This is a genomic window from Paenibacillus sp. GCM10027626 (assembly GCF_042676285.1).
Classification (GTDB): domain Bacteria; phylum Bacillota; class Bacilli; order Paenibacillales; family Paenibacillaceae; genus Paenibacillus_Z.
In genome coordinates, this window is the sequence record NZ_JBHTHC010000038.1 from 1 (window position 1) to 42,727 (window position 42,727).

The window sequence follows — 42,727 nt, forward strand, 5'->3', positions numbered from 1 at the left end:
GGTTGCTGCATCCGGCGGCGGAGAGTTTACTTCCATCGATAATGACGAAGCGCTAAAAAATTATTTGAATAAGGTGTATGAAAAATTGCGCGGCGAGTGGACGCGATGGATAGAAAAAGGAACAGGGAAAGCCAATATTCAAAAAGAAACGAAGCAGGGAACGCTCAATAAGACACGGGAAACAATGCAGCGTCTGGTGAACCAAGAAAATTCGAATCTGCTGGCAGCCCTCAAATATCTGGAAACGAAGAAAGAAAGTGATTTCCCACGGAATGAGATCTTTCAAAAAATGAACGAACGCAAAAGTTTCGCATGGAATTACGCAGACGAAACAGGGAGGCGTTTATATAACGAAGTGTCCCAAAACGGCAAGCAGGTTTATGACGATATTAAGGATGAAGGAAAGAAGAATATCGATGATTTGACGGATAAGATAAATAATTAGCGGGCGCTCTGAGGGAGCCTTTCCGAAGCACTGCAGGAAATACTAAAATGCGAGTCGCGGAAGAATAGTGGAGGCAGTAAATCGTATAGCGAAACGCATCTTATTATCGCTAAGCTCATACCATTAATCGAGTCTTTGTTCAGCCGCGGACAATCGAATATGAAAGGAATAGTTATTTTACTGTAACCGAGACCGCCGTGAGGCGGTCTATTTTTTTGAAATATAGCAAGCTCGACCAACTATCGGGAAAACGCTGATATCGTTATATTTAGATACAATTTACATTTGCTATACGCTAAGTTAAATATAATATAGAGGAGTCAATTTCACCATTCAGCAATGAAATTGAATCTAGAAAGGAGTTATTCGATTTAGATTTCATTGGAAAGCAGGGAAGTGAATGAAGGTACCGTTATTTCCGAAAACGCTTAAAAATCGTCTAATTGTACTGCTGTTGCTATGCTCGCTATTCCCGCTCGTCGTTATTGGATCGATTACACACACGTCCATGTATGACATGTTAAAAAATAAAGCGGAAAAGGGAATTACGAACAATCTCCACAATGTGCGGCTTTCCTTCGAAAATACGCTTAGCCAACTGAATCATGCTTCACAGCAGCTAGTATTCGAGGGGCGGATCGGCAACAAATTGAATGAGTATTTGACCACATCAAATTTGTTTGAGAAAAAGAAGTTATATCAAGAGATTGAGAGCGAAATTAGCCTGATCCATTTTACCAACCCTTCTTTGGGCTTAATTTTTTATTATCAGACGGAGACGGATGAAATCTTATTTAAAAACTCTCACATTCGCGACGATTTTAATATTTTCGAACTGCCGCTGCTGGCAGAGCAGTTGACGTTTACATATTATGGGCCGCATATCTCTTTAAATCCGTTAGACGGTTATAAAGTGCTATCCGTTGTGCGTAAAGTGGAGTTTCCTCAACGCGATGATGTTTATTTGTATATGGAGACTGATTTTAAGCTGACTGACCGCATCTTAAATACTGACGATATGATCAAAGATACGTTTTATTTTTTCGTAGACACTAATAATAGAATTGCCTATAGCGAAAATCAGGAGGATTTTCCGGCAGGCAGTCTGATGACAGACACGCTTGATGATGCCCGCTCGGATAAAGGATATTACTTGTTTGAGGAATTAAGCACCCAGTCGTGGCGGATTGTTGCCGCTGTTTCAAAACAAAGCTATGAAAAAGAAATAAACAATTGGATTGCCAAATTTGTGTTTTTTGCGGCATTATCGCTCGTTGTCAGTTGTTTGCTGGCCTTTATGATTTGGCGGATGATCTACTCTCCTTTGTTGCATTTGCAGAAAAACATACGGCGTCTGAAAAATGGCAGGATGACGGAGCTCCCTGGATTAAAGAAGGATGTTGCTCAGGAGTTCGCGGAAATTCATCAGGAATTTTCCACGATGCGAGTCAGAATAGATGAGTTAATCCGTGATATTGATGAGAATGCGGAGATTAAGCGGCAGCTGGAGATCGAAAATTTACTGTATAAAATAAATCCGCACTTTATTCATAATACGCTTGATACGATTCGCTGGCTTGCCAGGGTTAACGGTCAGGATGAGACGGATCGTCTGGTCTCTACATTAAATCGATTACTGCATTATAATCTGGGCAAGGGACAGTTGGCTCCGATTGAAGAGGAGATTGCCGCGCTGAAAAATTATGTGACGCTGCAAGGGGTCCGCTATAACTTTCAGTTTGATGTGCAAATTCAAGCAGACGCTGAGCTGCTGAAATTATCGGTGCCGAGGTTTATTTTGCAGCCGCTGGTTGAAAATTCGATTTCTCATGGTTTGAAAACGAAAAGCAGCGAGCAGGGTGTGATCGAGGTGTTTGTACGCAAAGAGAGCAGCACCCATTTTACAATTGGTGTAAGGGATAATGGTTATGGCATGACAGAGGAGGAAGTCGCTCGCATGCTTTCGGGTGAAAGCGTGGCCAGCAGGACAGGAATGGGGATTGGCTGGAAATATGTGCGCCGTATGCTGGAATTGAATTTCCCTGGCACCTCAAGCATGGATATTCAGAGCAGTCTGGGACAGGGGACGCTAATTACTCTTACTTTGCCAATCATAGAACAGGAGGGAGATCAGCTATGTTGAAGGTGATGGTTGTCGATGACGATTATTTGGTACGGCAAGGCTTTATTCGCATTATGCCTTGGAGCCGGTTTGGTTTGGAAGTCGTCTGTGAAGCAAGCAACGGGATTGAAGCGCTGGAGCTGCTGGCCGGCACTCAAGTCGATTTGCTGATAACGGATTTGGCGATGCCTGTTATGACAGGAATTGAGCTTATGAAGCAGGTAAAGGAGAAGTATCCGCATATTTTCATGGTTGTTCTTACTTTTCACCACGATTTTGAGCTGATACGGGATGCGCTGAGACTGGGGGCGTTAGACTATATTACAAAAATAGAGCTTGAAGGCGACCAGATGGAAGCGATTTTACAACGAATCGTCAACCGGATCGGAGAACAACAGCTCCCGGATAAGGAGCAATATATAAAGCTCGGTAAAGATTGGTCCAGGATCGCCTGGATATCGGATAAGGAAAAATATGCGGAACTGCTGGAGCAAACAGCGGCCATGAGGATGTCCGCCGCGCAACTGAAGCAGATGTTTGATGCAGCGCTGGAGGAGTGGAGCAAATACTTTGACCGCCATATGATCGGCTTGGATGAGCAAAAAAAGCCTCAGAGCTGGGAAGAATGGAAAGGTTGGCTGGAGCAGGCCAGGCAGCGTCTGCAAGGCGATACGGGAGACCAGCCGTACTCAGAGGAAGTGGTTAACAGCATTATGAAGGCTGTCGATTATGTTAAGGAAGAGCTCAAAGATAATATCCAGCTGCCGGACATTGCGAGGAAGGTCGGGATGAGCCGCAGCTATTTCAGCAAGTGCTTTCGCGATATTATCGGCAGCACATTTCAGGATTATATTAGAGATTTAAGGATAGAGCGGGCAAAAGCCCTGCTGGAGCAGACGAATCGCTCCATCAGTTGGATTGCTCTGCAGTCGGGCTATCCGAATGAGCGTTATTTCAGCAAAGTGTTTCGCCAGTCGACAGGGATGCAGCCTAGAGATTACCGCAAGTCCGCCGGAAAAGTCACAAATCGTCCTCAATAATGTGTAAAATGATCTTCTTTTTTCAAGGTCTGCAAGCCGATTAGAGACGTTTTGAACATGAACTCAGGACGTTATTAGCTCTTGCAGGCTTTGATCTTTTATATAATTAACGGTGTAAGCGATTACAGATGGGAGGGGTTCACATGAATTCAAAAAAAGGTTGGCTGGTCAGTTTATTATTAGTATTCGCATTAATCATGTCTGCCTGTTCAGATGGCGAGAAGCAAGGCAAGACAGACACAGGAGGAAATAACAAGCAGCCGGCTCAGTCCGAAGGGAAAAACGATCAGGAGCAAAAGAACGGCCAGGAGCCCTCGGCTGAGATCGATCCATACAGGCTGACGGAGCCGGTGGAGTTTACAACCTTCAAGCATGTCGGAGCGGACGCCAAGCTGCCAACTGGCGATACTGTTGAAGACAACCAGTATTCTCGTTATTTGAAAGAGAAATCCAACATTTCTGTCAAAATATTATGGTACGCCTCCGGCAACGATTTTGAACAAAAATCCAAACTATCCATCGGCAGCGGCGATATTCCCGATGTGATGATCGTCGATGAGCAGACCTTCCGCACGCTTGCCCGCGCGAATCAATTGGAGGATCTGACGGAAGTATTCGCCAAGTATCAAGCGCCATTAACGAAAGAGCTTTATGAATCTACGAACAACAAGGCGATTGAAAAAGCGACGATCGATGGCAAGCTGATGGCGATTCCTAATATTTCGGTGCAGGCCGACTCTGTCAGCATGCTGTTTGTGCGGCAGGATTGGCTCGACAAGCTGCAGCTGGAAGGTCCGAAAACGGTAGCGGATGTAGAGAAAATTGCCAAGGCCTTCGTCGACAATAAGATGGGCGGCGATAATACAATCGGGCTGACCGCAGAAGGGCTGGATGTGCAGCAAAAGGTGAGCCGCCACAATTTGAAGGGGTTATATGCCGCCTTCCATGCTTATCCCCGCAACTGGATCAAGGATGCGAGCGGTAATATCGTATATGGATCAATACAGCCCGAAACAAAGCAGGCACTCGGCAAAATTCGCGAAATGTATGAAAGTGGCTTGATTGATAAGGAGTTTGCGCTTCGCAAGGATATTGACCAAACGGTCATTTCCGGCAAAGCGGGGATGTTTTTCGGTCCTTGGTGGTCTGGCGGCGTGGTTCGCGATACGTATGCGAATGATCCTGACGCCGTGTTCAAGCCTTATATGATTACCGACGATAACGGTGCGATCAATAACTTGCAGGTTCCTGTCAGCCAGAAGTTTATTGTAGTCAAAAAAGGCTTCAAGCATCCGGAAGCTGCGGTTGTATATGCCAACAACTATATTCGTGCCGAACGCAAAGCCGATCCTGATGGAGCCAAGCTGGATACGACGATAAGTACGGAGTTTTGGCCGATCGGCAACGCTACCTTTGACTATGCGGATGCGGTGGAAAGAAAATCCGATATTCTTGCTGACGCGATGGCCGGCAAGATCGATGCGGCAACATTGGCGCCAGAGATGAAAATATTGTACGACTTCGCCAAAGCGGACGAGGCGGCGCCAAGAGCCGATCTGGCCGGCTGGGGCAAATTCTGGGGCTATACAGAGCCTGCGGAAATGCTGAAACAGCCAATGAATTCCCTTTTCAACGAGTTTACGACAACAACCAAAACAATGGATCGCAAATGGGCCAATCTGGAAAAGATTGAGGATGAAATGTTCTTTGCGATCGTGATGGGCAATAAGCCGCTTGATGAGTTTGATAAGTTCGTAGCCGATTGGAAGGCGCAGGGCGGCGATGAAATTACGAAGGAGATTAACGACGAGATGAAATAACGGAAAGCAAGAGAAGTGAAAAGCGCCACCCTCGTATGTTTGGCGGCGCTTTTCTACTTTAACGATGAAGCGGGGAGAATAAGATGAAAAGCTTTCAGAAGCATTATCATATGATGCTGTTTCCAGGTATCGTTCTACTGATCATCTTTTCTACGATACCGCTCTTTGGCGTCCTTATCGCCTTTCAGGACTTTAATATCGGACTGGGCATTAAAGATTCACCCTGGATCGGTCTTGAAAATTTTAAGTATCTGTTCCAAATCAGAGACAGCAGGGTTATTTTTTATAACACGATTTTTATCGCTGTAGGGAAAATAATTGCCGGATTAATTATCCCTGTCACGTTTGCTGTTCTGCTCAATGAACTCAAAAATGCAATGTTCAAAAGATGGGTACAGACGGTTGTCTACTTGCCGCATTTTATATCGTGGGTTATTCTTGCCGGCGTCTTAATTGAGATGTTGTCTATGGATGGCATTATCAATGGAGTGATTGAGGCGTTCGGCGGCCAAAAAATGATGTTTCTTGCCAGTAATGACTGGTTCCCGTGGATCATTATCGGCTCGGATACATGGAAGGATTTTGGGTTCGGAGCGATTGTTTACCTGGCTGCGCTGGCCGGTATTGATCCTACCTTGTATGAAGCTGCTGAAATAGATGGGGCGAGCCGCTTGCAAAAAATAGGCTACATTACGCTGCCCAGCATCGTACCGACGATTATTTTGCTGGCCACCTTGAGTATCGGCAATATCCTGAACGCCGGCTTTGATCAAATTTTCAACCTCTATAATCCGCTCGTGTATCCTTCAGGCGACGTCATTGATACGTATGTGTACCGGGTTGGTCTGGTGCAGGCGCAATACGGATTTGCGACGGCAGTGGGACTGTTGAAATCGGTCATCGGCTTTATCTTAATTATTATTTCATACCGGCTTGCCTATCGCTTTGCGAGTTACCGCATTTTCTAATTATCATCGACTGCGGACAGGAGGTGTCCTTGAATTGGTACAAGATAAAACCGTTTCCGCGCGTATCTGGAATATAAGCTTGATCCTGCTAATGGCTGTCATCTCCTTTTCGTCCTTGGCACCGGTTATTCATACGATTGCTGTCTCTTTTAGCAATATGTCTGCAGCGGCGGGAGGCTTTGTTACTTTTTGGCCGGTAGGCTTCAATATTGAATCTTACCGGAAAATTATCGACGATCCTTATTTCTTTAATTCGTTTTTTGTTTCACTCAAAAGAGTGCTGCTGGGCGGCTCGATCAACTTTATTTTGACGATCTTGATTGCCTATCCGCTCTCAAGAAGCCAGAGAGAATTCAAGTTACGCCATTATTATATGTGGTTCATTTTATTTAATATGTTGTTTACTGGCGGCGTGATCCCTTTATATTTGGTGGTCAAATCGCTCGGCATGTTCAATACGATTTGGGCATTAGTGCTGCCGGGCGCGGTGCCGGTGTTCAATGTTATCCTGCTCATGAACTTTTTTAGAAACCTGCCGAAGGAGCTGAGCGAGGCGGGGCTGATCGATGGCGCAGGACCATGGTTTATGCTGTTTAAGGTGTTTCTGCCGCTTTCTTTGCCGGCGATGGCTACGGTTACTTTATTTAGCGTGGTAACGCACTGGAATTCGTTTTTTGACGGCATGATTTTTATGCGCAGCGTGGAGAATTATCCTCTGCAAACTTATATTCAGCAGCTTGTTGTACAGCTTTCGCCTGAATTGATGGATTCTACCAATGCCGATCTGATTGCCAAAATGTCCGATAAAACGCTGAACGCGGCAAAAATTATGGTTTCCATGCTGCCTATATTGATCGTGTATCCATTTTTACAACGGTATTTTATTCATGGCATTATGCTTGGATCGGTGAAGGAGTAAAAAGTTAATCGCTGCAAAGGGGGAGGCCAGGATGACAACGATTCGTTTGACGATGGCGCAAGCCTTATTGAAGTTTTTGGATCAGCAGTATGTCTCTGTTGACGGTACCGAAACGAAGTTTGTGCAAGGCGTTATGGGCATATTCGGCCACGGCAATGTGACGGGGCTTGGAGAGGCGCTAGAAAACAGCGCAGGAAACTTGAAGTTTATCCAGGGGAAAAATGAACAAGGCATGGTGCATGCAGCGACCGCCTTTGCCAAGCAAAGCAATCGTCTGCAAATCTATGCCTGCACCTCGTCGATCGGCCCGGGCGCCTTGAATATGGTAACGGCTGCGGCAACGGCCACCGTAAACCGCATTCCCGTCCTCTTGCTGCCGGGTGATAATTTTGCCAGCCGTCAGCCGGACCCGGTATTGCAGCAGCTGGAAGTTGCCAATGATTATACAATTTCTGCGAATGAACCGTTCAAAGCGGTGAGCAAATATTGGGACCGAATTACAAGGCCGGAGCAATTGATGACAGCAGCTGTGCAAGCGCTTCGTGTATTGACCGACCCGGCTGAGACAGGTGCGGTCACGCTCGCCTTGCCGCAGGATGTTCAGGCGGAAGCCTATGACTATCCGCTATCGTTCTTCGAGCGTAAGGTGCATTACATCGATCGCCGGCCGGCCGCAAGCGATGCTGTTGCCCGTGCTGCCCAGTTGATGCGGCGCGCGAGGAAGCCGCTTATTATTGCTGGCGGCGGCGTATTGTACGCATCAGCCGAACAAGAGCTTGCCGCGTTTGCCGCGGCTTACTGTATCCCGGTTGCGGAGACGCAGGCCGGTAAAAGCGCACTGCCCTGGAACCATCCGCTCAATGTGGGAGCGATTGGCGTAACCGGCACGCTTGCTGCGAACACGCTGGCGCAAGAAGCCGATCTGATCATTGGCATCGGTACCCGCTATTCAGACTTTACGACCTCGTCGAAATCAGCTTTCTGCAACCCCGGCGTCCGGTTTTTGAACCTGAATGTCAGCGCCTTCGACTCCTCCAAGCTAAATGGCACGGCGATTACTGCGGATGCCAAAGCAGGCATTCAGGCGCTGGCGGCTGCGTTGCAAACGGCCGATTACAAGAATGATCATGACTTGTCAGTGATCGGGGAGCTGAAGCACGAGTGGGATGTGGAAGTCGATCGTCTGTTTGCCGTGGAGCATGAAGCGGGGATGGCCCAGACTCGCGCTCTGGGCGTTATTCAAGAAACGATTGATCCGTCTTCGATTATTGTCTGTGCGGCAGGAAGCTTGCCGGGTGATCTTCATCGTCTCTGGAGACCTGCCGAGCCCAAAACGTATCATATGGAATACGGTTTCTCCTGCATGGGATATGAAATTGCCGGCGCGTTCGGCGCTTCGCTGGCTGAGCCTGATCGCGACGTATATGCAATCGCAGGCGATGGGAGTTACTTGATGCTGCATTCGGAGCTGGTGACGAGCTTGCAAGAGGGACGCAAATTTACGATCTTGCTGTTTGACAATCATGGCTTTCAATGTATTCATAATTTGCAGCGCAGTCAGGGCAGCGCAGGCTTTGGCAATGAGTTTCGTTATCGTCGAGGAAACCGCTTGGCGGGCGATTTTATGCCGATCGACTTCGCGGGCCATGCTCGCAGCCTGGGAGCCAAAGCCTATAAAGCGAGCAATCCTGAGCAGTTGAGGGCCGCATTGCTGGCAGCAAAGCAGGAGACGGTCACGACTTTAATTGAAATTTCGGTTGTGCCGGGCACGCATACAGACGGGTACAAATCGTGGTGGAATGTCGGGGTGGCGGAAGTGTCGGCAAGCCCGAAGGTCGTGCAGGCAAGTGAAGCGATGAAAGCCAAGTTGAAAAGCATTACACTGACTTCGTAGGAGGGGATCTATCTATGAGACAGTTGCCTTTTAAGCTGGGCATCCATCCGATCAACTGGGTGGGAGAAGATGTCAAGGAGCATGGGGAAGAGACGACGTTCGAGCAAATACTTGATGATATCCAAGCGCTAGGCCTGAAAGGAACGGAAATGGGACGCAAATATCCGGCCGATCCGCAAGTGCTCAAGCCTGAGCTGACGCGGCGCGGCATCCGGCTGACTTCCCAATGGAAATCGGTGCTGTTCTCCGATCCTTCGTTTCGGGACGCTGAATTAGCTGCCTACCGCAAGCATGCGCAATTTCTGCAGGAAATGGGCTGCGAAGTGATTAGTACGTGCGAGGTAGGGGGCTCTCTCCATTTTGACCCGCGCAGAACGGCTAATGAAAAAGAAGTGTTGTCCTTGTCGGATAGCGAATGGGAGCATCTGGCCGACGGCTTGCATGCAGCAGGCGCGATCGCAAAGGAATATGGGCTGAAGCTGACTTATCATCATCATGGCGGAACAGTCGTAGAGCGGCCGGAGGAGATTGACCGGCTCATGGCGATGACGGATCCGGAGCTTGTATACTTGCTGTTCGATACTGGCCATGCGTATTACGGAGGCGGCGATCCGCTGACGGTTTTGCAGAAGCATTACGAACGGATTGCCTACATTCATTTGAAGGACATCCGCCAGAACGTGCTGGATGAGGCGCGGCGGGAAAAGGCGGATTTTGTCACCTGCATTCGCAAAGGCGTATTTACTGTGCCTGGAGACGGCTCACTTGATTTCAAGCCGATAATCGCCGAGCTTCTGAAACGAAATTACGATGGCTGGGCAATTATCGAAGGCGAGCAGGACCCCGACTTACATCCGCCGTTCGAGTATGCGCAGCGTTCACTGCAATTTATCGATACACTTATTTCTTGCAAAGAAGAAGGTGTCAGCGAATGAGCTATATTACATTTCGGCCGGAAAAGCCGTTTGATTTCGTGGCAATCGGCCGGTTATGCATCGATCTGAACGCCAATGAAATCAATCGGCCGATGGAAGAAACGATGAGCTTCACAAAGTATGTGGGAGGTTCGCCGGCCAACATTGCGATTGGCATGTCGCGGCTTGGTCAGCGGACGGCATTTATCGGCAAAATAGCTGATGATCAGATGGGGCGGTTTATATTTCGTTATTTGGAGAGTAACGGCATTGATACGAGGAATGTGCTAACAGATTACACGAGAGCGGTAACGGGGCTTGCGTTCACGGAGATCAAGAGTCCGAGTGATTGCAGTATTTTGATGTATCGTGAACATGTGGCCGATTTGCTGCTGGAGCCTGGCGAGGTGAGCGAAGAGCTGATTGCGCAAGCACAAATGCTGCTCATCTCCGGTACGGCTCTGGCGAAAAGTCCATCGCGCGAAGCGGTATTTCAAGCGCTTGCCTATGCCAAAAAGCATGGCGTGACCCTCGTGTTCGATCTCGATTATCGTCCGTACACATGGACATCAGAGCAGGAAACGGCTGTCTATTACAATTTGGCCGCCGAAAAATGCGACATTATTATTGGCACGCGTGAAGAGTTTGACATGATGGAGCTGTTCGACGATAACCGGGAGCACTCCGATCATGTTACAGCTTCCAAATGGTTTGCGTACGCAGCGCAAATTGTGATTATTAAGCATGGCAAGGAAGGCTCAATTGCTTATACAAAAGACGGAAAGGAACACCGTGCGAAGAGCTTTCCGGCTAAAGTTGTGAAAACTTTTGGTGCAGGTGACTCATATGCTGCCGGTTTCCTCTACGGTCTTAAACAGGGCTGGACGCTGGAGAAGTGTATGGAATTCGGCAGCGCCTCCGCTTGTATTGTGATCTCCAGCCATAGCTGCTCAGATGCGATGCCAACGGTCAGTCAGATCGAAGCTTATATCGAGCGCTGCAACAACGGAGAGTTAACCGTATAAGGGGTAAGAAAGGGGGAAGATGGACATGAGAGAGACTGTTCTGAAAAATTGGATTAACGGCATCTGGACGGATTCCGCATCGCAGGAGTCGCAAGCGGTATATAATCCTGCGACTGAAGAGGTGCTGGCCTACGTGCCGCTATCGGCACAGGAGGATGTGGAGCAGGCTGTACAGTCTGCTCAGACTGCCTTCAAAGCGTGGAGCTGTACGGCGGTGCCGAAACGTGCCCGCATTTTGTTTAAATATCAGCAGCTGCTCGTCGATCATTGGGAGGAACTGGCCCGCCTGATTACGCTGGAGAATGGGAAAAGCTACAATGAAGCGATCGGTGAAGTGCAGCGCGGCATCGAGTGCGTCGAATTTGCTGCGGGCGCGCCAACGCTGATGATGGGCAAGCAATTGCCGGATATTTCCACCAATATAGAATCGGGCATGTATCGCTATCCGGTAGGCATCGTTGCCGGGATTTCACCGTTCAACTTCCCGATGATGGTGCCGTGCTGGATGTTCCCACTCGCAATTGCTTGCGGCAATACCTTCATCCTGAAGCCTTCCGAGCGAACGCCGCTGTTGGCCAATCGGCTGGCGGAGTTGCTCCAGCAGGCAGGCTTGCCTGACGGCGTCTTCAATATTGTTCATGGCGCGCATGATGTTGTGAACGGGATTTTGCAGCATAAGCAAATTCAAGCTGTATCGTTTGTCGGCTCGCAGCCTGTTGCCGAATATGTTCATACAAAAGCAGCGGCTAACGGTAAGCGGGTGCAAGCTTTGGCCGGCGCCAAAAATCATTCGATTGTCATGCCGGATGCAGATATGGACCTTGCGGTAAAAGAAATTGTTGGCGCTGCATTCGGTTCCGCAGGTGAGCGCTGCATGGCTTGCTCCGTGGTCGTTGCCGTCGGCGAAGCGGGCGGGAAGCTCGTGGATAAACTTCTTGAAGCTGCTGACCGGATTACAATCGGCAATGGTCTGGATGATGCCACCTTCCTTGGACCGGTTATTCGCGAATCGCATAAGGAGCGGACGCTCCAATACATCGAAGCCGGCGAGCAGGAGGGCGCATGCCTGTTGCGGGATGGACGCAAGGACGTGGCTGCTGAGGGCAACGGTTATTTTATCGGACCGACGATCTTTGATCAGGTGACAAGCGAGATGAAGATTTGGCGGGATGAAATTTTTGCCCCCGTGCTGTCGATTGCCAGAGCTGATACATTGGCAGAGGCGATTGAGCTGGCGAACCGCTCGGACTTCGCCAATGGCGCCTGTCTCTTTACGACAAACGGCAGCCATGTCCGCCAATTTCGGGAGACGATCGATGCCGGTATGCTGGGGATCAACCTTGGAGTCCCTGCGCCGATGGCCTTTTTCCCGTTCTCCGGATGGAAGAAATCATTTTATGGCGATCTGCATGCGAATGGAACGGACGGTATTGAATTTTACACACGCAAAAAAATGGTCACAGCCCGCTGGTAGCGAGGTTTAGGAAAGGGGCGTTTGTGATGGGTGCACAGGTTAGAATCGGCATGATCGGGGCTGGGCGAATCGGTAAAATCCATACAGATAATTTGCTGGCCTGTCCTGGGGCAGAAGTGGTGGCGATCAGTGATCCTTGCGCGGATGCTGCGCTTGAAGAATGGGGAGCGGTGCGCAATATTGCCGTCCTGCCGGATAGTGATGCGATTATGGCAAACCCCGGCATTGACGCCGTGTTTATATGCTCTCCGACAAATACGCATGTGCCGCTGATTAAGCAAGCAGCACTTGTCGGCAAGCATATTTTTTGCGAAAAACCGGTCAGCCTGGACCTTGCCCGGACTGCAGCTGCTGTTGAGGCGGCGCACACAGCAGGGGTTAAGCTGCAAATCGGCTTTAATCGCAGATTCGATCACAACTTTAAACGCATTCGCGAGCTTGTTCAGGATGGGACAATCGGCAGCCTTCATATGGTCAAGATTACTTCGCGCGATCCGAGTCCGCCTTCCCCGGACTATATCCGGCTTTCAGGCGGCATATTTATCGATATGATGATTCACGATTTTGATATGGCCCGGTACATTGCCGGCTGCGAGATTGAAGAAGTGTATGCGCAAGGGGAAGTGCTGATCGACCCGATTTTTGCGACTTATGGCGATCTCGATACGGCAGTCGTTACGCTGAAATTTGCCAACGGCGCACTGGGGGTTATCGATAATAGTCGTCAAGCGGTGTACGGCTATGATCAGCGTTTGGAGGTGTTAGGGGCCAGAGGGAGTGCAGCCATTGCCAACGACTATCCCAATACAGCCGTAATAAGTACAGCGAGCGGCATCTACCGCGACAAACCGCTGCATTTTTTTCTGGAACGTTACCATGAAGCTTATAAAGAGGAAACAAGGCAATTTATAGATGCTATCATTCATAAGCGATCCGTCCCTGTGGACGGAAACGACGGACTGCAGGCTGAGCAGGCTGCCCTGGCAGCGCTAATATCCAGCCGCTTAAAGCGGCCAGTTAAAGTGAGCGAGGCGTTGCAGTTATCCAGACAAGAGGGATTGAGCTTTGCTTGAAAGAGGGGGAGAAAAGGTGACCAAGTCCAAGTTAATCGTCTCGCCGACTGCTCCTAATGATGAGGGCAGTGTGCTTGACATTACACCCGAGTCGGCAGGATGGCAATATGTTGGCTTCGAGGTTGTATGGCTGGCTGAAGGAGAAAAGCTTAATCGCAGTACGGGAGAGCGGGAAGCATGTCTTGTGCTGCTCAGCGGCAAGGCGGATATTGCTACCAAGGGGCAGAAGTTTTCCGATATTGGCAAGCGCTTCAGTGTGTTCGAACGAACGCCTCCTTATGCTGTCTATGTGCCCAATGAGGATCATTACGATATTCGGGCACGGACCGCGCTGGAAATTGCTATCTGTACAGCACCGGGCAAGGGAAACCATGAGGCCAGATTGATAGCGCCGGAGCAAGTCGGAATCGAGACACGCGGTTATGGCAGTACGGAGCGGCAAATTCATAATATATTGCCTGAGCAAGAAGCGGCCGACAGTTTACTCGTAGTGGAAGTATTTACGCCGACTGGCCACTGGTCAAGCTACCCGCCGCACAAGCATGATCGCGATGCTCTGCCTGAAGAGTCGCTGCTGGAGGAAACGTATTATTTCAAAATCGAGCCGGCAACGGGTTTTGCCATGCAGCGGGTGTATACGGAGGATCGTTCATTGGACGAAACGCTCGTCGTGAAGGACGGCGAGGCTACTCTCGTTCCGAGAGGCTTTCATCCGGTTGCTGCGCCGCCGGGCTACGATTGCTATTATTTAAATGTGATGGCAGGACCTGCCCGAACGTGGAAGTTTTATAACGATCCCGATCATGAGTGGCTCATGAAGAAGCCGGAATAGAAGCGCGATTAGCTGCAACTAAGAAGAAACGGTTTCACCGTCATTAAAAAGACGGGTGCGTTTCTTGAAGTGATACTTAGAATTTATCAACTGAAAGATTATAAATTCTATATCACCAAGATGAAACGCCTGACGGCGTCCTTCTCCGAGGATGCGCGGTTTCTTCAAGAAAATATAAGCCTAGTCTAGGGTGAAACTTTACTTTCTTATATTTTGCAAAGGGGGAGCATTTGTGCGTAAAACAATGGTTGCCGCACATACCGGCTGCGGCAAAAGTCCGGCCAATACTTTGGCCTCCTTCCTCGAAGGCATCCAATCGGGAGCGGATATTGTCGAAGTTGATGCGCTCGTATGTAAAGGCGGAACTGTAGTGCTTATGCATGACGATGTTTCGCTCTTGCGCCAGAATACTTATGAAGAGCTGAATCAGCCTGCTGTACGCAGGCAATTGGGGGCAGCATACGAGGAGTATGAGCTTGCTGCCCTGCATCAAGTGCTTCAAGCATCCGCTCCGCTCGGCACGAAGCTGAACATTGATTTGAAGTCGAGCGAGAGCGTCGAGCCGGTAATTCGGCTGATCTGGCAATATGGCGCCGAGAAGCGGGCGTTTATAACGGGATGGTACTCGGCAGCGATTCCGCAACGGCATCCTGATATCCAAGTCATGATTAATACATCTATTCAACTGGCTGATGTGCAGCTCGAGGGTAACAGAGAGTATGCGAAGCGGCTATGTCAGGATGCGCGACGAAGTGGATACACCGGCCTGAACATGAGGTATGATACGTGTTATCCGGAAATTGTAAGCGAAGCTCATGCAGCAGGTTTGGCTGTCTGGGCGTACACGGTTGATGAACGGCAAGCGATGGAAAAGCTCATACATATGGGCGTTGACGCGATCACCACCCGCAAGCCGGAATTATTGTTTGCTGTAGTGGAGGAACTTACAGGTTCACCTGATATGGGGGCCTGAAATCTGGAGGAATCCACATTCTTTCGAATTGCTGCCTAACATAGTCTCTATACACGTTGCAAGTGGTGTGGCCTCAACCAATCGAGGACCGCACCACTTTTCATGTTAACGAAGTTAATGATCAGCTGCATTAATGTCCAAGAGCAACAAAACGGAGAGGTTCGTTCCATGCCTCCTAGCCTTATAAATATTTTGCTAAATTGCTAAAATTTACGTAAAATGGATGTAGAATAATGTCGTGAAGAGAAAGGTGGAGCTCGATGGGAAAGTATATTCAATTAGGCATTTGTCATAGGATTACGGTGTATAAGGAGGAGTTGGAAGAGCTGAAATTGACGGAGAGTGACTTGACCAAGAAGTTAAATGAATCCATGGATATGTCATTGTTCACTTGCAATGATGATGGAAATCAACTTTGCTACTCACTGCAAGATGAGGTACTTATGGAACAATTGCCTGATTTTCTACGGAGTCAGTATTCATTATATCCAGCGAAGGAAGCAGAAGAGGCATTTCGTTCTGTGTTATTGAAAATATCACAAAAGGAATCCGCGGCGGAGATTATTGAACTGGCGAATGAAAAGTCATCGGCTTACTTTCAAAGCAGTCATGTTTATAATTTTATCGAGACAGCATTTAGGAAGCGTTTACGAATTGATTTATCGCTTATGCTCTTGTTTGTCGAAGGAAAGATTATTATGGAATGCTATACTGACTTTTTACGCTACTTGGAGAACTTAGTGAGATCTAATTCGAAGCTTCCTATAGCTGGAGCATTTCGTGCTGTAATTGAATAGACCGGCTGCACTATCGTTTATTTTGTTTTATATGAGCAACCTTGAAGGGAGAGTATGAAACATATGAACCCCATATTCAATAGATTTATGAAAAACATCACAATTACAGGGGATATCGAAAATGATTTTTACAATTTCCTTTTAGAAAATGGGCATAAAAAAACAGCAGATCATTGTCTGCGAGTGGGGCGAAAAGCAGAAGAGATAGCCATAACTTTTGGTGTAGATCCAATGAAAGCCAAAATTGCTGGGTATCTGCATGATATTAGTGCGGTTTTTCCAAACTCTGAGAGAGTGGATGTGGCCAGAGAACTGGGTTTAGAAGTATTAAAAGAAGAAGAGGTATTCCCCATGATTATCCACCAAAAGATCTCTGGGGCAATGGCTGAACTTATATTTAACGTACAAGAGAATGATGTTAATAGTGCTATCGCTTGCCATACTACGTTAAAAGCAAATGCCTCAGAACTAGACAAAGTTTTATTTGTAGCTGATAAAATCGAGTGGGATCAAGATGGAACTCCTCCTTATCTAGAGAAAATCGAGCACTATTTAAAAGATTCATTAGATAGTGCTTCTTTCGTCTATATTAAGTTCCTATTTGATAATAAAGAGAAACTTAAGGTAATACATCCTTATTTAGAATCTGCATATTACGACCTACAGAACAAAGTCATTTTAGAGTGATTAGAAAAAAAGAATATCAGGAAGGAATATTACAGCACTTTATGAAGCTCATAAAGCGGGGTTAGTGCTTGTACTGGCTATGGGAGAGAAATTACTCGTGTGAGTCCTTAGCATGAACAGTGGATCTTCACTTTCGATAATCGACCGAATTGATTTTGAGGCCGTCGATTGTATGAAAATGTTCCGACAACAGGTATAACTCTAGAACCCCTTTTTGCCCGTTTGCGCTTAGTCGCATGATGAGGAGAGGCGAAAATGTTGTACAAAACTGCAACACTCGTCCTCTCTTCGACAATCTGGAGAGGGGAAATCTTGTACTTCAGAGCTAATTTTACAATAACAGCACTGACGAGTGGGGGCTAACGAACCTGAGACACGCTATTGGCCGAAAAATCGGCTTGCTCCGCGTGTAACGAATCTGAGACACGCTATTGATGAAAAAAAGGCGGGGAAGCGGCCGATTTTCGGTGAATAACGATCGGATGATTCGTTACAGCCCACAAGGCCCCATTTTGAGCCGAATAAGGGTTGCCAGGTTCGTTAGCAGAAAAGTTGAGTTATAAGTTTCACCTGATAAATTCTAGAAAAATTTAGGGTATTGTCTCGCGCCAAGGACGCCGCCAGGCTCTTTCTTAACAAAGTACTTCATTTCTACCATAGGCGTTATGTGCATGCAAATACGTCGAAAAAACCGTAGTAACAAGTCGTTCATTGAGTAGCAGACGCCCTCCATCCTCCATTACACTCAAAGTAGGTGTCGAATAAAACGGGGATGAGGAGGATGTATATGAATCGAAAATGGACGGAATGCGGCGGGGTAGATCAGGTCAAGTTTGTGAAAAACGAGGGCGGGCCGGTGATCGGATATTCAACGTCATCAGGTGCAGGGATCGTGACGGTAGACGGTTATGCCTTCAAAGATTTGAACAAGGATGGAAAGCTCGACAAATACGAAGATTGGCGGTTGCCCGCAGAAGAGCGCGCTGCAGATTTGGCATCCAGGATGACGATCGAGCAAATTGCCGGACTAATGTTATATAGCAGTCATCAGGCAATTCCGGGGGCGGGCGGATTTTTCAGCGCCACATATGGCGGCAAGTCTTATGCGGAGAGCGAAGCGGAGCCGCATGCGCTTACGGATGAACAAATCGAGTTTCTGACGAAAGACCATCTGCGGCATATTCTCATTACGTCTGTAGAAAGCCCGGCAACGGCTGCGCGCTGGAACAATCTTGCGCAGGCTTTGGCCGAAAGCAGCGAGCTTGGCATACCGGTCAACAACAGCTCGGATCCACGGCACGGCACGGATTCCAGCGCGGAATACAACGCCGGGGCAGGCGGGAGCATTTCGATGTGGCCGGAGCCGCTCGGGCTTGCCGCGACTTTTGACCCTGAGGCTGTTAGACGGTTCGGTGAAATTGCTGCATCGGAATACCGTGCGCTTGGCATTGCCACGGCTCTTTCGCCGCAGATCGATATTGCGACCGATCCGAGGTGGGCGCGCTTTAGCGGGACGTTCGGCGAAGATCCGCAGCTGTCCGCCGCAATGGCCAAGGCTTATATCGATGGCTTCCAGACTTCTGTAGGAGAGCGCGAAATATCCGGCGGCTGGGGCTATGACAGCGTCAACGCTATGGTCAAGCATTGGCCCGGCGGCGGTTCCGGCGAAGGCGGCAGGGATGCCCATTTCGGTTACGGGAAATTTGCCGTTTATCCGGGGGACAATTTTGAACAGCATACTATACCATTTACAGAAGGGGCTTTCCGGCTGACAGGCGGTACAGGTATGGCTTCTGCAGTGATGCCGTATTATACGATATCTTATGGCCAAGACCGCAACAAAGACGAGAATGTAGGCAACTCCTACAGCTCCTATATCATTCAAGACCTGCTGCGCGAAAAATACGGATATGACGGTGTCGTTTGTACGGATTGGGCCATTACGGACGATGAACCGGCCCATATAACGAGTCTGTTTCCGGGGGGAAGATGCTGGGGAATGGAAGAGGGGCACACGCTCGCCGAAAGACATTTGAAAATTATTATGGCAGGCGTCGATCAATTTGGCGGAAACAATGAAGCCGCGCCGATCATAGAGGCTTTCCGTATCGGGGCGGCGGAGTACGGAGCTGGCGAAATGCGCAAACGGTTTGAACAGTCGGCGATCAGGTTGCTCAAAAACATGTTTCGTGTCGGCCTGTTCGAAAATCCGTATTTGGATCCGCAGCAAAGTGAATCAACCGTCGGCCGAGCGGATTACATGGCGGAAGGCTATGCCGCGCAATTGAAGTCTATCGTGATGCTGAAAAACAAAAACGGTCTTCTGCCGCTTGCGAAAAGAATGTCGGTGTACGTTCCGAAGCGCTTCACGCCCGCAGGTACCAACTGGTTCGGCATGCCTTTCCCGGAAAAAACGGAGTACCCGGTTAATATGGAAACACTGGGTAAATATTTCGATGTGACCGATAATCCTGATGAGGCGGATGTGGGCCTTGTTTTTGTTAGAGGGGCCGACTCCGGCAGCGGATACAGCAAGGAGGATGCAGATTCGGGCGGGAACGGTTATGTGCCGATCAGCCTCCAATACGGCGCTTATACAGCGGAGCATGCACGGGAGCGCAGCATTGCCGGCGATTCACGCGACGTGCTGAACCGCACCTATAAAGGGAAAACGGTCACGGCATGCAATACGTCCGATTTGGACCTGGTACTGGACACCCGGAAGGCGATGAAAGATAAACCGGTCATCGTATCGCTCCATTTGGCGAAGCCGTCTGTCGTGGCCGAGTTTGAAGCCGCGGCTGATGCGATTATTGTCAATTTCGGCGTGCAGGATCAGGCAGTTTTCGACATTTTGACCGGAGCAAGCGAGCCTTCGGGACTGCTTCCTATGCAGCTGCCTGCAAATATGAAAACGGTTGAGGAGCAGTGCGAGGATGTACCGCATGATATGGAGGTGCATATCGATGCGGAGGGGCATGCATACGATTTTGCTTATGGGCTGAACTGGTCTGGCGTCATCAGGGATGAACGGACCGACCATTTTGCTTTTTTGGAAGAATGAGTAATAACGACTTGCATTTGTAAGCCTTTTCAATATTGTGGTATACTCCTTGTAAAACGAATGAACCGAGGACCTTTCTTATGAAAATTTTAAACCGCGTGCAATTTCAAACTCTGCGTTTTAAATTAATGATTGGGTTTATGGCTTTGGTCATCCCTCTGGTTGCATTTATGATTTACAACAACATGTATGCCATTCAAGTCGTGCGGAATCAGGTGGCGCAATCGAACAAAAATTTGATCAGCCTGTATATGGGACAGATTGACCGCAGCCTGGAGGAAGTGGAAAAATATTTGTACAATATCGCAGCATTGGAAACCGGCTTGCTTGTTCTTGAGCTTCCGCGAAATCCGCAGAATGACCGGTACGATTTTGAGCGCATTCAGCTGTTCAACAGACTGACCAAGGAATTGCCCAACTATAAGTCGATGGACATGTTCTTCGTTTATTCCCCCGCCAATGAAGATTTAATGACGGCGCTTGCTTCATCCGTCGATCACAGCGAGTTTGAAGCGATTCAGAACAGTCTGAGCACGAAGTTTTCGCAGCGCGGTCAAGAAGGGTACCCGGTTAAGCAATGGTTTGCAGAGCGAATCAACGATCAATATTATTTGGCCCGCATTATTCAATATGGCGGCGTCTATATCGGCGCTCTGGGCAATGCGGAGAAATCAATGGTGCCGCTCAATCTGCTGGATCTTGGCAACGACGGCAAAGCGTTTTTGGCGACGGACGCCTTCGAGCCTATGGCGAACCGGGCTTTTATCCGGGACAACAACATCAACCTGCAAGACGCGGGCGAGGATTACAACCTTACCGGGAAGGGCGGCAATTTTATGGTGATCGGCGGGCGCTCCACTGTGGGCAACTTCCAATTGTTTGCCGTGTTTCCCGACAGTGTCCTCTTGGAAAATTTGCCGTTTTTACGCCGCATCGTCTCGTTCATATCGATCGGGGCGCTCGTGCTGCTGCCGCTCATTTTATATTTATTTAGAAGAACGGTGCTGCTTCCCATTCACAAAATCATTACGGCGATGAACAAAATTCAGGACGGAAATCTGGATGTGCGAATTGCCCACCGGCCGTCAACCCATGAATTTCAGGTGATGAACCAAATCTTCAACCGGATGATATCGCAAATTCAGGAGCTGAAGGTGAATGTGCTGGAGGAGCAGTTGAATCATCAGAAGGCCGAATTGCGGCATTTGCAGCTGCAGATCAACCCGCACTTTTTTTTGAATTCCTTAAACATCATTTATAATTTGGCGCAGGTGCAGGATTATGGACTCATCCAGGAAATGACTCATTGTCTCGTCCAATATTTCCGTTTTATGTTCCGCAGCAATTTATCCTTTGTTAGGTTAAAGGATGAAATGGAGCATACGACCAACTATTTGCGCATTCAGGAGATGCGTTTTCCCGGCAGGCTGACTTATCATTTTAACGTCCCGGATGAGCTGATGAACGGCCTGATTCCGCCGTTATTAGTGCAAACCTTTGTGGAAAATACGATTAAGCATGCGGTCAGCATGGATAAACAGGTCCATATATCCATTGTGGCGGAAGAAACGGAGGACGGCAGCCTGCATATTCGCATTGAAGACACGGGCAAAGGCTTCCCGCCGGACGTACTGGCGCAGCTGCAGCGGAATACGAACAGAATCGACGGTGATGGCCGGCATATTGGAATCTGGAATGTACAGCAAAGATTGCGCTTGTTGTATAAAGAGCGCGCCAAGGTCGCGTTTGCCAATGGCGATAACTTTGGGGCGATCGTCGATATTCGCTTGCCGCAGCTGAGGGAAGCCGCGGCCGCGGGCGAAGGCGCATATTCAGAGAGAGCGGGAGGTCGTTTACATGCTGCAGCTGCTGATTGTTGACGACGAGATTCATGCCGTACGCGGGATTAGAGCAGGTGTGCAGTGGGAGCGGCTCGGATTTGCGGACGTGCATGAAGCCTACAATATCCGGCAGGCTAAAAGCATTCTTTCTTCAACCCAAATCGATGTCATGATTTGCGATATCGAAATGCCGGAAGGCGACGGCTTTCAGCTGTTGGCTTGGGTGAAGGAACACTCGCCGCAAACGGAATCGCTCTTCTTGACCTGTCACGCCGATTTTGAATATGCGCAGAAAGCGATTCAATTGGGCAGTCTGGATTATATGCTGAAGCCGGTCCGTTTTCCGGATTTGGAAAAAGCGGTCAGCAAAGCGATCGGCAAAGTGGAGAAGGAGAAAGAAAAGCTGCGGTTTGTCGATACGTACAAGCATTATTATCAATTATGGGAATCGTCTCAGCCGATGTTTATGGAGCGGTTCTGGCAGGACCTGATCAATCGTTCGATCCCTTCCCGCAAAGAGCGGATCAAGGAAGTTCTGCAAAGTCAAAAGATCGTCTACGACGATGCGGTGCTGTTTTTACCGGTTTTGATCAGCGTGCAGCGCTGGCATAAAGAGCTGACTTTGCGCGAGGAGAAAATTATGGAGTACGCCCTCCGCAACTCGTTCGAGGAGCTTTTTGCGCTCAAGCAAAGCCGCGGCCAAATAATCCAGGTGAAAAGCGGAGCGCTGCTGGCGATTTTGACTGTTGATGAAGGCGCAATGGGGTTGAATTCAAGGCTGGCTGACGACTTGAAAGCCTATATCGCGACTTGCAGCCGGTATTTTTTCTGCGACCAATGCTGTTATGCCGGCAGCCCTGTACCCATCGAGCAGGTGCTGGATATGGTCGAAGCGCTGATCGAGATGGATTTTCATAATGTAACCCGAACAAATGAGGTTTTCTTTGTAGGCGACAAGCCGCAAAACGGCGAAGCGATCCCGCTGCCGACGATGAACGGATGGACGGAAATGCTGAAGCAGGGCTGCAAAAACGATCTCATTGCCGATATCCGCCGTTATTTGGAGGAAATCAAGCGAACGGAATGCATTGATGTCAGGCTGCTTCACGGTTTATATGAGGATTTCCTGCAAATGATCTATCATGTGATGCATTATAAAGGGCTGCGGGCGCATCAGGTTTTTTCGGAAATGCTTCTGTCCAGGCAGGCCGCTTCCGCTACCCGGTCTGTCGCCGATTTGGGGCAATGGGTGACGAAGCTGATCGAAGAGGTTATCGGGCATTTTCATGCCGCGGGCGAAAGCCAGAGCCTGGTAGATAAAGCAAAAAGCTATATTATGCACCATATTAAAGATGACTTGTCCCGGGACGACATTGCGCGTCATGTCAGCTTGAATGCCGATTATTTGGCGCGGATTTTCAAGAAGGAAACCGGGCTCACGATCTCTGAATACGTGCTGCAGGAGCGGATCGTCATGGCCAAAGAAATGCTGGCCAAAACCGATTTGCCGATCACTGGCATTGCCTATGAATTAGGCTACAGCAACTACTCCCATTTCTCAAAAATGTTCAAAAAAGCGACCTTGGTAAATCCGCAGGAATATCGAAAATTGAATCACGCGTGACGCTTAGTTACTGGACATAAGAACTGCTTCCTACGGGGAGCGGTTCTTTGAAGTTTTTCTCAAAATATAAGAAAGTATAAGTTTTACCTTATACACAGCTTATATTTCTAAGGGAAGAAACTTGGCGATGCGCCAAGGACTGCGTCAGCCGTTTCTTCTTGTAAAAGTCGGAAATGAACAATGAGGAAGTCGTTCCAGACAGTAGTGGGCATACGGCGAACGAATTATGATGGATATAGAACTGAAGAAGGGGGAGACGCAGGTGAGGACAAAACCAAAGCCAGGATGGAAAAAATTTCGCAGATACACGCCCCTGTTTATAATGGTTGTGCCCGGGGTTATTTATCTGCTCATGAACAATTACTTGCCGATGTTCGGGCTGATTATCGCGTTTAAAGATATCAACTTCGCGAAGGGCATTCTGGCCAGCGATTGGGTAGGCTTTACCAATTTCGAGTATTTGTTCAAAACGTCGGACGCATGGCTCATTACCCGCAACACCATTTTGTATAATGCCGCGTTTATCGTGATCAATCTGGTGATCGCCGTCGGTATCGCCATTTTGCTGAATGAAATTAAAAACCGTTTTTTTGCCCGTTTCTATCAGAGCGTCATTCTCATTCCGTATTTGATCTCTATGGTGATCGTCGGGTATTTGGTGCTGGCGATGCTAAGTGGTGAAACCGGTTTCATCAACAAGCAAGTGCTGCCGCTCTTCGGGATTGACCCTGTGTCCTGGTACAGTGAACCGAAATATTGGCCCTATATTTTGACCTTCGTAAATATTTGGAAGAACGTCGGCTATTTATGCGTCATTTACTTGGCGGCCATTATCGGGATTGATCCGGAATATTACGAGGCGGCGACGATCGACGGTGCGAGCAAATGGCAGCAAATCAAGAGTATTACGGTTCCGCTGATTGCGCCTGTCATCACGATTATGACGCTGTTGCAGATCGGACGCATTTTTTACTCGGATTTCGGCCTGTTCTACCAGGTACCGCTCAATACAGGAGCGCTGCAAGAAACGACGAACGTGATCGACACTTATGTTTATCGCGCGCTGATGAATCTGGGAGACATCGGCATGTCGTCGGCGGCCGGGCTGTATCAGTCCATTGTCGGCTTTATCCTTGTGCTGGTTTCGAACTATGTGGTCAGCAAACGCAATCGCGATAATGCATTGTTTTAGGAGGGATCGTTATGGTGTTGACTGCCAAGCAGAAACTGTTCCAATATGGCATTCACTGCTTCTTTGCCGTCATCGTTTGTCTATGTATTTTGCCGTTTGTCCTGCTGCTGACGACATCCTTCAGCGATGAGCTGGCGATCGTGCAAGAGGGGTATTCTTTTTTCCCCAGTGCATTCAGCCTGGACGCGTATAAGTTTTTGTGGCAGGATGCAGAAAATATTACCCGCGCTTACGGCATTACCATTCTCATCACGATTATCGGAACATTTGCCGGTCTGGTCATTTCCGCCATGCTGTCATATCCGATCGCCCGCAAAGATATGCCGCTGCGCAAACCGCTATCATTTTTTGTCTTCTTCACCTTGTTATTTAACGGCGGTTTGGTGCCAACTTATCTGGTCTATACGGAATTGTTCCATTTCAAAAACTCGCTGCTTGCGCTGATCATTCCGGGACTTCTGACCAACGGATTTTTTGTACTCATTATGCGCACCTTTTTTCAAAATTCGATTCCGGTTCAAGTCATCGAATCTGCGTCGATCGACGGAGCGGGCGAATTCAAAATCTTTTTCCGGATCGTCATTCCGCTGTCGCTCCCGATCTTGGCTACAGTCGGGCTGATGCAAACGATCGGCTACTGGAACGACTGGTTCAACGGCTTAATTTATATTACAGACAACAAGCTGTTCAGCCTGCAAAACCTGTTAAACCGGATATTGCTTAATGCGCAATATTTGCAAAGCAATTCCTCCTTGGCGAATTCGACGGATATTTCGGCAACGGCATCGATTCCGATGGAGACGGTTCGCATGGCGATGGCTGTAATCGGCGTTATTCCGCTGCTGTGCGCGTATCCGTTCTTTCAGAAATATTTTGTCAAAGGCCTCGTCATTGGGGCGGTAAAAGGGTAAGGCTATGTCCGGCTTCCGGCCGGTTAGCATATGGATTATAACGATTTAAGGGAGGGTACAAGCATGAGAAAAAGCTTTAACCGGAGGCAGCGAGGGGTGTTCCTGGTCCTGCTGGCGATTGTCTTGCTGCTGTCGGCTTGCGGGGGAAACAGCGGCGGCAATAAGGGCGGATCGAATGCCGGAGCAACGAATCAGCCCGGAGAGGAGGCGGGCGCTAAATCAGATTTAGAACCTTATGAATTATCAATCGCCTACTTCAATATCGCCAACTCCAAAGATTTGGCCGAGGTTCAGGATGCTATAAACGTCATCACCAAGCAAAAAATCAATGCCACCGTCAAGCTGACGCCAATCGACCTCGGCGCGTGGCAGCAGCAGATGAATCTGATGCTTGCAGGCAACGAGAAGCTGGATTTGCTGATCACTTCAACGGGGATGAATTACGGGACGCAAGCTGCGAAAGGGCAGCTGCTGCCGCTGGACGATCTGCTTGCGCAGTACGGGCAAGATATTATTAAGGTCGTGGGGCCCGATATTTTGAAGGCGGCGACGACGAACGGGAAAATATTCGGCGTGCCGAGCGTCCGCGATTGGGCGGCTGATTACGGGGTGCTGATGCGCAAAGATTTGGTCGACAAATATAAGATCGATTTGGGTGCGGTTAAAACTTATGACGATCTGGATGCCGTCTTCGAAGTGATTAAAAAGAATGAGCCGGGGATGGCGGCGGTCATTCCCGAAGGGTCGAGTTTTTCGATTGTTCAGTCGATAACTCCGGGGCTTGTCGATCCGCTGAACGATGACAACGGCGTACTGCCGGGATTTGACAACAACCTGCAGGTCGTCAACTGGTTTGAATCGCAGCAATATGCCGATTTGTTGAAAATGGCAAGAAGATGGTATACCGCGGGATATATTCCGAAGGATATTTCCACCAATCAGACGGCCACGGAGCAGATGGTAAAGGCGGGAAAAGCTTTTTCATTCATGGTGCATATGAAACCGGGCTATGAGAACAAAGAGTCGCTTATGACCGGGACGCCGATGGTGGCCGTGCGCCTGCTGCCGCCTGTAGCGACGACTTCATCAATATCTAACATTATGTTCAGCATTGCCAAAAACTCGCAGGATCCGGAAAGAGCGATGATGTTTCTCAACCTGCTCTACTCGGACAAAGATATCGTTAATTTAATCGATTACGGAATTGAAGGCAAACATTATGTCAAAAAAGCGGATAATACCATCGGATACCCAAGCGGCGTCGATTCGGCGAATGCGACCTATGCACCTGCGCATGGATGGTTGTGGGGCAATCAATTCCTTTCTCATGTATGGGAAGGGGACGATCCGAAGGTATGGGAACTGACGGACGAATTCAATAAAGCGGCGAAAAAATCAAAAGCGATGGGATTCAGCTTCACTGTCGATCCGGTGAAAACAGAAGCGGCCGCCGTCAAAAATGCGAAGGATCAGTACAAAATTGGCCTGGAGAACGGTACGCTCGATCCGGATAAATATTTACCGGAATTTATCGCCAAGCTGAAGTCGGCAGGCATCGATAAAATCATCGTAGAGAAACAGAAACAGCTGGATGAATGGGCCAAAACAAACCAATAACATCCGGATAGATGGGTTACGTTCCGGAGCCGGGGAGGATAAAGCATGAGTATGGCAACGGGCATTAATCTTTTTTCTGTGCATGAGCAGTTGGCCGACGATTATTTCGGCACTTTGGAAAAGGTAGCGGCGGCAGGGTATCGCAATATTGAGTTGATCGGCTTCAATATGAAGAAACTGTCCCGTTTTAGCGATGAGTTTGCAGCGACTGATATACAGGCCAGTCTAGATCGGCTCGGTCTGCAAGCGATCGCGATGCATGAGGCCATGATGCCGGGACAGGATATTCTCGCCCATGACTGGGATGCGGCAATGAAATATTGCGATGGGCTGGGTTGCCCTTCGATTGTGCTGCCATCCGTCATGATCAGCGATGAAGAAAGCGCCTTGAAGACGGCGGAGCAATTGAATCGCCTCGGCAGCCAAATGAAGGAGCGAGGCTTTCGACTTTATGTTCATAACCATGCTCATGAGTTCAAGAAAGCAGGTGAGGTTGCTCTATTGGAGCTATTGGCGGATAACACGGATCCGGCTCATCTGAAATTCGAGCTTGATCTGGTATGGGTAATGCGTGCAGGAACTGACCCGATCGCTGTGCTGAAACGTTTGGGCGACCGCTGCGATATGATTCACCAAAAGGACTTGAACAAAGAGCTGGCCGGTCCGCTGGACATACTGGAGGCGATGAAGCAGAACGGCAACGAGCACCTGGGATTGTTCGAGGCCTATGGAAAATATGTGGCCCCCACCGACTTTGTGGACTTGGGCACGGGAGCGTTCGATTTTGCGACGGTGTACGCAAAGTTGAAAGAGATGGGCTATGTGCGGTATGCGCTCGTGGAAAACGAGGGAAAATCCGCTGATAAAATCCAAAGCATCGCCAATGATTTGATTTATTTGCAGAAATTTGTATAACAAAAACGGTACGTTACTGTTGAAATGAGCGCTGTACCATGTCCAAGGCAAAGCTGAAAGTCGGTATTATCGGTTGTGGAGGGATCGCCATCGTAAATAGAAACACCCGGCACGGACCATATAGTCTATGCCGGGTTGTTTGATAATTCTGCACTATTCTGCTAAGTTTGCGTCCAGAAATTTTTGCACCTCAGCCGTCTTTTTATACTTGTTGTCCGCCGCGACCTTCATAAAATCCCTCAGGAGGGTCAAATAAGGGCTGGTCTTTGATTTGTTATATTGCAAAATGAGATTATAGCCTTTGATGGCATTAGGCTGCATTGCATTGCTGTCATAATCGAACAGTGGCGTGTTGTTGAGACCATAGAAGGTGATCGACTTATAGCTGTTGAACAAATTGCGGATTTGTTGGATCCGGTTGGAGGCCGGGAATTGTGTAATGAACTTTTCCTGCGCCAGGGCGCGGTTGGTGAGCTGCTGGTAGCCGATGATTAAGCCACCATCCTTGGCCCGCGGCTGATCCGACTCTGCTGCCATAATATCGATGTATGCTTTGATGTCTGCTTTTACATAGGCGCTGTATTTCTTAAAGCCGGCATAATCGACGACCGGGAAAAACATGCCTTCCGCCGTTTCCAGCTTGTAGCCGCTGGCGGCTGCGTCCTGGAGCAACGCTTTCAATGCTTTGTCGCTGGTACGTTTAATGATGCTCTCAAAGCTGTCCCCGGATTTGTAAACTTTATTAAGCTTGACCTGAATAGCTTGCGGGAAGAAACGGTTTTCCATAGCCGGCTTGTTGAGCGCATTTTCCAGATGAAGCACCATAATGGTCGCTTGCGATACGGAAACCTCTTGAATATGCTCGTTCAAATAAGCAATTGCTTTGGCCAACTGGCTGGGCTTTTTGAGCATGGCTTCGTAAGTATTATATACGTTGGTTGCCGTTGAAGGCTTGCCGCTCGGGGCAACTTGCTGGGCAGCGGTTGGCTGCGCGGTTGGCTGCGCGGTTGCTGCTGCGGCTGCGGCAGGTCCAGCTTGCACAGTTAGAGTGAGAGCAGCGAGTGCTGCCAGAGCCAGCGATTTGGTCGTGTTCGATTTCATTTGCATTTTCATGATGATCGCCTCCGGAATGATTTTGGCAATGCGATGAAAGTTCAAGTAATTTTATGACGTTAAGTGCTTGCTAATTGTTTCAGGAAAATTTGTCCACCGGGCATATTGTTCGCAAGTAAAGCTATCCATTATGGATAGCTATTTTTTTTCCTCCGAGTCTCCATTTTGTAATTCCAGTTACATTTTTATTTTTCATTAAGCTATATAATGAAGCTAATTTTGATTCGAAGGGGACCTATTTTATGATTTACCTTTCGGGCCGAGGGGGTTTTTATATGAGCGGCAATCGTTTTTCTGCATCTGATAACGGGGAGCGTAAAGTTTATAATGTCGATAAAGCGGGCAACAAGAGAGTGAGCAGCAATGTGAAGCTGGCCGACTGGCAGGTCATAGATTCAAGCGGCGCATCATTGATTGATTTTGACGCTGCCATTAGCGATTATGTAGTATCTGTAGACAATCATATAAAAAAGCTGAAAATGCTGCTGTCCGCAGAGGATGCGCAAGCCCTTCTTTATGTCAATGGCAAACAAGTCATTCATAATCGCATGACAGCAAACCTTGCGATCGCAGAAGGCAGCAATATATTTGAAATTACAATAAAATCTCACGATCTCGCGAAATTCAAAACGTACACGCTGGGGATTAAGCGCGCCGCGTCTAAATAAATCAGATGGGCTTTCATTTTCCCTACGTTGACGAGTGGGGCTAACGAACCTGAGACACGCTATTGGCCGAAAAATCGGCTTGCTCCGCGTGTAACGAATCTGAGACACGCTATTGATGGAAAAAAGGCGGGAAAGCGGCCGATTTTCGGTGAATAACGATATGTCGATTCGTTACAGCCCAAAAGGCCCCATTTTGAGCCGAATAAGAGTTGTCAGGTTCGTTAGCGGATCGCTTCTGCCTCATACCCCGTTGAAGAGTTAGCTAACTAGGCAAGCCCTTAGGCCGCTCCTCTACGAAGGACTTCGATAGAAGTGTTTTTCAAAATATAAGAAAGTATAAGTTTCACCTTATACACAGCTTATATTTTAAGGGAAGAAACTTGCCTCGCACTAAGGACGGCGTCAGCCGTTTCTTCTTATTTCAACTGCACTTGGGCAGAGCGCTCGAAGGCGGCCTGATGGATATCGAGTATTTGCTGCAGGCCAAGCTTTTTCAGCCCATCGATATAATCGTCCCACTGGCTCAAGTCTTTGTCGCCGAGAATGAATTTGGTCAGCTGCTCATTTTTATATTTTTCTACAGCGGCGCCGACGGTTGAGTTGATTTCCAGCTCCTCCTCGTTAAGTTCAGCTTTTGGACGATAGACGGCATCGTGCTGCCGTGCCAGTTCGTATGTTTTTTGCAGCTCTTCCGAAGCAAGCGACAGATGCGCATCATAATCGATCCAGGTATAAGTGCCATTGGTAGCCAGTCCAGTCTGCTTGCGAAGCTCGCTTAGCTCAGTGAAGGAGGAATTGAATTTTTTCTTGCCGTCTTGCATCGTATAGGTGACGCCTTCCTCTCCCCAGCTCGCCATGTTGCGGCCTTCCTCGCTATAGAAAAAGTCCATCATTTTCATGACTTCCGTCAATTGCTTGGAATTGGCCGAGGCCGTCAATCCGGAGTCGACAACATGGGTATATTCATTTTGCGATTTTACACCAGGCATCCCGATCGGAGGAGCCATGAAAGCAATTGTATAATCAGGATTGTCTTTACGCATGGCTGAATTGAAAAAGTCGATGCGGCCGATATAATCAAGGGTAATAAAGGATTGGTCCGTAGACATCAAGTCCTGCCATTTTTTCGTATCGACGGTAAGCCAGTCCGGCGGCATCAAGCCATCCTTATAGAACAGACTTAAGTATTCAGTTAACTTGCGAAAGGATTCTTCTGTTGGGCCATACTTTACCATATCTCCGTCCATATAATAGCCTTGGTTCGTTCCATATTGTGCGGCGAGGTTGCGCAGGATTTCCAGATTAGGACCGAAACGGAAAGAGAATGGACTGCTTTTCGGATACAATTCCTTCAACTGCTTGAGTACTTGATAGAGATCGTCATAGGTAGCCGGAACTTCAAGTCCGTGCTTCTTGAAAATATCTTCCCGATACATCCAGATCATCCGGTTCGTCTCACCGAAGCCTTCATTCGGAAACATATACATCTTGCCGTCGGCAGCGAGCTGTGCCCGCGTAATTTCCGGATATTGCTCCATCCACTTTTTGAAGTTGGGCATTACATCGACATAGTCCAAAATGTTGGCCAAAGCGCCTTGCTGTCCATATTTATTAGCCATGACACGATTGCCCATGTACATCAGATCAGGCATATTGCCAGAGGAAATCGTTAAGTTAAGCGTATCCTCCAAGTTTCCGGAAGGCAGTTGAATGTCGAACGTCGCTCCGGTAAAGCCTTCGATCATCGACCAGATCGGCCAATCTTTATTGAACGGCCAGCTTGGATGTGTTTCGGTCAGCATTGTAAATGTATGCTTGGCAGGCTGCTTTTCCCCTGTTTGTTCGCTCGCGTTGCCGTTTCCTTTTCCAGATTCGGGCGGCTGCTCATCGCTGCCGGACTTGCCGCCGGAATTGCTGCAAGCTGCCAGCAGCAGAGACAGAATGATAAAGGCCGCAAGCGCAAATCGAGTATTCTTTTTCATTTGACCACTCCTCATATAAGTTTCACCAGGCAAATCAGGCAAAGCGGCTAACCTTTTATTGCGCCGATCATCACCCCCCTGACAAAATACTTTTGCAGAAACGGGTAGAGAAGCAGGATCGGCACGGTGGCCACCATAATTGTCGCATATTTCAATGATTCTTCTACCAAGAGCTGATCGCCGCCAATGCTGGTTGCTTCCGCAGAGTTCAACTGACCGGCCAAGACGATGTTGCGCAGCACCACTTGCAGCGGAAACATGTCCGGGTTGCGCAAGTAGAGCAAGGGCAGCTGGAAGTTGTTCCACATCGAAACGGCGTAGAACAGTCCAATTGTAGCAAAAATAGCTTGCGAAAGCGGCAATACGATCCGTAAAAAGACGCCAAAGTCATTTAATCCGTCCATACGCCCCGATTCTTCCAGTTCGGCCGGCAAACCGGAAAAGAAGGTACGCATAATGAGCAAGTTCCACGTGCTGACAGCACCGGGTAAAATCATCCCCCAGATGGTATCGACCATCCCCAGCTCTTTGACGACGAGAAAGGTGGGAATCATACCACCGCTGAAAAACATCGTAAAGACGATCATCAGTGTAAAGCCGCGATGAAAAGGCATATGCTTCTTCGCCAAGGCGTAGGCGCCGAGTGATGTAACGAACAGGGCAAGCGCGGTGAAGGTGACGGTATACAGGATCGTGTTGGCATAGGAGCTCAGAATCCGCTTATCGGCCAGTACAATTTTGTACGTATCGAAATTGAGCCCTTTCGGCAAAAACGTAACCTCGCCTTTCATGACAGCATTGCTGTCACTGAGCGATATGGCGGCCATATATAGGAACGGATACAAGGTGACGACCACGACCATTAATAAAATAACGACATTGATAACCGAAAAGAGGGATACTTTTTTTCGCATGATCAACCACCTACCATAAGCTGGAGTCCGAAAGTTTTCGGCTAATCATATTGGCCGAGACGAGGAAAATCAAGCTGACGACACCGGTAAACAGATCAATGGTGGCCGCATAGCTGAAATTGCCTTGTTTCAGACCGACGGTATAAACATAGGTGCTTAAAATATCGGCCGTCTCATAGGTCGCCGGATTGTAGAGCAGAAATACTTTTTCAAAGCCGATTTCGATGACTTTCCCGATGTTCAGGATGAGCAAAATGATGACAGCAGGAAAAATGCCGGGCAGGGTCACATGCCGCAGCTTGGACCAGCGGTTGGCGCCGTCGATTTCAGCAGCTTCATAAAGCAGCGGGTTGATAGCTGTAAGCGCTGCCAAATAAATGATCGTTTCCCAGCCGATATGCTGCCATATTTCTGACAGGACATAGATGGTGCGAAACCATTCCGGCTTCACCATAAAATTGACGGCATCCAAGCCGAAGGCTTCCAATATGCGATTGACCAGCCCGCCTGACGGAGACAAAAACATAACGACCATGCCCGCGACGACGACATTGGATATAAAGTGCGGCAAGTAGCTGACGGTCTGGACAAATCGTTTGAACAAGGCTTGCTTCACCTCATTCAGAAGCAGAGCCAGCATGATCGGTGCCGGGAAACCGAAGATGAGCTTGTAGAAGCCAAGCAGAATCGTATTGCGCATCAGAATCGGAAAATCGGGATTTTGAAAAAACATGCGGTAGTACTTGAGGCCGACCCAGTCGCTTGCCCAAATTCCTTTGTACAGATTGTAGTTCTTGAATGAAATAATAACTCCGAACATCGGCAAATATTTGAACACAATGAAGTACAGCAGACAAGGAAGGAACATGAGCAGCAGTACTTTGCCGTAGCGAAGCTTTCGCATCGCGGCAGACCATTTCGGCGGATGACCGCGGCTATAAGTTGATGTGTGATTGACGGATGCCATTTTCATTCTCCTATTCTATCCTTAGACTCTCGAATCTGGACCCAGTATAGCGAATGCAGGCCGGCTGGAAAATGCTGAAATGGTTGGATTGTTGCCTTTATGTCAATAATCCGACGAACTGCTAACTTTATAACAAACTGCTCATGCCAAGCTGCGTCCTGTTCGTTCCGCGGCGTAAAGACACATGCTATACTACTTACATCAAATGGGAGGATGGGGATAAATGTTGAAGTGGCGGCTGCCGAGGACATCATTTTTTTATCGGATGTTTTCCTGGTTTCTTCTTATTGTGTTGCTACTGCTTGTCTTTAATATTGTTTCCTTCACTTTATTTCTATCGACCATCCGGGATGAGACGATTCAAAATAGCCGGTTGAATTTGAAGATGACGGTCAACCATTATGAAAATCTGCTGAACCGGATCAGAAGCATTGGGCTCAGCTTGTTAATTGATGAGAAAATGAATACGCTCATTCGTGCGGCTGACGGCCAAATCAATTATGAAGCGGTGGCGGATATTCGCCGGGATAAACTGCTAGCAACCATGCAGGATTCATTGCTATATATGGATAATTTATTTTTCTATTTACCGGAGCATGGGTTAATGATTGAAAGGGCAGGAACGAGGACCGCGCAGGAGATGTTTGAACGATATTACTACAGTGAGTCCTATAATCTCGATTTTTGGCAAAAAGAGCTTAGCCGTCCGGTTAATTTCCGAGTTTATCCGGCGGCGCAATTTCATGAGAAATTCAATTATTCAGAACGCGCGCTGCCGCGGCAAATTCCCGTCTTGGTGCAAAGTGTCTATTACCGCCAATTAGCGATTATTTTCATGCTTAATAGTGAAAAGATGTATAACGGCTTCTATCCTGCGGCAGCAGGAGACCGGTTCCGCATTGTTAGTGGGGAAGGGCAGGTTTTATATGGGGCTGGGGACGATGGGCAGCTATCGGATGTGGACTATGAGGCGCTGACAGGGGAGGCGGGACATACGACAGCAGGAAGCAATTATCTATTCTATCAGCGCGGCAAAGAAACCGGCTTTCTCTACGTCAGCATCATCCCGACCCAACAGGTGTCCTCGCACATCATTCGGCTGACGATGCTGATGTCGACTGTTCTGGTGCTGGTGCTGCTTGTCAGCGTTGCTGCTTCCTATTATTTCACGCGACGCCTGAGCAATCCGCTCCGCAAAATTGTAGAAGCGATTAACAATATGCGTTTTTCAGCTGTGCCGCAAACCGATATTAAGGAGTTTGCTTTTATCAGCGATCAATTCAATCATTTATATGAGACAAACCGCAACATTCATCTCGATCTTAATCGTAAAAATTCGCTGCTTCAGCAGTATGCTTTGACGACGAAGATGAAACAAATTTATACGGACTGGCAAGATATTCGCTTGCCGCTCGCCGCCGGTAAGCCGTATATACTAGTCGGCTTCCAGCTGATCTTCAGGTCGGCAATGGAACCGGAGATCGGGATGGAGCCGGAACGGGCAGCTTATTTTTTTCGGGAATATATTCAAACGTATTTATGTGAAGCATTTGGCGAAGCGCTGACGTTTCAAGTGGAGCGGGATGTCATCTTAACCTTGCTGTTCCCGGAGCACGACAGTGATCAGTGTAAATTGCCGGCGGAACTGCTGCGCTTGAAAGAGGTGCTTGATCTGGATCGCCGCTATTGTCTGTTTACAATTGCCTACAGCGATGCCTGGACGGAATATAGCGATTTTGGCCGCGCTTACCCTGTTGTTGCAGAAATGCTCAATAGCCGCAAGCTGGGCGAGGATACACAAATTATTACGCAAATGTCCGATGCCGCGGCGCGGATGCCTGAGGACGAGGGACGAGAGTTTTATACGCATCTGACAGCCGGCAATGCGGCCGGGTTAATCGAGACGATCCAGCGGAAGCTGCGACAGATGAAGAAGCGAGGGGGAGAGCTTAGGCGGTTTTCCGAGTTTTCGCGCAGTGTCGTTCATAAAGTGCTGCAAGCATTGCCGAAAGAGCAGAGCGAAAAGTTATATCCGGCCAACCCGCTCGAGGAAGTGGAGAAGTGCTTTACGTTGGAGCATTATGAGCAGTTTTTTCACTTATTCCTTACTTCTGCCGCCGCTGTTGTACAGGAGAAGAAAACGACTCGTGATCCAACCATTCAATTCGTAACCGATTACGTCGAAAAGCATTATGGCGATGATCTCTCTCTTGATTTAATTGCCGATAAGCTGGGACTTCACCGGTCTTATTTGTCTACGTACTTCAAAGAACGGCATGGGGAAAACTTCAGTGATTATGTAAATGAGGTGCGAATGAGCCGCGCCAAAGAATTGCTCATCACTACCGATTACAAAATTCAGGAAATTGCCGCACTCGTCGGTTATTTAAGTGTCAACGCCTTTATTCGCAATTTTAAGAAATATACGGGGCTGCCGCCAGGAGAGTTCCGAAAAAATATGAAAAGAGAAGGATAGGGGACATAGGAGCATATAGGGGCAGGGGCATGTTTGGACGATTCCCCACTTTTTTGCGACGGAAGCCCAATCGCGATTGGTTTGTTTTTTGCTACACTGTAGGCAAGAAAACAAGAGAATCTGGAGGGTGCGGCATGACAAATCAGCTTGCGCAGGCGGCAGATCAGGTATGGCAGCAAATGAAGACGGACCATTCCGGCAATTGGGGAATGGATATTCATCAATGGGACTGGGTTCCGGGAGTTGGCGTCATTGCGATGCTGGAATATGGCATGCAGCTGCAGCAGGCCGAGGGGCGCACGGATGTGCTCGATTATTTGCAGCAGTGGGTGAAGCAGAACGAAGGGAAAGCAGCAGCGGCCAGAGTGATTAACGGGATTGCGCCGTATGCGATTTTTCCCGGGCTGAATCGGGTGAGTGGTGAAGAGGCGTATCGCAAAAAGGCGATTATGATTGCAGAATGGCTGATGAAGGAAGCGCCGCGGACCCGCGAGCAGGCATTTGAGCATACGGTGACGGAAAATGTCGAGTTTGCCGAGCAGGTATGGGCCGATACGATCTTTATGGCCGTGCTTCATCTGGCTCGTACTGCTGCCTTGACTGGCAATGTCGAGTTTGCTGAGGAAGCGCAGCGGCAAGTGCTGATTCATCTGCGGTTATTGGAAGACAAGGATAGCGGCGTACTGTACCATGGCTGGAATTGCAGCACCAAGGATCATATGTCGGCTGCACGCTGGACGCGGGCGAATGCCTGGATTGCCGCGGGAGTACCGCTAATCGCGCAGGAAATTTCCGGGCTTGTGGCGGTAGAAGCAGAACTGCGCGAGCGTTATGTGAGATTGATGGATGGGCTGGTGCGTTATCAGCAAGCGGACGGCTTGTGGAGTACAGTTATGGATCAGCCGGAATTTTATCGGGAAATTTCCGGAAGTGCGGGCATTGCCTACGGTTTGCTGAAGGCGATGGAAGGCGGCCTGCTGAAGCGGGATGAGCGCTACGAAGCAGCAGCACAGCGTGCACTGCAAGCGATACTGCCGTACATTGATGAGAACGGCCTGGTCGGCGGCGTATCCGGAGGAACGCCTGTGATGGAAAGCATCGCCGCATATAACAACATTCCGCTGTACCCAACCTTGTATGGGCAAGGCCTTGTGTTAATGCTGCTGTTGCAGCAGCTATCATAGAAAGAAGCCGCCTCAAACGCGTTTTGGGGCGGCTTTTTTATCATGTAAAGATTAGGGCTAACGAACCTGAGACACGCTATTGGCCGAAAAATCGGCTTGCTCCTCGTGTAACGAATCTGAGACACGCTATTGATGGAAAAAAGGCGGGGAATCGGCCGATTTTCGGTGAATAACGATCGGTAGATTGTTTACAGCCCACAAGGCCCCATTTTGAGCCGAATAAGGCTTGTCAGGTTCGTTAGCGGTCCTACATCAAGGGATACCTGTCTTTTTCGTTCAACATTTCCCGATCTATCGCGGCGATTTGCGATATTGGTGCGGCGTCAGCCCGACGTTTCGTTTGAACAGGCTGAAGAAATGCGACAGATCGCCGAATCCGGCGAGCGCCGCCACCTCGGTGACGGGCTGCGCGGTCATCCGCAGCAGCAGCTTGGCCTGATTGAGCCGGTATTCGTTGACGAATTGGACAATTGTCGAGCCAGTCTTCGCCTTGAACAGCTGCAGCAGGCGTGAGCGGGAAACTGGAAAGCGCGACACCAGATCATGAATCTGAATATCCTCCCGGTAATGCGCGACGAGGTAAGCAAGTACATCACCAACGATCGTTTCATCAGCGGTCCGCGAAGGATATGCTGGCGCTGGCAGCCGGTTCAACTGAATAATAAGCAAAAAAAGCTCAGAAAGTACACGTATTTGCGTCAGTTCCCGCTCAATGCCGTCAAGCGTGGCGCATTGTGCGAGTTTATCCAGCAGAGCTCGCACCGGCTCGAATTGCTCAGCGGGCAGTATATGGTGGCTGCCGCGCGGGATTCCGGTTGCTGCAGGATCATTGAAGCGGCTGAGTGCCAGCAACTTTTCCAGCGCTTCTTTTGTTGTAAAGCAGAGCTGATCGAGCAGTTTCATGTAGGAAACGTCGACTGAAAGCACAAAGCGCTGAAAAGGCTGAATATACTCCGAATACGGCCGATGGAGCACATTGGGCGGGATGACGGTTAATGTGCCGGCATGCAGCGGAAAGAGCTGATCACCTACGAGAAGCGAGCCTGTGCCGCTTGTGCAGAAGTAGATTTCAAAGCCTTCATGGGCATGCAAATGCTGTTGTCCGATCTTGTTCGTTCGGTATGCACAATGAACCGGATATTCGGATAAAAAATGATTGGTAACTTCATCAAGCTCATAGTGCGGAACTGTGACCGTTTTCTCCTGATTGTCCATTGCGCAGCCTCCGATCCTATCCACAGATACCTTTTATGATACCAAATATCTTTGTAGAGGGCACAGTGTGTTGAAATGCAATAAAAATGAAGGTGGCTCTACACTCACTAAATAAGATTATTATGGTATAATAGTTAAGACAAGGTAACCGATGGGATTTCAGACACGGCGAAGCTACCCGAAAGGGGGTGACGCTGTGTCACTTGATCTTTTGGTGAAGATTCTGGATGTGCTGCTAAAAGTGGTTGGCATTTTTGCTGGCCTGAAGACTTTCCTTAGCAGCGGAAAACAGAAGAAAACACGTAAAGACAAGAAAAACCACCGGGGATAGGTTGGGCCCTTGATCCGGTGGTTTTTCATTCGCTTTATTGAAAGAAATTCTCGCCGTGGTCGCCCACTGGCCTTTGTTAAGAAGTCACGATGTGTCGAGCATCGTGGCTTTCTTATTTTACGCTTCCTATGCTTTTATTATACCACAATAGGAGCAATCCGGAACAGCGATTTCATGATTCTCCGCTAATCGCAACATTTGCCGGGTCAGTGAGACCCTATCATCACTGAGGATTATTCGTTTTGCCTATATTGTTGAGGCTGGGCGGATAATCCTTCGCTTTTTCCGGCTGCAGCAGCGGCTGCTTTTGCACGAATTTGTTTTCGCGAAAGTCTTTGCTCCCGCCCTTTTTGCCAGTTGCCATCAGAACCACCTCCATTTCCGCAGTATGCGGTAATTCGCGGTTTTTTATGCGGTGGTAATGCCGTTCTTACTTTTCTTTGTTCTCAATGGTGGAAAATGGAAGGAATTCGTCAATCGGTGTCGAATGGGAAGAAGGGTTGAGTTTAAGAAAGGGAGAGGAGCTTTTTTGTTTCGTTACAAAATCGGAAGTGTTGTCGTTTGCTCATGCCTGCTTTTCGGCGCGGCGAATGCCGCCTATGCAGCCGAACCGGCGAAATCGCCAAAAGCGAGCGTCGGTACGAAAGTCAATTCCAGCGCCAAGCAGTTGGAGACGGAATACGTCAGAAGCACGGTGGATCGGCTGAATGTGCGCACGGAACCGAATCTTTCCGCGTCCGTCATCCAGATGATCAGAAAGACGAATCGTTTCGAGCTATTGGGTAAACAAGACAATTGGGTGAAGATCAAGCTGGAGGATAAAAAGGACGGTTGGGTATTCGCCGATTATATTGAATATGTAAAAGAAAGTCCCAAGGATTCCGATTCGGAACGAACCGGACGGCAGCCAAGTCAGCGGTTGGCCCAGGAAACCGTCGCCAACATTATCACTAACACGAACCTGCGCAAGGGGCCGGGAATCGACACCGAGATCATCGGGAAGGCTAGGCCAGGCGAGTCGCTGCCGATTGTCGGTACGGAAGGGGAATGGTACAAGGTTTCGCTGCAAGACGGAGGTACCGCCTATGTCGCCAGTTGGGTCGTGGAGAACGCCAACGGCAATCCGGGTTCGGCCCCGCGTACGAATGGGGATGCGAACCTGGATGCTAAAGTCTATATCTACCATACCCACAATCGCGAATCTTGGAAAAATGTCGCGGGTGATACGAAGGGCTCATCCATCGACGACCGAAACGTCAATATTACGCTTGTGGGCAAACGGCTCGGGGAACGGCTGCAGGAGAACGGCATCTCCACGATAACCGGAGACGACGACTTTGCCCAAAAGCTAGCGGAACAGAAGCTGGGTTATGCCCATTCCTATTCGGAGTCGCGGAAAGCCGTCACCACAGCGGCGCAAGCGCACCCTTCCTTGTCCTACTTTTTCGACATTCACCGCGACAGCGACGTTCCGCGCAAAACGACGTCGGTGACGATCGATGGCAAGCCGTATGCACGCATCCTGTTCGTCATCGGATCCGGTCATCCCGATTACGCGAAGAACAAGAAATTCGCCGAAGCGATGAGCGAGCTTCTAGAAAAGAAATATCCCGGTTTGTCTCGCGGCGTACTGTTGAAAAGCTCTAAAGAAGGGGATGGCGAGTATAACCAGTCCGTTTCCCCCGGCAGCCTGCTCATGGAATTTGGGGGAATAGACAATACGCTGCAGGAATGTTTGCGTACGGCGGAAGCTTTCGCCGATGTATTTGCCGACTACTACGGATCATCCGAAACTTAAGCTGGCCGCCGCGCGCGGCCTTTTTTAATTGCACCGTGCCTCGCGTTCCGACTTAAGTCCAGCTGCCGAACCATGCCTCGGTATGAAAGCCAACCGTGCCTCCGCACGAAATCAAGTTCATTCCCGCGCCTGTTAAGGCTTTCTTTTCCATTCTGTAGAATAAAAGTATCAAATCTCTATAGGGAAAGGGATGTGAACGGCATGCGGAATCAATGGTTGGGAGGATCGGAATCGAAGCCTGTTTTTTTTCAAGGGGAGCAAGCGCTCGTTTTGACAGGACTGCTCGGTTTCGCACTGGCCGCGCTATGCGCGGTGTGGGTGCTGATCTGGGGAGGGGAGGTCGCTCCGCACGGCGATGTGACGAAGGCAATCTCGTTCGATGCGGCGATAGGGATTTTCATCGTCTCCACGGCGGCGATCCTTCCCTTTTCGGGGCTGCGCGAGAAGGCGCGCGCTTTCTTCCGGAGGGTTTACATCGGATTGGCACTGTATTCGTATGCGGCGGAGACGGTGCAACATATGCGCGGCGTGAATCCGCGGTTCGTCATGGACGGAACCGCCTTCGACCGTGCGGTGGGCAATCTCTTTGCCTTTGTCGCGCTAATGCTGGTGGTCTTCTACGTGTACTTGGCGGTTCAGTTTTTTCGGCAGCGCGTCTATAAGCTTCGTCCCGAGTTGATCGTTGGCATCCGTTACTCGATGGCGGCGGTGATGCTGAGCTTCGCAGCCGGTATCTGGATCTCGATGAACCAGGGCCGTACGGTCGGCCTGGAAGGCAATATCATTTGGCTGCACGGCCTCGGGTTCCATGCGCTCCAAGTGATGCCGCTGATTGCTTGGCTTGCGGAACGTTCCGACAATGCTCTCCACATTCGCCGCAGATGGATTCACCTGACGGGAATCGCCTACGTCCTCGGCCTGCTCGCCATCGGGTGGCAAACATTGCGCGGTGCCGCGATTATGGAATGGTCTGTTCTGCCGCTGGTTGCAGGGCTTTGTTTCCTCTTTACGATCGTCATAGGTGTGTTGCTGCTGCGCCGCGCTGGAGGCAATGTATCACGGAGCGCACAATTGGGATCATGACTGTAGCGGAGCAACGCGCCGTGCCTTACACGGTCACGGGATGGACTACGATGACCGTGTACATAATGCTTGGACATCTATCACTCCAGAAGGATACTGCTGCTAATAAGAAAAAGAAGAATATTCCGCGCAACTCTATAGCGTCCCGGCCAGAGCATCCAGACGGCGCAGCTCCCTTTTCCCTTTCCGGAACACCACCCAGACATCCAGGAGCGCCGCGGCGACCACGGCCCGGATGAGATCCGTGTAGCAGCCATCGTCAGAAAATAGAGTAGGCGTATACGAATGTGGCGCCTACTCTATTTTTGTTCTTTATTGTCCATAAAGGTATACCGTTGCAGACAGAAAAATAGTGAGTATCAACAATTCCTAAATGTATTCTTTTGTTTTAATACACGTGTATGCACCTTTTAAAACAAACGGGGGGCTTATGCGAACACATACGAGAGAATACGGGTATGCAAGGGTATCCTCCAAAGATCAGAATGAAGACGGACATTAACCGTATTACGGGAACAGGGTATTCCAGAGGTATACATTCGGAATATCAGCTCCGTTTATATCCAAGCACAAAGTTCATTTTGACCACAAAGTTTACATATCAATATAAACAAAAGCCCACTCCTTTGACGGAAGTGGGTTTTTGAACAGACCTTCTCTTTTATTGCACTATCGTCAGCAATAGGTAAGCGTTTGATGCGATCTCCGGCTTTTCCCCTGCTCCACACGGAGCGTGCGAGTTTCCCCGCACTCCGCGCTCCCTCTAACTGAAATTACTAGTTCATAAGTTCCGCGTTACTCATGGATTTGGGATTGTTAGATCGGTTCCAGGCCGCATTTTTGGCGGTA

33 protein-coding genes and 1 pseudogene are annotated in these 42,727 nt (G+C 48.9%); 28 read left to right on the plus strand and 6 right to left on the minus strand.

The genetic code is table 11. From position 1 onward, the window contains the following. The 22 genes and pseudogenes from ACFQ0N_RS36565 to ACFQ0N_RS36670 form a co-directional block, all read left to right on the plus strand. A pseudogene (locus ACFQ0N_RS36565) lies at positions 1-445 on the plus strand (vWA domain-containing protein); the annotation flags it as partial. 400 nt (positions 446-845) lie between these two features. Further along, the gene (locus ACFQ0N_RS36570) at positions 846-2,588 is read left to right on the plus strand and encodes a sensor histidine kinase (protein ID WP_379335152.1); all 1,743 of its coding nucleotides are present in this window, start codon (positions 846-848) and stop codon (positions 2,586-2,588) included. Beyond that, a complete protein-coding gene (locus ACFQ0N_RS36575; RefSeq protein ID WP_379335154.1) occupies positions 2,582-3,607 on the plus strand; it encodes a response regulator transcription factor in 1,026 nt (341 codons plus the stop codon). Before ACFQ0N_RS36570 ends, ACFQ0N_RS36575 begins: the two co-directional genes overlap by 7 nt. Positions 3,608-3,750: 143 nt before the next feature. Next, complete coding sequence (locus ACFQ0N_RS36580) at positions 3,751-5,427, plus strand: extracellular solute-binding protein (RefSeq protein ID WP_379335156.1); 1,677 nt, start codon at positions 3,751-3,753, stop codon at positions 5,425-5,427. A gap of 83 nt (positions 5,428-5,510) precedes the next feature. Continuing rightward, positions 5,511-6,395, plus strand: a complete 885-nt coding sequence (locus ACFQ0N_RS36585; RefSeq protein ID WP_379335159.1) for an ABC transporter permease — start codon at positions 5,511-5,513, stop codon at positions 6,393-6,395. Between the two features lie 34 nt (positions 6,396-6,429). Continuing rightward, entirely contained in the window at positions 6,430-7,314 is an 885-nt protein-coding gene (locus ACFQ0N_RS36590) for a carbohydrate ABC transporter permease (protein WP_379335161.1), read from the plus strand. Between the two features lie 31 nt (positions 7,315-7,345). Next, positions 7,346-9,208, plus strand: a complete 1,863-nt coding sequence (gene iolD / locus ACFQ0N_RS36595) for a 3D-(3,5/4)-trihydroxycyclohexane-1,2-dione acylhydrolase (decyclizing) (protein ID WP_379335163.1) — start codon at positions 7,346-7,348, stop codon at positions 9,206-9,208. 14 nt (positions 9,209-9,222) lie between these two features. Further along, positions 9,223-10,143 (plus strand): myo-inosose-2 dehydratase, encoded by a 921-nt coding sequence (gene iolE, locus ACFQ0N_RS36600; RefSeq protein ID WP_379335165.1) that lies wholly within the window; start codon positions 9,223-9,225, stop codon positions 10,141-10,143. Next, positions 10,140-11,147 (plus strand): 5-dehydro-2-deoxygluconokinase, encoded by a 1,008-nt coding sequence (gene iolC / locus ACFQ0N_RS36605; protein ID WP_379335167.1) that lies wholly within the window; start codon positions 10,140-10,142, stop codon positions 11,145-11,147. Before iolE ends, iolC begins: the two co-directional genes overlap by 4 nt. Positions 11,148-11,172: 25 nt before the next feature. Beyond that, entirely contained in the window at positions 11,173-12,621 is a 1,449-nt protein-coding gene (locus tag ACFQ0N_RS36610) for a CoA-acylating methylmalonate-semialdehyde dehydrogenase (protein WP_379335169.1), read from the plus strand. A 26-nt stretch (positions 12,622-12,647) separates the two neighbouring features. Continuing rightward, positions 12,648-13,694, plus strand: coding sequence for an inositol 2-dehydrogenase (gene iolG / locus ACFQ0N_RS36615; protein ID WP_379335171.1), 1,047 nt, complete (start codon positions 12,648-12,650; stop codon positions 13,692-13,694). 16 nt (positions 13,695-13,710) lie between these two features. Next, positions 13,711-14,526: a 5-deoxy-glucuronate isomerase gene (iolB, locus tag ACFQ0N_RS36620; protein WP_379335173.1), complete on the plus strand. Its 816-nt coding sequence runs from the start codon at positions 13,711-13,713 to the stop codon at positions 14,524-14,526. 232 nt (positions 14,527-14,758) lie between these two features. Beyond that, on the plus strand, positions 14,759-15,499 hold the full coding sequence (locus ACFQ0N_RS36625; protein WP_379335175.1) for a glycerophosphodiester phosphodiesterase: 741 nt from the start codon (positions 14,759-14,761) through the stop codon (positions 15,497-15,499). 260 nt (positions 15,500-15,759) lie between these two features. Continuing rightward, positions 15,760-16,296: a hypothetical protein gene (locus ACFQ0N_RS36630; protein WP_379335177.1), complete on the plus strand. Its 537-nt coding sequence runs from the start codon at positions 15,760-15,762 to the stop codon at positions 16,294-16,296. A gap of 54 nt (positions 16,297-16,350) precedes the next feature. Then, the gene (gene yqeK, locus ACFQ0N_RS36635) at positions 16,351-16,983 is read left to right on the plus strand and encodes a bis(5'-nucleosyl)-tetraphosphatase (symmetrical) YqeK (protein WP_379335179.1); all 633 of its coding nucleotides are present in this window, start codon (positions 16,351-16,353) and stop codon (positions 16,981-16,983) included. Between the two features lie 787 nt (positions 16,984-17,770). Then, positions 17,771-20,047 (plus strand): glycoside hydrolase family 3 protein, encoded by a 2,277-nt coding sequence (locus ACFQ0N_RS36640; RefSeq protein WP_379335181.1) that lies wholly within the window; start codon positions 17,771-17,773, stop codon positions 20,045-20,047. A gap of 80 nt (positions 20,048-20,127) precedes the next feature. Beyond that, complete coding sequence (locus ACFQ0N_RS36645) at positions 20,128-21,927, plus strand: sensor histidine kinase (protein WP_379335183.1); 1,800 nt, start codon at positions 20,128-20,130, stop codon at positions 21,925-21,927. Continuing rightward, the gene (locus ACFQ0N_RS36650) at positions 21,905-23,512 is read left to right on the plus strand and encodes a response regulator (RefSeq protein ID WP_379335185.1); all 1,608 of its coding nucleotides are present in this window, start codon (positions 21,905-21,907) and stop codon (positions 23,510-23,512) included. The genes ACFQ0N_RS36645 and ACFQ0N_RS36650 overlap by 23 nt, the downstream gene beginning before the upstream one ends. 322 nt (positions 23,513-23,834) lie before the next feature. After that, positions 23,835-24,704 carry an ABC transporter permease gene (locus tag ACFQ0N_RS36655; RefSeq protein ID WP_379335214.1) on the plus strand — a complete coding sequence of 290 codons (870 nt, stop codon included), beginning with the start codon at positions 23,835-23,837 and terminating at the stop codon, positions 24,702-24,704. A 17-nt stretch (positions 24,705-24,721) separates the two neighbouring features. After that, positions 24,722-25,615: a carbohydrate ABC transporter permease gene (locus ACFQ0N_RS36660; protein WP_379335216.1), complete on the plus strand. Its 894-nt coding sequence runs from the start codon at positions 24,722-24,724 to the stop codon at positions 25,613-25,615. A 63-nt stretch (positions 25,616-25,678) separates the two neighbouring features. Beyond that, positions 25,679-27,232 carry an ABC transporter substrate-binding protein gene (locus tag ACFQ0N_RS36665; RefSeq protein ID WP_379335187.1) on the plus strand — a complete coding sequence of 518 codons (1,554 nt, stop codon included), beginning with the start codon at positions 25,679-25,681 and terminating at the stop codon, positions 27,230-27,232. A gap of 45 nt (positions 27,233-27,277) precedes the next feature. Beyond that, complete coding sequence (locus ACFQ0N_RS36670) at positions 27,278-28,147, plus strand: sugar phosphate isomerase/epimerase family protein (RefSeq protein WP_379335189.1); 870 nt, start codon at positions 27,278-27,280, stop codon at positions 28,145-28,147. A 153-nt stretch (positions 28,148-28,300) separates the two neighbouring features. Here the strand turns inward: ACFQ0N_RS36670 and ACFQ0N_RS36675 are convergent, their stop codons facing one another. Next, positions 28,301-29,260 (minus strand): hypothetical protein, encoded by a 960-nt coding sequence (locus ACFQ0N_RS36675; RefSeq protein WP_379335191.1) that lies wholly within the window; start codon positions 29,258-29,260, stop codon positions 28,301-28,303. A gap of 275 nt (positions 29,261-29,535) precedes the next feature. Between ACFQ0N_RS36675 and ACFQ0N_RS36680 the strand changes: the two genes are divergently transcribed. Then, positions 29,536-29,928, plus strand: coding sequence for a cadherin-like beta sandwich domain-containing protein (locus tag ACFQ0N_RS36680; RefSeq protein WP_379335193.1), 393 nt, complete (start codon positions 29,536-29,538; stop codon positions 29,926-29,928). Positions 29,929-30,344: 416 nt separating this feature from the next. On the opposite strand, the gene ACFQ0N_RS36685 is transcribed toward ACFQ0N_RS36680, so the two are convergent. From ACFQ0N_RS36685 to ACFQ0N_RS36695, 3 genes are read right to left on the minus strand one after another with little or no spacing between them, the layout of a single operon-like run. Continuing rightward, positions 30,345-31,910 (minus strand): extracellular solute-binding protein, encoded by a 1,566-nt coding sequence (locus ACFQ0N_RS36685; RefSeq protein WP_379335195.1) that lies wholly within the window; start codon positions 31,908-31,910, stop codon positions 30,345-30,347. 47 nt (positions 31,911-31,957) lie between these two features. Then, the gene (locus ACFQ0N_RS36690; protein WP_379335198.1) at positions 31,958-32,824 is read right to left on the minus strand and encodes a carbohydrate ABC transporter permease; all 867 of its coding nucleotides are present in this window, start codon (positions 32,822-32,824) and stop codon (positions 31,958-31,960) included. A 10-nt stretch (positions 32,825-32,834) separates the two neighbouring features. Next, the gene (locus ACFQ0N_RS36695; protein WP_379335218.1) at positions 32,835-33,728 is read right to left on the minus strand and encodes an ABC transporter permease; all 894 of its coding nucleotides are present in this window, start codon (positions 33,726-33,728) and stop codon (positions 32,835-32,837) included. A gap of 286 nt (positions 33,729-34,014) precedes the next feature. Between ACFQ0N_RS36695 and ACFQ0N_RS36700 the strand changes: the two genes are divergently transcribed. Together ACFQ0N_RS36700 and ACFQ0N_RS36705 are read left to right on the plus strand one after the other, a co-directional pair. Beyond that, on the plus strand, positions 34,015-36,267 hold the full coding sequence (locus ACFQ0N_RS36700; RefSeq protein WP_379335200.1) for a helix-turn-helix domain-containing protein: 2,253 nt from the start codon (positions 34,015-34,017) through the stop codon (positions 36,265-36,267). 134 nt (positions 36,268-36,401) lie between these two features. Continuing rightward, the gene (locus ACFQ0N_RS36705) at positions 36,402-37,451 is read left to right on the plus strand and encodes a glycoside hydrolase family 88/105 protein (protein ID WP_379335202.1); all 1,050 of its coding nucleotides are present in this window, start codon (positions 36,402-36,404) and stop codon (positions 37,449-37,451) included. Between the two features lie 291 nt (positions 37,452-37,742). Here ACFQ0N_RS36705 and ACFQ0N_RS36710 read toward each other — a convergent pair whose 3' ends face one another. Next, positions 37,743-38,666: a helix-turn-helix domain-containing protein gene (locus tag ACFQ0N_RS36710; protein ID WP_379335204.1), complete on the minus strand. Its 924-nt coding sequence runs from the start codon at positions 38,664-38,666 to the stop codon at positions 37,743-37,745. Positions 38,667-38,862: 196 nt separating this feature from the next. Here ACFQ0N_RS36710 and ACFQ0N_RS36715 point away from each other — a divergent pair, with 196 nt between their 5' ends. After that, positions 38,863-38,997 carry a hypothetical protein gene (locus ACFQ0N_RS36715; RefSeq protein ID WP_379335206.1) on the plus strand — a complete coding sequence of 45 codons (135 nt, stop codon included), beginning with the start codon at positions 38,863-38,865 and terminating at the stop codon, positions 38,995-38,997. 223 nt (positions 38,998-39,220) lie between these two features. On the opposite strand, the gene ACFQ0N_RS36720 is transcribed toward ACFQ0N_RS36715, so the two are convergent. Then, positions 39,221-39,361: a hypothetical protein gene (locus tag ACFQ0N_RS36720; RefSeq protein WP_379335208.1), complete on the minus strand. Its 141-nt coding sequence runs from the start codon at positions 39,359-39,361 to the stop codon at positions 39,221-39,223. A 165-nt stretch (positions 39,362-39,526) separates the two neighbouring features. Between ACFQ0N_RS36720 and spoIIP the strand changes: the two genes are divergently transcribed. Both spoIIP and ACFQ0N_RS36730 read left to right on the plus strand, forming a co-directional pair. Continuing rightward, entirely contained in the window at positions 39,527-40,795 is a 1,269-nt protein-coding gene (gene spoIIP, locus ACFQ0N_RS36725; RefSeq protein WP_379335210.1) for a stage II sporulation protein P, read from the plus strand. A gap of 201 nt (positions 40,796-40,996) precedes the next feature. Then, positions 40,997-41,878, plus strand: coding sequence for a hypothetical protein (locus tag ACFQ0N_RS36730; RefSeq protein WP_379335212.1), 882 nt, complete (start codon positions 40,997-40,999; stop codon positions 41,876-41,878). The last annotated feature ends 849 nt before the right edge of the window (positions 41,879-42,727 follow it).

Coding starts and splice junctions, on each gene's coding strand:
- ACFQ0N_RS36570 (WP_379335152.1), top strand. CDS start 846: ATGAAGGTACCGTTATTTCCGAAAACGCTTAAAAATCGTCTAATTGTA.
- ACFQ0N_RS36575 (WP_379335154.1), top strand. CDS start 2,582: ATGTTGAAGGTGATGGTTGTCGATGACGATTATTTGGTACGGCAAGGC.
- ACFQ0N_RS36580 (WP_379335156.1), top strand. CDS start 3,751: ATGAATTCAAAAAAAGGTTGGCTGGTCAGTTTATTATTAGTATTCGCA.
- ACFQ0N_RS36585 (WP_379335159.1), top strand. CDS start 5,511: ATGAAAAGCTTTCAGAAGCATTATCATATGATGCTGTTTCCAGGTATC.
- iolD (WP_379335163.1), top strand. CDS start 7,346: ATGACAACGATTCGTTTGACGATGGCGCAAGCCTTATTGAAGTTTTTG.
- iolE (WP_379335165.1), top strand. CDS start 9,223: ATGAGACAGTTGCCTTTTAAGCTGGGCATCCATCCGATCAACTGGGTG.
- iolC (WP_379335167.1), top strand. CDS start 10,140: ATGAGCTATATTACATTTCGGCCGGAAAAGCCGTTTGATTTCGTGGCA.
- ACFQ0N_RS36610 (WP_379335169.1), top strand. CDS start 11,173: ATGAGAGAGACTGTTCTGAAAAATTGGATTAACGGCATCTGGACGGAT.
- iolG (WP_379335171.1), top strand. CDS start 12,648: ATGGGTGCACAGGTTAGAATCGGCATGATCGGGGCTGGGCGAATCGGT.
- ACFQ0N_RS36630 (WP_379335177.1), top strand. CDS start 15,760: ATGGGAAAGTATATTCAATTAGGCATTTGTCATAGGATTACGGTGTAT.
- yqeK (WP_379335179.1), top strand. CDS start 16,351: ATGAAACATATGAACCCCATATTCAATAGATTTATGAAAAACATCACA.
- ACFQ0N_RS36640 (WP_379335181.1), top strand. CDS start 17,771: ATGAATCGAAAATGGACGGAATGCGGCGGGGTAGATCAGGTCAAGTTT.
- ACFQ0N_RS36645 (WP_379335183.1), top strand. CDS start 20,128: ATGAAAATTTTAAACCGCGTGCAATTTCAAACTCTGCGTTTTAAATTA.
- ACFQ0N_RS36650 (WP_379335185.1), top strand. CDS start 21,905: ATGCTGCAGCTGCTGATTGTTGACGACGAGATTCATGCCGTACGCGGG.
- ACFQ0N_RS36655 (WP_379335214.1), top strand. CDS start 23,835: ATGGTTGTGCCCGGGGTTATTTATCTGCTCATGAACAATTACTTGCCG.
- ACFQ0N_RS36665 (WP_379335187.1), top strand. CDS start 25,679: ATGAGAAAAAGCTTTAACCGGAGGCAGCGAGGGGTGTTCCTGGTCCTG.
- ACFQ0N_RS36670 (WP_379335189.1), top strand. CDS start 27,278: ATGAGTATGGCAACGGGCATTAATCTTTTTTCTGTGCATGAGCAGTTG.
- ACFQ0N_RS36675 (WP_379335191.1), bottom strand. CDS start 29,260: ATGAAAATGCAAATGAAATCGAACACGACCAAATCGCTGGCTCTGGCA.
- ACFQ0N_RS36680 (WP_379335193.1), top strand. CDS start 29,536: ATGAGCGGCAATCGTTTTTCTGCATCTGATAACGGGGAGCGTAAAGTT.
- ACFQ0N_RS36685 (WP_379335195.1), bottom strand. CDS start 31,910: ATGAAAAAGAATACTCGATTTGCGCTTGCGGCCTTTATCATTCTGTCT.
- ACFQ0N_RS36690 (WP_379335198.1), bottom strand. CDS start 32,824: ATGCGAAAAAAAGTATCCCTCTTTTCGGTTATCAATGTCGTTATTTTA.
- ACFQ0N_RS36695 (WP_379335218.1), bottom strand. CDS start 33,728: ATGCGAAAGCTTCGCTACGGCAAAGTACTGCTGCTCATGTTCCTTCCT.
- ACFQ0N_RS36700 (WP_379335200.1), top strand. CDS start 34,015: ATGTTGAAGTGGCGGCTGCCGAGGACATCATTTTTTTATCGGATGTTT.
- ACFQ0N_RS36705 (WP_379335202.1), top strand. CDS start 36,402: ATGACAAATCAGCTTGCGCAGGCGGCAGATCAGGTATGGCAGCAAATG.
- ACFQ0N_RS36710 (WP_379335204.1), bottom strand. CDS start 38,666: ATGGACAATCAGGAGAAAACGGTCACAGTTCCGCACTATGAGCTTGAT.
- ACFQ0N_RS36720 (WP_379335208.1), bottom strand. CDS start 39,361: ATGGCAACTGGCAAAAAGGGCGGGAGCAAAGACTTTCGCGAAAACAAA.
- ACFQ0N_RS36730 (WP_379335212.1), top strand. CDS start 40,997: ATGCGGAATCAATGGTTGGGAGGATCGGAATCGAAGCCTGTTTTTTTT.